The sequence below is a fragment of the Ancylomarina subtilis genome, assembly GCF_004217115.1.
In the GTDB taxonomy this organism is placed as follows: Bacteria; Bacteroidota; Bacteroidia; order Bacteroidales; family Marinifilaceae; genus Ancylomarina; species Ancylomarina subtilis.
Window position 1 is genome coordinate 1 of sequence record NZ_SHKN01000006.1, and the last position, 57,671, is coordinate 57,671.

A 57,671-nucleotide genomic window follows, 5' to 3' on the forward strand; every position below is an offset into this window, starting at 1 on the left:
AGCCTCAGTTCGTTCTGATCAGTCAGCCGAAATTACCTTGCCAGTTCCAGCTGGTAATGTTCATGTGTATGCATTTTTTGGAACGGCAGATGGAGACAAGTTTTCTCCGGATCTTTATTCATTAGTTGTTCTTTCTTAGAATTTATCTAAATTCTAACTTCTTTAAGCTGCTTCGCGATGCGTTGCAGCTTTTCTTAAAATAGGCCTTAAAACGAAATAAAAGTTTAAACCATGTTTAAACTCTTGCTTTTTGATCTTCTTTTTAAAATTTATTATGAGTATTTGAATGCTCTGTAAAGCCCTCGATTACTATGTTTTTGTGCATTAAAATTAACGCGCTGCGTGATAGATGTTTATGCTCGCAGAGCAAAAGAGGATGATAGTCAGCTATCATCCTCTTTTGTAATTTTTAGCTTATTGAGCCCTGCTTTTATTTTATGACTCCCAATTGAGTTCAAAGCCATTCGAGCGGTGATAGAATATCTCCTCTATTTCATGTCTGATTCACCTAAAAGTTGAATGCGGCTTATTTCCACGAAAGGAATTCTCGGCGTCTTTCACTGGTTTTAAGCATTTTTATGGTTTGTGCTAACGTATCGATAAGAAGATTTTGAGCGATAATCATGAGTCTGACGAGAGTTTAGTCTTCTAATGTCAAAAGATTCTCGGTTAAAGTCTTTTGAATTTTTTTGTTGTGTTTGTGATCTGAATTTGGAATTGAATTATTTATTTGGAGTATGTGCCCCCTTGTGAATACATTTTTTTAAATTTGTTACATTGATTTAAAAGAAATTTAAAGTGTAGAGATGGATTATAAAAGCATTATTATTAAGATTCGTAGAATTGTTCGATCAATCAATTTGGAGTCTAAGAAAATACAGAAAAATCATGGTGTAAGTATTCCGCAGGTGCTTTGTTTGGAATATTTAAAAAACTCACCCAATTATCAGGCTACACAAAAAAGTATTAGAGATCATTTGAACCTAAACTCAAGTACGGTCACTGGTATTATTAGTAGGCTGGAAATGAAGGGGCTGCTTGCACGTTTGCCTAAATCAGGAGATCGAAGAGTGACAACGATTACTCTTACTTCCATTGGTGACGAGGTGCTAAGAACCACACCTGATCTTTTGCAACAAAGACTAGCGGTTAAATTAAAGAGTATTCCCACTGATAAATTAGAGAATATTGGTGAATCATTAGACTTGTTGGTTGAAATGTTGGAGATCGAAGGTCTTGATGCTTCTCCAATGCTTACTGCTGAAGATGTAATTAAAGAGGAATTTAGTGGACCTCAATCATCTTTTGACTCCTCCCTGGATTGATTGTTGTATTGGTGAAAAAAACGATGACACATTCTTCGGGGAATCTACCCCTGTTTTTGTTTTTTTGATATTTCTGAAATAACCTGTAAAAATTAATCCCAATTGGTCGTTTGTTTATGACGCTTCCCAATGGTTTTTTATAGTCAGTTGTGGTCTTACTTTCGGATGCTGATAATTATTGAAAATGCTTCTTTAAACAGCAGTCTGTTTTATATTAGCATTTCCTATTTGAAACTGGTTATTTGTAATCTGAAGACTGTTGTCTTGTATCCATCCGTGTTTGCTTTGTTTTTATACTGATTATTTTCCACTATTTATAAAAATATGATCAGATAGTTTAAAGCGATCCAAATGTCCTCATTGTAATGAATAAAGATTTTGTAATTTTTAGCAAGAAGGATCTTTATACATACAGGAAGTGAAGTGTTAAAACCTCTATTTTAACACTTTCAAAACTTACATTATTTTTTATATCTGAACTATAATGCTCCCCATCGCTTCTTTTTGTCGTCAATAATAATTGTTTCTCTAGAAGGTATTTGTGTTTTATGTTGGTTTTGAATGAAGTGTGAATTACTATGGAGATGTTTTTTTTATATCACTAAAATTTTGTATATTAAGTATTTGTGTATACCTGCAGTGGTTTTTTTGTGTTTGTTCTAATTATAATGATTTTGTATTTTTTAGAATTCTCCTTACATTTGTCGCATAGAAACTAAAATTGATTATTCTAATCATAGAATCACATTTGTTCTTTTTTTGGATTAGTATTTAAATGGTATGGTTTTGCTTTTTGGAGATAAAAAAGGAAGGGTTAGAGTTTGGGAAAAACGTCTTTTTTAGTTTAAAAGTCATTTTTTATATGTGGGTTAATTAATTGTTGTTGTTCGTATGGACAGAGAGATGATATCTCGTGTTTTGTCTGTGATAATTGACTTTTAGTTTGGTGTTTTTATCCTTGTTTTTAGTACGTGAACATTGTTTCTGGAAATGTGGAACAAGGTTCACGAAGATTAGACTGAAACTTTAATAATGTTTAAGGAAATTATGATGTTATATAGGTTTAAGGTTGAAAAATGATTGTGTGAGCATTGAAAAAAAACTATCGGAATTATTAAATTCATACCCCTTCTCTCTAAGGATACTTGGTTAGCATTAGTTTGTTTTAAGTTTTTTCCGGGTAGTTCAAGCTTAGTGTCCTTGTTTTGAAAATCAATTGTTAAATGTGAAATCTTCATGGGTTTGTCATGATTAATTTGAAGGAATCATCAATCATATCGTTGTTTGATCGTTTTTTTTTTGTTGATGGAGAAGAGGCAGGTTACCAAAGGAATATGTGCTTGGGACTCGAAGGATATATATAGTTCCCAATGAATTTCCGGAAAATTTAATTGTTTATTTTATGAAATTTAGAAAGTTGAACAGGAGTATTCCTTCGAGAATATTGCTACTTGTTGTCGTTTTTTTTGCATTGGGAAAAGTTGATGGTATTGCCCAAAAAACGAACAAAGAGTATGTTAAGATTGGCGGAGCGTTGCGTTATAATATTTACGATAAAAGCTGGACTAAGGATAAAACTGAACCTCGATTTGCCTGGGATACTTGGCGTTTGAATGTAGATGCTCGAACTTCAGGTGTTGATTTGAGTTTTGAATACAGATTCTATCCTGGTGATGATACTCATTTTTTGCATCATGGTTATCTTGGTTATGCAATCAATGAGGATCTTTATATGAAGTTGGGTGTTTCTCAAGTCCCTTTTGGGATTACTAAATATGCTTCGCACTCCTGGTGGTTTCAGATGCCATACTATGTCGGTTTGGAGGATGATTATGATGCCGGAATAAAATTTGATTATACAGGAATTAAGAATCTGACTTTGAATGTTGGGTATTTTCGACAGGCTGAGCCGCAGGGAAGTCCGAATTTTTCTGCACGCTATTCTTATGACATAACGCCTTCTGAGGATGCTTCAATTGAGGAGCTCAACCAATTTAATATTAGAGTTGCTTACCAGCTAACTAAAAATGTAGAGCTGGGTTTCTCCGGTCAGTTTGGTCAAAATTACAATACCGTTCTGGAGGAAGCTGAAAATTCAACTGCTTTTGCCGGGCATGTTTTAGCAAATTTTGGGAAGTTCAACTTTAAGGGTGAGTATATCCGCTATGATTATGGTGCTAAAGATAACCTGGGGAATAGTCTAGATAAACTTCAGATGGGAGCTTACTCCTATGATTATAATGTTGCCGCCGAAGCAGATATTTATGTTGCCGGTTTGGCTTACTCTATGGATGTGGATTTTGGTCCAATTACTAATATACAAGCTTATGTGGATTACTCAATTATCGATAAGAGAAAAGCGGGTTTCGAAAGTTCGGAGCATTTGGTGCCCGGTTTCCTGATCACTGCAGGAAGTATTTATACTTATGTGGATTGGGCTTTTGGAAAGAATAATGCATGGTTGGGCTCTTGGACCAATGGATTAGCTGAGGGGAGTCCTGATGCAGATTGGGAAAGTCGATTCAATGTTAATATTGGTTATTATTTTTAAATAAAATATAATGGAAAAAACAAAGATAGCAGTTAAAGATCTGTATTTGATTTTCGGCTCTAAAAAGAAAGAGGCGTTGCGGTTAGTGAAGAAAGGGGTTGGTAAGCAAGAGGTTTTGAAAAAAACAAACTGCACTATAGCTGTGAAGAATGCAAACTTTGATATTAAAGACGGGGAGATTTTTGTGGTGATGGGACTTTCCGGTAGTGGTAAGTCTAGTTTGATTCGATGCTTGAATCGATTGAATATGTCTACCTCTGGAGAGATTCTTGTGAATGGGAAAAATGTGGTAAGTATGGACAAACAACAGTTGACCGACTTGCGACGTAAGGAGATGGCAATGGTGTTCCAGAATTTTGGATTGTTGCCGCACCGGTCCGTGGTTTCCAATACTGCTTTTGGACTAGAAATTCACGGGGTTGAGAAAGAGGAGCGAGAAAAGATTGCTATGGAAACATTGGCCACTGTTGGGCTTCAGGGGTACGAGTATAAGATGACTTCTGAGTTGAGTGGGGGAATGCAGCAACGCGTTGGTTTGGCTCGTGCTTTAACTACAGACCCTGAGGTTTTACTGATGGATGAAGCTTTTAGTGCATTGGATCCGCTTATTCGGAGTAATATGCAGGATGAGTTATTGGATCTGCAAAAGAAGCTAAAGAAAACGATTGTCTTCATTACTCACGACTTGGATGAAGCTCTTAAGTTGGGTGATCGTATTGCTATTATGAAAGATGGAGAAATTGTTCAGGTGGGAACTCCGGAGGATATTCTTGTAGAACCAGCAGACGACTATGTGAAGGCATTTGTTGAAAATGTTGACCGAAGTGCAATTGTAACTGCAGGATCTATCATGTTTACCGGAAAGGAGATAGGTAAGTTGATACTTGAAAAAGACGGACCTGCCCTGGCGCTGCGTCGTATGCGCGAAAGAGGTGTGGATCGTTTGCCAGTAGTGAACAAAAGTAATGTTTTCATGGGATGGGTGAAAGCCCAGGAGGTCGCTGAGCTCAAAAGGCAAAATGTGCGTAGCCTGGAAACGATTTTGATTGATGAGGTTCCTTTGGTAGATCCAAATACGTCGGCTGCTGATTTATTGCCCCTTTTTATCGATCATATCTTGCCAATAACGGTGGTGAACAGCGACAAAGAGTTGCTCGGAATTGTTGTTCACTCTTCTGCAATTGCAGAGGTGATTGGTAAGGAGAGAGGTGAAGTAATTCAAATAAAAGAAGATGGAGGGACTTATGATGGAGAAAATTAATATAGGAAAATATGTTGAGGCAGCGATTGAATGGTTGTCTATTAAGGGTGCACCCGTTTTTGATGCCATTAACAATGGAGTTGAGGCTTTGGTAGAAGGATTTCAGAACCTTCTGCTGGCACCACACCCTCTTGTTGTCATATTTTTGATAGCTGCCCTGGGGTATTATCTGGGGGCAGGCAGAAAGAATTTGCTAAAAAGGGCTGGTTGGAAAGAGGCTGGTGGGGTACTCCTTTTTACGATTTTCGGATTGTTGTTGCTATGGGGTATGAATTTCTGGGAAGAAACCATGCAGACCCTTACCTTGGTAATTGTCTCAACCCTTATTGCACTTCTAATTGGAATCCCATTGGGGATTTGGTCTGCCAGAAGTGATAGGGCACAACGTACCATTCGCCCTATACTTGATTTTATGCAGACTATGCCTGCCTTTGTGTATCTGATTCCGGCTATTCTTTTCTTTTCGGTTGGGAATGTTCCAGGGGTTGTGGCAACTGTTGTATTTGCGCTGCCACCTGGGGTACGCTTAACCAATTTGGGAATACGGAGTGTGCCTAAAGAGGTGGTTGAGGCGGCCTATTCTTTTGGGAGCACTCCACGACAAGTTCTTTATAAGGTGCAGATTCCTTTGGCTAAACCATCCATTTTGGCAGGGGTTAATCAGGTGATCATGCTTTCTCTTTCAATGGTGGTAATTGCTTCCATGGTGGGAGCTGCAGGATTGGGAGAAAAAGTGTACACTGGTATTTTAAAAGCCGATATAGGTCTGGGGTTCGAAGCTGGTCTTAGCATTGTGATTCTAGCTATTATTTTGGATCGTATCTCGCAGTCTTTGGGAGGTACACAGAAGAAAGAAAGTAAATAAAATACAATAATTTTAAAAAAAAAAATGGTAATAAATATCATGAAAGTAATCAAATTGCTCCCTATTGTTCTTCTGAGCTTAATTATGGTTCAGGGATGTAATCCTAAAATGAAGAATGATAAGAAAGAGGTGTTGACCCTGTATCCAAACTGGGCCGACTCTTTCAATGGTGGTAATTGCTTCCATGGTGGGGGCTGCAGGATTGGGAGAAAAAGTGTACATAGGTATTATACAAGCCAATATAGTTCTGGTGTTCGAAGCTGGTCTAGGCATTCTGATTCTAGCTATTATTTTGGATCGTATCTCGCAGTCTTTGGGAGGTACACAGAAGAAAGAAAGTAAATAAAATACAATAATTTTAAAAAAAATAAAATGATAAAAAATATCATGAAAATAATCAAATTGCTCCCTATTGTTCTTTTGAGCTTAATTATGGTTCAGGGATGTAATCCTAAAAAGAAGAATGAAAAGAAAGAGGTGTTGATCCTATATCCAAACTGGGCCGAAGGGGTTGCCTTTACTCACTTGGCTAAAGTTGCCCTTGAGGATATGGGGTATGCTCCAAAGGTGAAACCAATCGAGCCAGGGCCTATTTATGCCTCACTAGCCAAAGGTGATGCAGACCTTTTTCTTGATGCTTGGTTGCCAAATACACACAAAGAATATTGGGAAAAGTTTGGTTCTAAAATCGATAAGATTGGTGAAGCCTTTAGTGGAGGTACAACAGGTATTGTGGTGCCGTCTTATGTTGAAATTAACTCCATTGAAGAGTTAGCTGCATACAAGGATAAATTCGAAGGAAAAATTATTGGAATTGGTAGTGGTGCTGGGATACATGGCAATACTGAAAAGGCTATTGAAGCTTACGGTTTGGATTACAAGCAAATCACCTCTTCGGGCCCGGCAATGTTGGCGAGCCTAAAGAAGCGTATTCAGCGTAATGAATGGGTTGCTATCACGGGATGGAAGCCTCATTTTATGTGGGCGCAATTTGATATTAAATATCTTGAAGACCCGAAGGGAGTTTATCCTAAAGATGTATGCGCAATCCTGGCCCGCAAAGGATTTACTAAGAATTTTCCCGAATTGGCAACATTTTTCAGTAATTTTAATGTCACAGAAGATCAGTTGTATAGCCTCATGGCAATGATAGAGAAGGCTGACAGCCCTGAAATTGCAGCCCAAAAATGGTATAAAAAGAATAAGGATTTGGTGAAAAGCTGGATGATTAAAAAATAGATCTATATTTTTAATTAGTATTAAAAGAAAACAACAAGGAATCGTTAATTTCTTGTTGTTTTTTTATTTGAGTGCCTCGTTCTGATATAGTGTTATTGTTTAATAATTTGGATCGTAATATAGTAGGGAAAGGGGCTTTTGATTCTTTATATATATTTGAGATAGCGCGAATGGTGCTGTGTACAAAAAGAGTTTAATTTAAATTGATTAGAGTTCTTCTTTTAATTGTAAAAAGAAATTGAGGAAAAACTAATTGGTTGTAGTGTGTAGGTATAATAAAATTGAGATATATGCGTAAAATATTAGTGGTAGTAGGTTTGTTTTTATTGTTTTCATTACCAGTAATAAATGCTCAGGCTAATCAAGAAATTCAGATAGATTCTATAAATAAGCCTTTGTTTAAGCCGTTTATAGAAAGGTATATTTTAGATGAATTAAAGAGTTTGCGACGAGAGAATCTTGAATTGAATAAACAAGTTTCTGAAAAAATTGCACAAGCTAAGTTGGAGTCATCTGATAGAGCTATAAATTACACAACAAGTACAATAAATAATATTTTTTATATTATTACAGCAGCAGCTTCCTTACTCGTTTTATTGGGGTGGAAATCTTTAAGTGATATTAAAAAAACAATCAAAAAGGATACCAGTTCTAAAATACAACATCTTACAGCTGATTATGAAAGGCGTTTGGAAGTGATTGAGAAACAAGCAAAAGTGCGATCAGAGATAATTGTAGATACTCAAAATAAAATTAGTGTCACGAATTCTCTACACTCCTTGTGGATGCGCGCTGGGATTGAAAAAAGCGAGGAAGAGAAAATTTCGATTTACGATGAAATTTTGGAGATTAACCCCAATGATATTGAAGCAATGACATATAAAGCGGATGCTTTATTGGAAATCGGAGAGGTGCGATGGGCTCTCAATCTAGTGAATGCTGCAATTGAAAAGGATAATAAATATGCATTGGCTTTTTGGCAAAGAGCATGTGCTTATGCTCAGTTAGAAAAGGAGGTTGAAGCAATAAAAGACCTTGAGAAAGCTATTGAGTTATCAGAAACATTTGTCGATGAGGTTGGTAAAGAAATTCATTTCGATAAATTGAAGAACAATAAGAGATTTAAAGCTATTGTCAATAGTTAAAGTATCAAATTTGATTTTTGTTTTGCCAGATAATTGGGCTGTGGAGGTGTCTATTAATTGATTTTGTCTAATTATGAGTGCGTGCTTAGGTTGTGTTTTCTTTTTTTAAGCTCCTGTTTTCCATCTCCTTCTTCTTCTTCGAAGTTTTATCTTTTTTTCCAGTAATATCTTTAAATATTAATCCTAAGTGGTAGCTCATTGGTAGTGATGTTTCGGTTTTAAATACATATTCTACAGAACGAATATGCAAACAATTTTTATTTAGAAGTATTTATTTGATTAAAATTAAAGGGCATAAGTTGTTTGTCTAGTGAATATTGGCGTTGTTTTGCTTGGGTGCGGGAGGATTATTTCGGTTTGTGGTTTATCGGTTATTTATTATATTTGTTGTGCAGAAACAAAAATGCAAATATTTATGGTAGAAACTAAAGTTTACACATCTTTTTTAAAACCCGATAATTATCAAAGAGAATCTATTGTGGATTTTCTTCACACTCACCTGGAAGAATATGGTGATGAAAGGCAAGACATTGATAAGGCTGTAGCCTATGCCTTGAAAGAAAGAGCTTCCTTGGGAGGCTTTATTATCAAAGCAAAAAAAGCTGATGAGATTGTTGGCGTTGTTGTGGTTAATAGAACAGGAATGGAAGGCTATATTCCTGAGAATATATTGGTGTATATTGCGAGTCACAAGCGATGCAGAGGTCAGGGTGTTGGAAAACAATTAATGCAAGAGGCTATCGAATTAAGTCAAGGGGATATTGCTTTGCATGTAGAGCCTGATAATCCGGCTAAGTTCTTGTATGAGAAGTTAGGGTTTGAAAATAAGTATTTTGAAATGAGGTTTAAGAAATAATATTAAAATGGCGTATATAACTCTTGATGCTGGTAAGTTAAAGGCTAATTTTGATTTTTTAGATGAACTGTTTAATGGAAGGGGGATTAAATGGACAGTTGTTTCAAAACTGTTGTGTGGGAATGAATTATTTCTTGAAAACTTGGTTTCCTTAGGCGTGAAAAGTTTGTGTGATTCTCGTGTTTCGAATCTAAAAATGATAAAAACATTGGACTCCAATATTGAGACCATATATATAAAACCACCTCCAAAGCAGTCTGTTCGAGAGATTATACAATTTGCTGATATCAGTGTTAATACAGAATTAAAAACCATAGATTGGCTTTCTAAAGAGGCACAAAAACAAAATAAAACTCACAAAATAATCATTATGATTGAATTGGGTGAGTTGCGCGAAGGAGTTATGCGTGATGATTTTGTGAACTTCTATAAGAAAGTATTTGAATTGCCTAATATTGAGGTGGTTGGAATTGGAACCAATTTAACTTGTTTGAATGGTGTGTTGCCAAACGAAGATAAACTCATACAGTTGAGTCTTTACAGGCAGTTGATAGAAGCTAAATTTAATAAAAAGATTCCGCTGGTATCAGGAGGGGCTTCTGTTACAATTCCTTTAATTTATCATGATATTCTTCCTAGTGGAGTGAATCATTTTAGAGTAGGTGAATCTTTGTTTTTGGGAACCGACGTTTATAATGATAAGCCTCTTGAGGGATTAAATACAGATGTGTTTAAATTATATGCCGAGATTATCGAATTGATTGAAAAACCCATGGTTCCTGCTGGTGAATTCGGTACTAATCTTGAAGGTGAATCCTTAGAGGTGGATACAGAACACATAGGAGAAACCTCAAATCGAGCCATTATAGATTTAGGCCTACTTGATGTAGATAGTAATCATATTAGTCCGGTAGATGAATCTCTTAAACTTATTGGTGCAAGTTCTGATATGTTGGTTATTGATTTGGGCGAAAATAAAAATAAGTATAAGGTCGGTGGTTTGATCGAGTTTAGTCTGGATTATATGGGAGTCTTGAGGATTATGAGCTCAAGATATATAGAGAAACGGGTGTTTGTAAGTTAATCGTTAATTCTAAAACATAATTTTAATGCGAAATAATAAAATATTGAAGGAAGAAATTTTTGAATTTGTGGATAAAAATCAACCTGTTGGATTGGGTGAAATTCTTGCAGGTTTAAGCTTATCCCATTTTTCAGGTGCAAGAGTGGTACTGGATTTAATCAAAGAAAACAAGTTGAATTATTCTAGTCCAGGAAAAAAGATTGTTGTTGGATAAGTAAGCTCATTGATTTCAATGGCAAACACACTCTTTTGGGAGTGTTTTATTCGAGTTGAATGATTGTTCTTATTCAGGATAAAAATATGCTTCCCAATAAAATATTTTATCGCCACTATTCATTATAGTGGCTTTTTTGCCTTAATTTGTTTGGGCTACATAGCAAGTTTTTACATTATATTAGAAAATCCTGTCGAGATGTCTGAGTTTCATGTTTAGGCTGGCATAACATTTTCTGATACTTTGTTTCGCAACCGTATTTATTATTAGAAAAATTTAGAGCTGGTTTAAGATCATAAAAGAGGATGATAGCGTTCTATCATCCTCTTTTGTGTTTATTGTGGTTGTAAGTCTATTTTTTCTCTTTTTTAGCTTTTTTTACTTTCTTAATTTTTTTGATTGTCTTTCCGTCATCGGTAACCTCCACTTCGATATCAATATTTTCATCCTGATCTGATTGGCAGTCAATTTTGATGATTTTCACGTCAGAATCCCCGGATATATCCTTGTCGACATCTTCTTTTATGATATAAACTTTTTTACCGTCTTTATGCTTGATGTGCATATTTCCATCTTCATCAATAATCTCAATTTTGATGATTTTTTGCTCGTCGTCTCCATTTTCGATAAACACGTTTCCATCATCTTCAGAAATGTTGCGTTTTATTTTTGAATGATCCGTTGAATCACAATTCAAAAATTCTTTGATGATTACCTTGTGTTTGCCGTGTGAATCCTTGTCGTCTGAAACCCATATAAAGTCTTCACCTTCTAAATCCTTAAGCAATGAGTCAGGAATATTTTTTGATTTGATAATTTTGATGATTTCTTTTTGGTCTCTGAAATCATGAATGATAGTGTCGAATTTTATAGATTTTCCATCTTTATTGATAAGAACCTTAACTTTGGCTTCTTTTATCGTTTTACGTTCTTGCGCATGGGTGCTGTGTGCACCGATGAAAATGAATCCCATTATTAAAAGTAGGAATGCTAATCGTTTCATAATTATTAAAATTTAGTTTTGATTAAATATCTACTTTCAAAATTAGGAAGACTCACATTTAAAAGGCGTTAAGCTTTGACTAAAAAGAGTTAAGGAAAACTTAAGGTTTGGTTGTTTCTTTTGGTATCGAGAATGAAAAGCATGAGCCTTTCCCTTTTTCACTTTCGACCCAGATCCTGCCTTTGTGTTTTTTTACAAATTCAAAACATAGAATTAAACCTAAGCCAGTTCCTGTTTCACCTTCTGTACCCTGAGCGCTGGTATTGACATCAATTGTAAATAGATCATCGATTATTTCTTGTGACATGCCGACACCATTATCACGTATTTTTATGACTATTTCAGTTTCATTTTCGTTAGCTTCAATAGAGATGATACCTACTCTGGGAGTAAATTTTACAGCATTGGAGAGTAAGTTGCGTACAATGGTTCTAATCATGTTTGGATCAGCAAATGCAGTTATGTTTTTATTGATATCATGTTTAAAACGGATCTGTTTTGATTCAGCAATACTTTCAATAATTTGGATCGGGTTTTTTAATTCCCGATTAAGATTGATGAGGTTTGGATTGTATTTGATAGCCCCTGTTTGAGTGCGCGACCATTCGAGTAGGTTTACCAATAATTCGAAACCTTGTTTTGAAGATGTTTCTATAATACTTGCAAGTTCTTTTGCTTCTTCTTTATCGTTTGAATCAATTGCGTCGACAAGAAAAGAACTCAGTGTGATTAGTGCATTAAAAGGGTTACGTAGGTCATGGGCAATGATGGAGAAGAATTTGTCTTTAGTGCTGTTTAAGGCTCTCATCTTTTGTTCACTTAGCTGCAATTCATCCAGACTTTTTAGGTGTTTTTCAAGTAGCTTGTTTGTTGAGCTTGACAGTCGTTTTAATTCATTAAGATTAAACTTGTCTTCTTTGAGCATTTGGTGTTTGGAAATGGCTGTTTCGAATTCGGAAATAAAACTGTTGAAATTGTATCTGATTCTTTTGTTTATATATTGGCTGATGATAAAAAATAATACCGAAGCACCCAGCATGGTTAGTAGGAGATAGGTGACTCTTTTGAACGAATCTTTTATGAGTTCTTTTTCTTTTTGAGCGATTGCCATATCTATTGTTGCGGTACTCGATGAGGCACCAATCATCCATTCCCATTGGTTATAGCCTTTTACATAGCTAACCCGTGGCGTGTACTCCCCTGTGTTTTCATCAAGCCAGGAGTATCTGAGAAAATCTCCATCTGTATTTTTTGCAATATCGAGTTCTTTCTCAAATATATTAAAGCCTTTGTTATCCGTAATGTTTTTAATGTTTGAACCATTTTTGTATTGGTCAGAGTTGATTATAAGGGCTTTGCCATCATAGTCGTTTATGAATAATTGCCACTCTTTAGGATCATAAGAATGGCGAAACCATTCCAGTGTTTCTTGTTTAAGATCTTCTTTGAAATCATCCTGATATTCACCCAATCCTAAAAACCAATTGTAAGGTTCAAAACGTTTTAGAAATGCTCTCTTCAGGTGGGATACGCCATTGTCAGAATTCGGTTTAGTCCACAAATAATTGATATATCCCTATTTGTTGTTGCGCATTAATTTGATTTCATCCTGAATGACATACTTGCCAGATATATCTTTAATATCAGTCAATAAATGCCCTTCTTTTTCGGGGGTGATGGGATGCATTTGAGTGTAGCCATCCATATTGATGATATAAATATAGCCCCGACCATTAAAATAACGTAGAGGTCTTAAGGTTTCTATTATTAGGGTCTTAATCTCCTGTTCAGATTTTGAATTTTTAAATCGATTGTAAATACCATAGGCTAATTTCCACGCATTTTGTATTTGCATAGAGAGTTCTTTGTTTAATCTTTCTTCAACTTTCGAATTGTTATAGTTGATATAGGAAATTGCATTATCGACAGAATGTTTTAGGAATTGTTTTTTTTCATTTTCAATGGCTTCTCGGGATCTCAGAACATCTTTTTTGTGAGCTTGATAGTCGACAATAATAACCAGGCTTCCAAAGCCAAAACTTAAGAAAAGTAAAATGAGTATGTTGTAATTGCGAAATAAACGAGGAATGTCAATTAGTCGAGATTTCATATGAAGTGTTTTTGTTCATAAGAACAAGTTACGTTAATTAAAGAATAAAAAAAACCCTTCGGATAATCGAAGGGTTTAAGTATATCTGTTGTAAGATAAGATTGTTTTAATCCAGCTTTAGTACTGCCAGGAAGGCTTTTTGTGGAACTTCCACATTACCGACTTGTTTCATCTTTTTCTTTCCTTTCTTTTGCTTTTCAAGCAGCTTACGTTTACGAGTGATATCACCACCATAACATTTTGCAGTTACATCCTTACGAACGGCTTTAACGGTCTCTCTGGAGATGATTTTAGCACCAATGGCACCTTGAATAGCAATGTCGAATTGCTGACGTGGGATAAGCTCTTTCAGCTTCTCACACATTCTACGTCCAAATGATTGTGCATTGTCAAAGTGAATCAAAGTAGATAGGGCATCAACACCTTCCCCATTTAAAAGGATATCTAATTTAACCAGCTTGGCTGCTTTAAAACCAATTTGGAAATAATCGAATGAGGCGTATCCTTTTGATATACTTTTAAGTTTATCGTAGAAATCGAATACAATTTCACCCAGAGGCATCTCGTAGGTTAATTCGACACGATCACTCGTTAAATATTGTTGATTGGTCATCATACCACGCTTAGATAAGCAAAGGGTCATTAATGAACCAACAAATTCTGATTTTGTAATGATTTGTGCTTTAATATAAGGTTCCTCAATAAAATCAAGCGAGTTAGGATCCGGCATATCCGATGGGTTATGCATCTCGAAAACATCACCTTTTTTAGTATGAGCAATATAGGATACGTTGGGTACGGTTGTAATCACATTCATGCCAAATTCACGGTCCAAACGTTCCTGAATAATCTCCATATGAAGCAGACCAAGGAAACCACAACGGAAACCAAAACCAAGTGCTAATGATGATTCAGGCTCAAATGTAAGCGAAGCATCATTTAGTTTTAATTTTTCCATTGAAGCACGCAAATCTTCGTAGTCTTCACTATCGATTGGATAAACTCCTGCGAAGACCATTGGCTTTACTTCTTCAAAACCATCAATTCCTTCTATACATGGATTCTCCTTATGTGTAATAGTATCACCAACTTTAACTTCGGTAGACGTTTTAATACCAGAAATGATATAACCAACATCACCCGTTTTAAGAACTTTTCTTGGTTCACGTTCAAGTCTTAAGACACCAATTTCATCAGCGTAATAATCTTTTTCAGTATTTAAGAATTTAACGAGATCTCCTTTTTTAATCTCACCATTCATGATTCGAATGTAAGTGATGATACCACGAAATGAGTTAAACTCAGAATCGAAAACCAAGGCCTGAAGCGGCGCTTTAGGATCGCCAACCGGGCAAGGCACTCTATCCACAATGGCTTCAAGAATATCAGGTACACCTTCACCAGTTTTACCTGATGCGGCAAGAATTTCATCCCTATCACAACCAATCAAATCAACAATCTGATCTTTAACTTCTTCAGGATTTGAATTAGGTAAATCGATTTTATTTAGAACAGGGATGATTTCCAAATCATTTTCAATGGCCAAATAAAGGTTCGAGATAGTTTGAGCTTGAATACCTTGAGTTGAATCAACAATCAATAGTGCACCTTCACAGGCTGCAATTGAACGAGAAACTTCGTACGAAAAATCGACATGACCCGGAGTGTCAATTAGATTCAATACATATTTTTCGCCATCCTTGCCTGTATAGTCCATCTGAATGGCGTGACTTTTAATGGTAATACCACGTTCACGTTCCAAATCCATATCATCAAGTACCTGAGCTTGTCTCTGACGTTCACCAACAGTTTCTGTTTCCTGTAATAAACGGTCGGCTAATGTACTCTTGCCGTGATCGATATGTGCTATTATACAAAAATTACGAATATTCTTCATTTTCAAAAATCAAATTAGATAATGCTTGAGACTCCTTGCGTTTTTACAACTGATTCAACTTCGTTTACGGAGCATCTTAATCAATCAACAAAGATATTCAATTCCTTGGATTAGGCAATATATCTAATGTTTTAAAAGTCAGGCATATGCTTGGTCGTGTAGCCGCTGATTTTGTTTTTGAAGGGATGTTCTTAAGAATGAGGATTCTATCTTTTGATTTATTTCGATAAATGTTTGTGGTAGAACCTTATTTTTTCGAGTGATGCAGATCTTGCTTTGTTTTTGCCAGGACCGAATAGGGGTATATCTTCAGTCCTGGCAAAAATTGTTTTGTGAGTTTTACTTAAAATTTCTAATGGCTTTTATTAATGCAATAAAACAGATACCTGATCCTAACAATAATAACGCATAAACATAGATGTTGTTTTCTGAGAATAACTGTAATATTCCTCCTGCAGCAATAATGCTGAAACCCCAAACGGAATAAATTTGGGCTTTTTTTAACTTCCTTTCCTTCACTTATCTTTCTTTTTAATCAACATGATATAATTCCTGTCATTCTATTAATTCTCTATAAAGAGGAAAAGTAACCCAAAAAAATGTTGAATTCCTTTAACGTATGAAAGCTGTAGATGAAGCCCCTGAAAAGCTTGATAACTGGCTTCAAATTTTCAAAGAAGGGATCATTTAACATCCGGGTTGAGTTTTTTTGAATAAAAAGGGAGGGTGAATCCAGATTGATGCGGTACATATACAAAAGCAGGAATGAGGAAACATTCCAAGTCAACAAAATGAGTTAAATCCATAAAAATCTATAATCATGAAAAAGTTATTATTTGTTTTTTTACTAGGAATGGGTTTTGCGTTTACATCATGTGATAAAGCGGATGACAATGTGAAACTTATTGGAGAAGATGAAATTGGTATTACCGATGTGGCAGCAGTTGTTGATACAGAAGTTGCAATTGCAAATGTTATGACGGAAGCTGATTATGAAAGTGATATGTTTTCTTTTGTTGAGAGCTCGACAAAAGATGGTGGTTATGAGTATCGCCACAGGAATTATGCTGAGCTTTATTACAGGTGGCGTTGTTATAACAATGATGAGGGGCCTGAGGTAACAGTTGATGAAGGTGAAAATGATGGTTTCCCAAAGACAATTACGATTGACTACGGTGATGGCATTGAACTTAGAAATGGCCGGGTTATCAGTGGGATAATTACCATTGTAATTTCTGCTCCACCAAGAACCGATGGGGCGATGCGTGAAATGACTTATCAAAATTTCATGGTTGATTCAATTGGAATTGAGGGGTACAAAAAGGTTGTATTTACTGGTGAAACAGGTCTGTCGATTAAATTTGAGCATACTTATGATTTGAACTTTACTTTTGCAGATGAAACAGAAGTGTCATGTGTTGGAAATAAAACCAAGGAATGGGTTGAAGGCTTTGATACCAGCTACGATAGGGCAGATGATAAAATTCATATCTCAGGACAAGATGTTTATGTAGACGCTGAGAATAATGAGTTTAAAAAGGAAATTGATGATTATCTTTTACGATTAGGTACTTGTAAATATATCGTAAGTGGAATAGTGGTTTATTCTCAGAATGGAGATGAGTTTGCCCGCGTTGATTTTGGTGATGGAACGTGTGATGATATTGCAGTGAAAACAACAGCTGATGGCGATGAGGAAATTACGTTGGGAAAACATCGACACGGTAGGAAATAATAAATTTGGGGTAAGAGTAGGAATAGTAGTTGGTCTGTTGGCCAATTGCTATTCCAATGTTAAGAAAATAAATTGACTAAAGTTTATTGTAAAAAATAAGCTATTTTTAAGAGAACCATTTTTACGCTGTTTTGAATCAAGATCATTTCAAATATCTTTTCGACACCTATTTCGATGCGATACGAAACTATTTGTATTTTCGATCGGGTGATTCAGACTTGGCAACTGATATTGCACAAGAGTGTTTTATGCGGGTGTGGGAAAAGCGTAAAAGTTTTAAAGATCCTCCAACTAAAGCCTTGCTGTATAAAATAGCGAATGATTTTTTTATTAGTCGATACAGAAAAGATGTTGTTGCTCAAAATTATATTGCAAATGCCAGACAAAATGATCAAATGGAATCGCCGGAAGAAATTTTGCAGTACAAAGAGTTGAGGTGTAAATATGAGTTGGCTTTAAGCCAGTTATCTGAAAAACAGAGAATCGTTTTTTTAATGAGTCGGACAGAAGGCTTTAAATATTCTGAAATTGCAGAGAGATTAAACCTATCAGTAAAAGCTGTTGAAAAACGAATGAAACATGCCCTGCATTTTTTGAAAGAAGCATTGAAAAATGAAAGTATTTATAAGTGAATATTTAATCATCGATACAGACATTCATGAGTTTTGATTTTAAAAATATAGACAACTATTCTGATGACGAGTTTTTAAACTCATTACCAGAGATTGAATTGCCTTATTCAAAATCGAAAGATGAGGTTTGGGCTGAGATGATGACTGAGATTGATAAGACTAAAGCTCCGGTTAATAAAACCAAGCGTTTGTGGGTGGTGTATTCACTTGCTGCAAGTCTGGTGCTTGTACTAGCCAGTGCCGCTTTTATGCGTTTCTATTCTGTAACCCAATATTGTCCAAAGGGTGAGCATATGTCTGTTTTATTACCAGATAAAAGCAGAGTGGAGCTTAATGCCAATTCAAGTTTAAGCTATCATCCTTATTGGTGGCAATTTGCACGAGAGGTGAAATTCGAAGGAGAGGCCTTTTTTAATATCAGTAAAGGAAATCGTTTTGATATCATATCGCGTTATGGTTCCACTCGTATTTTGGGTACAAGTTTTAATATCTATACTCGCAAGAATAATTATAAAGTAACTTGTTTTACCGGAAAAGTTAAGGTCTTTTCAAATTTGACTCAGGATGAAGTGGTTTTGTATCCTAAAGATTACGCCTCGATCAATAGAAATGGTCAAATTGAATTGGAAAAAGGAATCAATGTCAAGGAGAAAACCATGTGGCGAGATCATATCTTTTTCTTTACAGGTACGCCCATTCAACACGTTTTTGAGGAGATTGAATTGCAATACGATATTCGAATTATAAAGAATGGTTTGTCGGATATATCCTATACGGGTAACTTCAAAAAAAGCAATTCAGTAGATGAAATATTGAATTGGGTTTGTTTACCTTTAGGATTAGAATATTCGAAACTTTCATCAAAGAAATTTATTGTTCGTCCAAAACAAACCAAGTGAGATTAAAAATTGTCATTCTACTCTCGTTTGTTTTCGCTATAGGACTCAGCTCGTATTCTCAGGAAATTAAGGTTCAGGCGAAACAAGAAGGCTTAAATCAGGTTTTAATTGATTTAAGAGATAGGTATGCTGTGCAATTCTCTTTTGATGATGAGTTACTCTCTAAATTCATTATTACGACATCCCAAACTTTTCCTAAAGTTGAAGACGCGATAAAATTCCTATTAAAAAACACCTCACTTGCCTATCAGTACACTGATGGTATTTTTCTCATTTATGCAGATACGAGAAAAAAGAAGTACTACCTTAAAGGGCATCTCTACGATATTGAAACCAATGAAAGCTTGCCTTATTCACATCTGTCAATAAATGATATTCCACAGGTTAGCGATATGAGTGGTGGTTTTTCTTTTACATCTGATGAGAATGAAAATTTGCATTTGCAGGCTTCTCATCTGGGCTATTTTATTTTGGATACCGTTTTAAATACCAACCAAAGTCATAAGCTTTTCCTTCAACCTGCTCAAACAGATTTAGCTGAAATATTGGTGTCTGATAAGATGGTTCAGAATTTCATTAAGATTGGGAACGAGGCTGGTAAAATCAGTCTGAATCATAAGATCGTAAATTTTTTGCCTGGTAATGGTGATAATTCCGTGTTTGAGCTTTTGCGAATGCAGCCTGGCATTGCAGCCTCAAATGAACAATCTGATCGTGTGATTATTTGGGGATCTTATGATGGTGAGACTCAGGTTTTATTTGATAAAATTACACTTTGGGGACTGAAGAATTCCTACCAGGATATTGGGGATATTAATCCGCTTATGGTTAAGCATATCGAAGTTGAAAAAGGAGGCTACGATGCACGTTATGATGGGAGAGTTGGTGGTTTTGTTAATATCACGGGTAAGGATGGGAGCAAAATCAAACCTGCCTTTAATTTGATTTTGAGTAATGTTACAGCCAATGCTTCATTTGAATTACCTCTGAGTAAAAAATCATCTTTAATTGCAGCATACCGGCAGACTTATTACAATTTGTATGAAAATGAGTCGGTGGAACCTTTGGGGCTTAATTCCCAAAACAATTCCCGAGGAGCGACAAATTTTAGTTTGGTTCCTGATTATCAATTTAGGGATATGAATTTAAAATATTCCTATTCCGGTGCTAAGGGGAATAGCTTTCAAGTGAGTTTGCTTCGTGGAACGAATGAATATGATTATAGTTTTAATGAGGGGCAGTATAATCATATTAAAAAGAGTAAGAATGAAGATTCAGAACAATTTGGTGCTTCAATTCTATACAATATGCAGTGGCATAAAGGAGGTCGAAGTGAACTATTTCTTACAAGTTCTGGTTTAACATCTTCTTACAATAATTTGGTTGAAGTTTCCAGGCTAAGAAATCAGGTGACTGAAATTCGTCGTAAAGATGATCGGAATACAAATATTGTGGAATACAAAGCCGGATTAAGACATGATTTTAATCTCTCAAAAAAGATTCTTGTTCAAACGGGGATGACCTATTTGTACAATAAAATTGAGTACTCCGAAGATTCTCTTGATGTGAGTACAATGAATTATGATTCGAATTTTGGGAGACTTAGTGGATTTTTCCAGAACAAAATTTTCCTTAACAAAGATCTAACGGCTAAAATAGGAGTAAACTTAAGCTACCCAACTTTAATAAATCAATTGTATGTTGATCCTCGACTATCATTGAGTTACAAGCTTTCTGAGACTGTTTCGGTAAATTCAGCCTGGGGTATTTACAGGCAATTTATGAGCCGCAGCATTATTTTGGATGATGAAGGAAATCGCCGTGAATTTTGGGTTGGAGCAGATAATGAAACCATTCCTGTTTTAAATTCTCAGCATTGGGTTTTTGGAAGCTCTTATCATCAGGATGATTTTACTATGAGTCTGGAAGCGTATCACAAATATACAAAAGGTCACACGCGTTATTTCCGAAATAGAAGAATTGAAGGGATAACAATTGGTAGAAGTCAAACCTATGGGCTCGATTTATATCTAAAAAAGACGATTGATAAGCATGCATTTTGGTTGGCATACACACTTGGCAGAACCGAAGAGAAATTTGAATATGGGAAGGTACAAACGTACCAGAGAGCTCTTCACGATCAAACTCACGAGTTAAAGTTTGCCGGTCTGGTTAATATTGGACGGTTTTATTGTTCTGCTAATTATATATGGGGGTCCGGTTTTCCATCCTATGATGAATTGCAAAACACAATTGTGTCAGAGCAGGATTACAGTCGATTGGATGCTTCTATCATTTATAAAATGAAGCCCCAAAGATTTAAAACAGAGTTTGGGGTGATGTTTCTAAATGTGTTTGATAGAGAAAATCTTAATTATTTCGACTCAGAGCAGGTTAAAATAGGACAGGAAACGATTTTGAGTATAAACGAAAAAACGACTCCTTTTTCGGTGCGTTTATTCTTAAGACTTGGTTTTTGAGATTTTTAAATCTTGAAGAAGCTAAGTGATCGGAGCAGTGTTTTATGCTTCAGAAATAAACTACTAATTCTAACAAAGGGGTGATTCACAATCGTATCTAATATGACCCTACGAAGCGATGTATTCACTTTCCTCACAACTTAGTTTTCTTCAGATTTGGTTACTAGTTAGACAACTAAAACAGAGGGAAAACTGTTCCAGCCGAATTGCATCATTAAATCGTTTTTTCAATTCCTGATATCTCAGTATTTGATTGACTTTTAGCTATTATTTCATCAAGATATAAATTGAAAGAGTCGATTTACTGATATTTTAAATAAGTTATAATATACTGTCAGCAGAGAGCCCCTCGAAACAAGATCTTAGAGTTTTAAGACGTCTGTTGTAGTTGACAGTTTGATGTTCGCTTGTCTGTTTTGATGAGAATTTTAATTCCAATTCTGATCTGAAATCATCCATTTCTTCTTTACTAATCAATTGTTCAATCAATCTTAGTCCTTTATCGATATCCTGATTTAGAATGCCGGATAGTTTGTCTAAGATCATTTTATGAAGAGATTGTTTTTGACTTGTGTTGATTGAATTGGATTCAATCGCATTAGTTAAAACAGGTTTGCCGAATTTTATTACATTTGAACGCATATCCTATGTTGCTTACTGTGTTAATTTGAAAAACGACATGAATGTAGCACATAGCTTAGGCTCTGGAAAATCACTTTTGTGGATTTTTTCCGAAGTTCAAAGTTCGTTTGTGCGATAAATAACTTGTTTATTAGTTAGATACAGAAAAAAAACTACTATGTCTAAGCATCAAATTGAACCCTTATTTCAGCTTATCAAATCGATGACTAAGTCAGAAAAGAGGAATTTTAAACTCTATGCCAATCGGATAGGGAGTGGTAAAGAGAGCAAATTCATACAGGTTTTCGACTCTATAGATAAGATGGAGGTTTATAAGGAAGAACTCATTGTTAAACGGGCAAAGGATATTAAGTTGTCACAACTTCCCAACCTGAAAGCTCATCTTTACAAGCAGTTGTTAACGAGTTTGCGGCTCACACAAGTGAATCACGATATTAGCATTAGTATTCGTGAACAGATTGATCATGCCAAGGTTTTATACAACAAAGGTTTGTATCAACAAAGTCTGCGAATGTTGGAAAAGAGTAAGGCTTTAGCTGAGAAATATGAGCGTAAACTACTTCATCTTGAGATTGTTGAATTCGAGAAGTTGATTGAATCTCAATACATCACTAAGAGTATGGAGACTAGAGCAGATGAGATTACCTCTGAGTCGAAAGGGCTTAATCAGGAGATGGGAGGGACCATTTATTTCTCCAATATGTCCATTCGTTTGTATGCCTTATACCTTAAGGTTGGCTATGCTCGCAACGATAAGGATCTTTTGATGGTGAGTGAGTTTTTTAATGCCAATATCCGATCGGTGGATCTGACGAAATTGAGTTTCTACGAAAAGCTGTATCTCTATCAGTCCTATGTTTGGTATTATCTGATCATTCAGGATTTTCTGATGTGTTACAAGTACGCACAAAAATGGGTCGACTTATTTCAGATGAATCCCGATATGATCACCAGTCAGTGTGATTTGTATCTGAAAGCTTTGAATAATGTTTTGGTCGCTTTATTCTACACCAATCATTTAAGTAAGTTTAAGAAGAATTTAAAAATTCTTAAGAATCTCGAGGCGGTTGAACAGGTTAAGGCAAACTCCAATCTTTGTATTTTGCAGCAGCAGTTTTCCTTCATGCATCAAATTAATCAGTATTTTATGGAGGGGCAGTTTAAAGCCGGGATATCAGTTGTTCCAAAAATTGAGAGCTTTATTGAGGCCAATAAATACAGTTTGGATAAGCATCGAAATCTGGTTTTCTATTACAAAATAGCTTGTCTTTACTTTGGATGTGGCGAATATCGTGAGGCGATTAAATATCTGAATCGGATTATTGATGAGAAAGACACCTCGCTCAGAAGCGATATTCATTGTTTTGCCCGTATTTTGAACCTGATTAGCCATTATGAATTGGAGCATACCGATCATTTGGATTATCAAATTAGGTCGACTTATCGGTTCTTGGCAAAGATGGAAGATTTGCAAGAGGTACAAAAATACATCCTTCGTTTTATCCGACGCTTAAGTGTTATTAGCCCAGATCAGTTGAAAGAGGAGTTTATAAAATCGAGGCGAGATTTAATGAAATGGGTAAATGATCCATTTGAAAAGAGAGCTTTCCTTTATCTCGATCTGATTTCGTGGTTGGATTCAAAGATTGAGAAACGCCCTGTGCAGGATGTCATAATGGAAAAAGCAAGAAATAATAAATAAGCGAAAAGCTCTCAGGACAACAATCTGAGAGCTTTTTTTGCATACTTAAACTTATAAATTTTTATTGCTATTGCAATGAGAAATTGATTGGGACTGTGTATTGTACACTTACTGCTTCACCTCTTTGTTTGCCAGGAGTCCATTTAGGCATTGCACTTATAACACGAAGCGCTTCTGCATCTATTGATGGTGATGCTCCTCTTGCGATTTTTACATCTTTAACAGCACCATCTTTATTAACAACAAAGCTGATGTAAACACGGCCTTCAATATTATTTTTCTGTGCTTCAGCAGGGTATTTTACGTTTTGAGCAATCCAGGTTTGCAAGGCTTTATCTCCTCCCGGGAATTGGGGCATGTCTTCGCATATAGCAAAAATTTGCTCTCCATTTACCATTTCTGATTTAATTGTGGTCTGATCCCCTTTTGACATTGTAATAAGGTCTTCTTCAACTGGCTTTTCAGTTTCAGATGTACACTTCAGATTAAGTGTTAAAGCAATCGCTATTGCCGGTATGATAAACAGGAGTCTTAACATTCTGTTTTTTGATGTATTGGTTTTCGTCATCATTATCATTCGTTTTTTAGTAATAGAGCAATTGAAGTTATTGGCCAGGCCCATCACTTCAATACCCATTATTTGGTTTAAAATACTCGCCTGATATTGTCCGATGTCGCAGCCTTGCGCAATAACTCCTTCATCAGCTAATAATTCATGCGTTTGTTTTATAGCACGCTCAAAGAGCCAGACAAAGGGATTAAACCACAAAATAATGCTTGTTAATTCCACCAAAAGCAGATCGATCCAATGCTTTTGTTCCACATGTACTTTTTCGTGTGCTATAATATTTTTAAATGATTCGGTATTAAAATTTTGATTGTTTATTGCAATTTTTCCAAGGAATGAGAAATTTGGCGTATCCTCGTTAACTTTAATTAATTCTTGTCCTTCAAATTCATCTTTTGGATTGTTTTTTATAATCTTTTGGGTTTTGCAGATTCGAACAACGGATCTTAGGATTAAGATGAAACTAATAAAAGCGTAAAATCCGGTGATTAATTGTGTTGTTGAGATGTTTTCTAATAAGGCTGCTGATTCGTTTGCTTTACTGCTTAAATTGATTGCGTTTAGAAGAAGAACAATATTCGAATGATTTGCAGAACCAGCAACTTCAAAATTCATCTTGATAAGCGGTAATATAAAAGCCATTAGAAGAGAAGAGCTTAGATAAAACCGAATCCCTTTATAGAATTTTTCATCTTGTAAAAAGAAATGATAAACCCCATAAAACAAAGCTAAAGCAGCTGATGATTTTAACAGATAGATATACAGGTCGTTCATATCATTTGTTTTTATTGATTTCCTTCTTCGTCATCTCAATCATCTCTTCCAAATCAGAAATACTCAAGTTGTTTTCCTTAGCAAAAAAGGATGCCATTTTTGAAAATGATCCATTAAAATAGTCTTTTAATAAACTCCCCATTTGTTGTCCGGAATATTCCTCTTTTGTAATTTGAGGAAGGAATAAGTGTGTCTTTCCTTGTGCTATTTTAGTTACGAAACCTTTTTTCTCCAGAACCTTTAGAACTGTTGCTACAGTTGTGTAAGCAGGTTTTGGGGTATCAAATCTATCCACAATACTTCTCACGTTGCTTTCTTTCAGATCCCATAATATTTGCATCACCTGTTCTTCGGCTTTCGTCATTTGTTTCATAACGGTACTCTTTATTTAATTGTAATTATAGATTTTGAATTCATTATCTACTACAAACTTAGTAGTATGTGATGAGAATAACAAATTTTCTACTATAAAAATAGTAGTTTCATCTAAAAAAAATCCTCAAAGCATTAGCAGAGAGGATTTTTTAGTGGCATTATATTTTGAACATTACATGATCAGCTTATAGCCTTTACCATGTACGTTAATAATTTCGATGTTTGTCTCCGGTTTAAGATGTTTACGAAGTTTTGTAATGTAAACATCCATGCTTCGTGCATTAAAATAGTTATCGTCGAGCCATATGGTTTTAAGTGCAAAATTACGCTCCAGTACTTCATTGGCATTGTTGCAAAGCAATTTAAGAAGTTCCGATTCTTTGGTAGTGAGCTTAATCGTTTTGTCACCGTCATGTAACAATTGCTTTTTTGAATCGAAAAGGAAGCGACCTAATTTGAATTCTTCCTGCTTATTTTCAGATTTTCCTCCCGCTCTTCTTAGCACAGCCTCAATACGAACCAAAAGTTCTTCCATACTAAATGGTTTGGTCATATAATCATCTGCTCCTAGCTTGAATCCTTCCAAAACATCATCTTTCATCGATTTTGCAGTCAGGAAGATAATTGGAATTTCAGAGTTGATCAAGCGAATATCTTTAGCCAATGTGAAGCCATCACGATGAGGCATCATCACGTCGAAGATACCAATATCAAAAGGGTTTTTTAAAAATGCATCGTATGCCTTATCTCCATCTTCGCATAAGGTCGTGTTGTAGCCTTTAGCTACTAGATATTCTTTAAGCAAAAGGCCGAGATTTGCATCATCTTCAGCCAATAAGACTTTTATTTCTTTTTCCATAATGTCTATTTTTTAAATGGCAGGTATACTTCAAATTTTGTGCCCTTTCCAAGGCTACTCTCAACACTAACGTGTCCACCGTGAGCATCGGCAATTCTTTTTACGTAGGATAGTCCCAGTCCAAAGCCTTTAACATCGTGAACATTTCCAGTGTGTACTCTGTAAAAACGTTCGAAAACCATTCTTTGATCTTCTTTTGATATGCCAATCCCATTATCGGTAATTGAGATTACAATTCCTTTATCCTTATTTCTTGTACTGATGCTTATCTCAGGAGCATCCTTACTGTATTTTATGGCATTGTCAAGTAGGTTCGATATGAGGTTGCCTATATGAACTTCATCCAGCATGACAAGATCCTCTCTGGCATCAAGATGCTGGTAAGTGTTTCCTTTTCTATCTTCAACTCTAATGGTGAAGTTAGGCATTAGATTCTCAATAATCTTATGAACGTTAACAGCTTTTAATTTCAGTTTCAAACGCCCCTCGTTAAAGATAGCCATTTGTAAGACTTTTTCAACCTGATAACTTAATCTTCTACTCTCATCGTTGATGATTTTAGCCATATTATTGATGCTGGTAGCTGTCGTTGTTACTGAGCTATCCCTAAGCATTTGAGAGGCTAACGAGATGGTTGAAATAGGCGTTTTAAACTCATGCGTCATATTATTGATGAAGTCGTTCTTTATTTTGGATAAACGCTTCTGTCTGAATATGATGAAGATTGTGAAGGCACAGCATAAAATCAAGATCATTGATAGAATCAATGAAGGAAATAGCATGGTGTACGACCTCAGAATATATTTATGCAATCCTGGGAAAAAGATGTATAAATAATGTGAGTTTTTGAATAAATCATTGGGAAACAATTGCTTGGAATATTTCTCAAGATGGTTATAGTTAAAATAGTCTTTTGATTTCTTTACAAATAAATTATTATCTGATTTTACAGCGAATTCAAAATCTAATTTAATTCCATTATTTTTTAATTTTTCTTTAATCAGTTTCTGGATTGAATTCAGATCAATTCGTTCTTTCAGAGGCATGTTTGAACGAGCCATATGGGTGGCCATTCGGGATGTCTGAAATTGATTTCCCATAATTGAGTACAGAGACTGAGGGTCCTGCATTTTCTTTATTAACTCATTGAAACTTTTTGAGTTAAGTTCGGTTTCCTTTTTGTAAAGAATTTTATTCTCCTGATAGTAACTGACCTCAGCAGTTGGGTGTTGACCAGGATTCAGAGGTAAATCTATTTTGTATCCGGAACTATAAATTTTCTTCTTTCTGTTGACACCATTTGTCGGTTGATTGCTGCTACTGCCTTCGAGAATACTTTTGGCTTCATCATCCGATTCCAATTCATCAACAACCTCGTCGAGCGCTTTACTTACTGTAAGTATAAACTGGTCTTCCTTAATCTTTGCTGTAGATTGGTAGTATTTGATCTGAATAAAGATCAGACCACATAATGATATCGCTAAAACGATTGTTACTAACCATATGTATTTTTTGCTCATAAATGTAATTCTGACTTTCGGTCCCTTATAGACTGGGATTTAGTGGAAACTAAAAATGAATTTCTTATTGATATTCAATTAAAAATCCTTTCTCATTGATACAAATATATAAAAATACTCATGAGCTAATTCATGCTTAACAATCTTTAACGGAGGATGAAAGCTTAAAAGTATATATGGTTAATAAAATTTCTTGATTTTCGATTGAAAGCCTTTGTTCCTAAGATTAATAAATAAGAATAAGTTGTTTTTTTGCTTAAAATCTAAAAGGGGAATATCCACATGTTTATTATAAATAAACAAGATTTTTCATCGACCCTGTGTTGATTGATAATATGTTATAGGGCATTTTGTCTTATTTTTCACGATTATAATGTTGAATTTAATTTCTAGAGCTTATTTTTGCTCACGAAGATTGAATTTTTGGTATTCATCTTCAAATTTTGGTTAATAGTTAGAAGAAAGGATGGTTGTGGTTACCATCCTTTTTCTTTTTGGTTTCTATCTTTAATTAGATTTATACTTGCTTTATTCCAGCATAAGCAGACTTGCTTAATTAGATGCATTTAAGTCGAATCTCAAATAAATGCCTTTTTCTTCTCTCCATAATAAGAGTTTTATTATGGATTACTGCTTTTAAGTGGTCTGATTAATAGTGATTTCGCTGTGTTTTGTATTTGTGTTTTTTAACCATTTTAAAGAGAAATCTTATCAATCGTTAAATTATATTTGAAGCTTGATATTTTTGATTATTTTTGAGATCTATTCAGGAAATTTAAAAGGTGTTGATAATCAGTTGTGTTTGTGTGATACATCCCTGGAATTGAATGAGTAGATTAGTAATTCGTTTTGGAAAAATACATATCAAATGAAGTATCCTTTTTATTTACTTAGCTTAGTATTTGTTTTTTGTATATCATCCCTGGATGCACAAACATATGAAACAAGTCAGAGTCACGATTCTCTTGATCAGCAAGTTCAGGATACCATTCATATGAAAAAGACGCAGTTCTATAAGGGAGACGTTGAATTTATTGAGAGACTGAGACAGGATGAAGAGGGGCAAGGAAAAGTAAGAATTCTTGAGGATTATCGGATTGATGATCTGCTTAAAATAGATCGAGCTGAAAATTCAGAGTCGCCTGGATTTCAAGGGTATCGAATTCAGGTTTTCTCAGGAGGAGGACGTGATCGGGAGAAGGCATTTTCCATTCGTCAGGATTTGGAAGAACACTTTCCTGGTGAAAGGGTGTATGTGAAATATCAAGCCCCTGATTTTAGAGTGCGTATTGGCAACTTTAGGAATAAATTCGAAGCCATGTACTTGTATAAACAATGTGTGAAATTATATCCTTATTGTTATCTAGTGAAGGATCAAATAAATTTAGTTGATCTTGAGTTGGAACAAAAAAGTGTGACTGACGAAATAGAATAATATTGAACTGCTTGGATGATTCTAAGCGGTTTTTTTTATAAAAAAATTGTAAAGGAAATTGTAATTTTGCCCTTTGCGAGAATTAAGGAAAGTACTAAATAACCATTATAATAAATCGAAATGAGTGATCAACTTAAACACGAGTGCGGAATAGCTTTAGTCCGTTTGCGTAAACCTCTTGAGTATTATCAGGAAAAGTATGGGACTTGGCAGTATGGAATTCAGAAGCTTTGTCTGTTGATGGAGAAGCAGCATAATAGAGGACAAGAAGGAGCAGGAGCCGCAAGTATAAAAATCGATCAACAGCCGGGTACGAAATATATTCATCGCCATCGTTCAAACGGGAATCAACCTATCAAAGATGTATTCGATAGTATTTATGGCGATTTGGCAACAGTAAGAGCAACTAATCCCGAAAAATTTGAAGATGCAAAATGGGCAAAAGAAAACGTTCCTTTTGCAGGTGAAGTTTATTTAGGTCACCTTCGTTACGGAACTTTTGGTCGTAATAGTATCGATTTTGTTCACCCGGTTAAGCGTGAAAATAACTGGCGTTCTCGTAATTTGGTTTTGGCAGGGAATTTCAACCTGACTAATGTTGATGAGTTGTTTAATCTATTGGTATCACTGGGCCAAAGTCCAAGTGACTATACGGATACAGTTACTATTCTTGAAAAGGTTGGTCATTATCTTGATGAAGAAAACCAACTGAAATTCAGACAATATAAAAACGAAGGTTATAGCTCTCAAGCTATTTCTCCTCTTATCGAGGATAATCTCGATGTTCAGAAGGTTTTGGCGAGTGCGTCTCGTGACTGGGATGGTGGTTATGCCATTGCAGGGATGTTCGGACATGGTGATTCATTTGTGATGCGCGATCCATGGGGAATTCGTCCAGCATACTACTATCAGGATGATGAGATTGTGGTGGTTGCTTCGGAACGTCCGGTGATTCAAACTGCTTTAAATGTTAGAGCTAAAGATATTAAAGAAATCGAACCGGGTAATGGTGTTATTATTCGTAAGAATGGTGATGTAGCAGAAGTTCCTGTTCGTGTTCCACAGAAAAGAAGATCTTGTTCATTTGAACGTATTTATTTCTCAAGAGGATCTGATAAAGATATCTATTTAGAGAGAAAAAAGTTAGGCCAGTTATTAACGCCGGCTATCCTTGATAGTATCGATCACGATATTGCGAATTCAGTTTTCTCTTTTATTCCTAATACTGCTGAAACAGCTTTCTATGGAATGATGGAAGGTGTTCGTAATCACTTACAGGAAGATAAAATGCGAAAGATTCACGAACTAAATGGTGAATGGACTGAAGAAAAGCTTCAAGAGATTATTTCCGTTGAGCCTCGTGTTGAGAAAATAGCCGTAAAAGATGTCAAACTCAGAACTTTTATTTCAGGTGATGAGGGGCGTGATGACTTAGTTGGTCATGTTTACGATGTGACTTATGGTATTGTTCGTAACGATGTTGATAACTTGGTTATTATTGACGATTCAATTGTTCGCGGTACAACTCTTAAGAAAAGTATCTTAAGAATCTTAGATCGATTACATCCAAAGAAAATTGTGGTTGTGTCATCGGCACCACAGATTCGTTACCCGGACTGTTATGGTATTGATATGACACGAATGGGGGATTTCTGTGCTTTTAATGCAGCAATTGCTTTGCTAAAAGAGCGAAATATGGAGAATATCATCGATGAGGTTTATCAGAAATGTAAGGCTCAGGAGAACTTGCCTAAGGAGGAGGTGATGAATTATGTGACTGAAATTTACAAACCATTTACTCCTGAAGAAATCTCAGATAAGATATCGGAGCAGTTAACTCCGGATGAAATGCACGCTGAGGTGAAAATTGTATTCCAGTCGGTTGATAACTTACACGCAGCATGTCCTGAAAATAATGGGGATTGGTATTTTACGGGCGACTATCCAACGCCTGGTGGAAACAAGGTTGTGAATACTTCATTCATCAACTATGTTGAAGGAAATACAAAGAGAGCCTATTAAGCTATAAGTTGGTGAATTCTTAAGACGCCACCAATTTTCGAAATTTGATACAAAAAAAAGTCATCCTCGTGGATGACTTTTTTTTTTGCAATTCGAATTGCTTAATGTTTTTTCTTGAACAAATGAAATTTTGTTCTCGGCAAACGGATTTTCAAGAAGTTTAGATAAGATGAGATATGTCGCTCAACTTTATTTTCATAGACATCGTCAATTGTAATCATGATACCCGTTTCTTCTACGTCACCAAAGTGAGTATTTACAGCTGTTCCAAAGCTTCTCATTGATGGAGATAAACCCATGTATGCATTAATAAGTGGTGGGATATTAGCTCCGTTTTCGCGTACAATTCTGGATAAGATCTTGTAGTTTTCTTTGAAATCAACCCCGTTGTAAGTGGCGTCCATGGTGGCTGTGTCCGTATTTGTTTTAAGCGGATTCAATGGCCACGCAAGATTATCAGGATCGTTAAACATACGGTTCATGAAATAAAGAATGTGATTACGAGCCTCGGTGTTAAAATGAGGGTACATGGTCACTTTCCCAAAGAAATATTTAATCTCAGGATACTCTACAATTAGAGCACCCAGTCCATCCCATAAATTGTCGAGAGCATATAGACTCTTTCTGCCTTTTAGAATTGATTGGTATTCAGGCTGAACAAATGAACGGCCTAATTCAATCATATTCGGGATATACTGAGTTTTGAATTCATCAGAGAAGTCAAATAATCTTGATGTTGCTAGTAAATAATCACCTTGTTTATTGGTGTGGGCATCTTTACAAATGATATAGCGATAACCACCTAGGATTTCTTTTGCACTGGGGTCCCAAACGATGAGTTGGTGATAAGGCTTTTCATCCAGATCATAATGATCGATATCGGTTTCCTTGCCTGTTCCACCACCAGCTTTTCTAAATGTAATTTCTCGTAAACGTCCCACTTCGCGCATTAAATTTGGCGAATCGTGATGTGTAAAGCAATAAATTTCGTTCGATCCCTTATTGGTCTTTCTTACAAATCTATCCTCGGTGAGTTCTTTTTCAAGAAGCTCTCTGTCTACTGGAGGGATAATCTCTTTCATCTGTTTTCTTTTTATTTGGTGACGACGTTTCAATTCTTAAATTAAGAATAAAGAAATTCGCTTGTGGTGTATTTAAAGCAATATAAGTGAAAATAAGGGAATCACCATAGTTATTTTTATTGATGGACTATGATAATTGACTTAAATTCGGACAAATATAATGTATCTTGTGGATTTGTGATTAAAATAATTAATCGGCAAGATCGTAACATTGTTTCTTTATTTCTTCAGCCCACTGGTTTGGGGTTAAGCTACTATCAAGATTTGTATATGGGATAGGCTCACCAATCGTAATTTTAAATTGTTTACCTCTTTGTTTGAATAATTCATTCACAAGATAAAGCATCTCAATATTGGCTTTAAGTCGAATAAATTTTCTGAAGTTGGCTAAATTGTAAAAGAAATTTGAGTTTCGTCCGCTAATATGAATCGGAACAATATCACGCTGATGTTTTTTTGCTTTTACAATAAAACTTTTTTTCCATTCCAGATCTTTAATTATTCCCTTTTGTTTTCTGGAGACTAAGCCAGCAGGGAAGGTTAAGATGGTCGAATCCGATTGGTAGGCTGATTCTATAATTTTAGCCGCTTCCTTTGCTTGTCCGCCGTGTTTATTTATAGGAACAAAAACATTGCCCATGTTTTTAATATTCATCAGAATATCGTTTACTAAAAAGCGAATACTTTTAAAATGTTTCCCAAAGAGGCTGATAAGAATCAGTCCATCAGGGCCACCAAGAGGGTGATTGGCCACCAAAAGGTAGCGTTTGCCTGGATCAAGTTTTTCCAATCCGCGAATATCGTAGGTAATTGATAATTCATCCAAAACAGATTGAGAGAAATCGATACCTTGTTTTTGGTGGTTTCTGCTTAGGAAATCGTTCAGTTCATCCTGATGAATAATGCGTTTTAAATATGAGATGATGAAACCAGGAATTAATCGAGCGACTTTTTCGCTTTTACTGGCAAATACCTGTTTGAGATCTATCTTTTGAAAATCCTGAGATTTTGACTGGTCTTGCATTTGTCTATGATTCTAAAATATAGCTTAGTTGTGATTTATTGTGATCAATAAATAGTTGATTTGAACGCAATAAACTCAATTATGGCCTAAATATCGGAATTTTATATTGACTTCCTCAAAAAACAGAGAATCAATCTATCTAAAAGTACACAAAGTGTTTATTTTTTTGTTTGAATGCTTGTGTTTACTGAGTCTATATCAGGATATTTTAGACTTCTTCAATTGTCATTCAGCTAATAAGATCTATCTTTGCACGTCATAAAAAACAATAATGGTCCTTCAGTAATGTTGAAGGGTAAGGATAATCGGAAGAATACAATGAGCAAAAGCAATAAGAAATTATTCATGGAAACCTATGGTTGTCAAATGAATGTTGCCGATAGTGAAGTCGTGGCTGCTATTATGGAGCACGATGGTTTTGAGAGAACTGAAGATAGAACTGAGGCAGATGTGATTTTGGTAAATACATGTTCTGTGCGTGAAAATGCCGAGCAAAGAGTTCGGGGTAGGGTTCAAGGTTTTAGTGAGTTGAAGAAGAAAAATCCGAAACTTTTAGTAGGTGTTATAGGCTGCATGGCTGAGCGTTTGGGTGAGAAACTTTTTGAGCAGGAGAAGAATGTGAATATTGTTGTTGGCCCCGATGCTTATATGGACTTACCCTCGTTGGTAAAGAAGGCTGAGCAGGGAGAAAAAGCCATTAATATTGATTTGTCGTTAACTGAAACTTATAAAGATATTTGTCCTGCGCGTATTGATGAAACGGCCATCTCGGGTTTTGTTTCAATTATGCGTGGATGCAACAATTTCTGTACATATTGTATTGTTCCTTATACCAGAGGGAGAGAGAGAAGTCGCAACTTCGAGAGTATTCTTAAGGAAGTTCATGATTTAGCTTCAAAGGGCTACAAAGAAGTAACTCTTTTGGGACAGAATGTGAACTCTTACCACTTTAAAAATTCTGTTTCGGAAATTACTTTTCCCGAGTTGCTGGAAATGGTAGCGAAGGCTGAGCCCAACATGCGTATTCGTTTTGCAACCTCGCATCCCAAAGATATGAGTGATGATACCTTGAAAGTGATGGCTGCTCATTCGAATATTTGCAGATGCATACATTTACCCGTTCAGTCAGGAAGCAACGAAGTTCTTAAGAATATGCGTCGAAAATATACCCGCGAGTGGTATATGGATCGTGTGGAAGCCATTCGCAAATATTTGCCGGATTGTGGTTTAACGTCTGATATTTTTGTGGGTTTCCACAATGAAACTGAAGAAGAATTTCAGGAAACATTAGATTTGATGCAGTGGGCTAAGTACGATTATGCTTATATGTTTAAGTATTCGGAACGCCCTGGTACATATGCTTATAAAAACTTAAAGGATAATATTCCTGAGGATGTTAAATCGAAGCGATTGGATGAGATGATTGCTTTACAAAGACAACTATCTTTAGAAAGTAATCAGCGTGATTTGGGTAAAACCTTTGAGATTCTAATTGAGGGTGTTTCTAAAAAATCAGATCAGGAGTTATATGGACGCAGTTCACAGAATAAGGCTTTTATTTTACCCAAGAAAAATTTTAAAGTTGGCGATTTTGTAAAAGTTAAAGCGGTGAGTTGCAACTCTGCAACTATGATTGGCGAGATTGTGGAATAAGTATTTTCTATATCCGGAATATATAAAAAGAGGCTGTCAGTTTTAACTGGCAGCCTCTTCTATTTGCTGTAGGTATTTGCTTAAGCAAGTAATGATTTTACTTTATCGGCAATGGTTTTTCCATCGGCACGTCCGGCTAATTCTTTCGATGCCATTCCTACAACCTTACCCATATCTTTTATTGAGCTTGCACCCGTTTTTTCAATTAAACCTTTAATAATTTCAGTCAGTTCTTCATCTGTGATTTGTGCAGGAAGATAAGCTTCAATATAAGCCATTTCTTTTAGCTCAACATCTGCTAGTTCCTGACGGCCACCCGTGATATATGTATCAGCGGAGTCTTTCCTTTGTTTAGCAAGTTTTTGTACAATTTTTAAAGCATCTGCATCAGCAATTTCAGTACTACCTGTTTTTGTCATTTCAAGAGTGAAAGCTGTTTTTACAGCTCTTAGAGCCTGAAGCTTTTCCTTATCTTTGGCTTTCATTGCAGCCTTTATATCGCCGTTTACTTGTTCTAATAATGTCATGATATATCAGATTATTGCATAAGGTCGAGTTTGGAAAAACCGAACTTATACAGATTTGTTATTAATTATCGAAATCATCTAAATCGAAATGAACCACATTCGATGTTCTTGGCGGTTCTGTTCGATGCAAGTTAATTTGCTTGCGTTTGTATGCAGGAATATCTTCGTTTTCTTGGATTTCAGCTTCGTTCATCATGCTGGCATCAAGTTTTTCGTTAAGCTTCTTTTCTGGCTCTGGTACAGGATCAAGTTCCAGCTGCAGTTTCTGTGTCTCTGTGACTTTAGCCGGGCCTTTCCCTCCTTTAAAAGCGTTGGGTTTACTAGCAGTTACAGTTTGTGGTTTGGCTTGATAATCTTCGGACTCTTCATGATCGAAACCTGTTGCAATAATGGTTACAGAAACCTTATTACCCAAACTTTCATCCTGACCGGTACCCCAGATGATATTACCACTATCACCTACTGCTTCATAAACATAGTCTGTAATTTCACCCACTTCGTCCATCGTTACCTCTTCGGTACCTGATGTAATGTTTAGTAGGATTGATTTAGCCCCACGGACATCGTTGTTGTCTAGTAGAGGAGAGGTTAATGCCTCACGAATAGCTGTGACTGCACGACCTTCGCCTTCAGCACTTGCTGATCCCATTACAGCCACACCACTGTCAGTCATCACGGTTTTAACATCTTCGAAGTCAACATTGATATAACCATGCAGTGTGATAATTTCAGCAATTCCTTTTGCTGCTGTAGCTAAAACATCATCGGCTTTTGAGAATGCTGTTGATAATTTTAGATCACCATATATTTCAGAAAGTTTAGCGTTGTCAATTACCAGAAGTGAATCAACACTTTCTTTCAGTTTTCTAATTCCTTCGATAGCCTGGTTGATACGTTGTCTTCCTTCGAATCGAAAAGGAATGGTAACAATACCAACTGTTAGGATATTCATATCTTTTGCTGCTTTGGCTATGATTGGTGCAGCACCGGTACCCGTACCACCGCCCATACCAGCTGTGATGAATACCATTTTGGTATTATCAGCCAATACTTCGCTGACATCGTCTAAGTTTTCAATAGCTGATTGCTCTCCTTTTTCAGGCTTGTTACCAGCACCTCGTCCTTCGGTTAAAGATTCGCCAAGTTGAATTTTTTTCGGCACGCTACTTTTTGCTAATGCCTGTGCATCGGTATTGCAGATAACAAAATCAACATCTTTAATGCCCTGCTGATACATGTAGTTTACAGCATTGCCACCACCACCACCAACTCCAATTACTTTAATAATTGAAGATTCGTCTTCTACTAAGCCAAAGTCCATTAATTCCTCGCTCATTAATCTATTGTATTTATCCTGGTTGGATATGTAATTGTAAAATAATAGTACCTCGCATTTTTGCGTTGCGAATTTAACGCTTAATTAGTTATGCCTTGACCTTCCGGATCAATTTTCTAAATGAAATTTTGCAGGACGAACTAATTATGACTTCATTGTAAGTTTACATTGAAGTATCTTCTGTATCGAATAGAGAACCTAAAGTATCTTTAAACCAACCGGATTTCTTCTCCTTCTTTTCTTTTTCTGCTTCGGGTGCAACAAAGGAGTCATTCGATTTTTTTGAGGCCTGTTTTTCTTTAAAATTATCAACCGTTTCCTCTTCCTCAATCACTTCTGTTTGACTCGAATTTTTTATTCTTGAGTTTGTATTTTTTCTTTTTGAGTGATTGGCTTCAGCTTCAAGCATCTCCGGGTTTTCAATAATCAGTTCGAGCTGAGGAGCCTTATTTTGCTCATGCTGTCGAGGCTGAATATTTAGTTCAGGAATCGGATTGTCCGAGAATCCCGTAGCTATAATGGTTACACTTAACTCATCCTGACAGGATTCACTATAACCATTTCCCCAAATAATATTCACATCATTCCCAACAACTGCTTGAACATATTCGGTGATTTCAGTTACTTCCATCATGGTTGCTTCCTCTTTCCCTGAAATGATATTAAGCAGAATATTACGGGCACCGTAAATATTGTTGCTGTTTAATAATGGTGAATTCAGCGCCTGCTTAATTGCTTTAATAGCTCTGTCTTCACCTGCTATGCTAGCCGATCCCATTATGGCAACACCCGAGTTACGCATCACGGTTTCAACATCGGCAAAGTCGACATTAACATAGCCATGAACTGTAATGATTTCAGCAATAGATTTGGCGGCTATAGACAAAACACTGTCGGCCTGTGCAAAAGCTTCGGAGAGTTTTAAGTCCCCAAACATACTTCTGAGTTTCTCATTGTTGATAATCAATAAGGCATCGACATGTTTTTCTAAATTTTCGATCCCCTCAAGAGCTTGCTGAACCCGGCGTTTCCCTTCAAATAAAAACGGAATGGTAACAATGCCAACGGTAAGGATATCTCTTTCCTTAGCCAGCTCAGCAATAACAGGTGCTGCACCAGTACCTGTACCACCACCCATACCAGAAGTGATGAAAACCATTTTGGTTTTTTCACCCAAAATCTTATTAACTTCTTCGATGCTTTCTATAGCCGATTGTCGACCCTTCTCAGGTTTATTTCCTGCGCCTCGACCTTCGGTTAAGCTTTTCCCCAATTGTATTTTAAAAGGAATGGGGCTGTCAATTAAAGCCTGTGAATCGGTATTGCAAATCACAAAACCGACATCCTTAATACCTTCCTTATACATGTGATTGACAGCGTTACTTCCACCGCCTCCTACACCAATAACTTTGATCATTGATTCTTCTTTTTCTTCGAAATCAACAGGTAGTAAATCGTCAATCATAACTTAGGGTTTATTGTGTTTTTTAATAAAATACAAATAAATGAAATTAGAATTTGATAGTGATATCCAGGGGAATTCATAATCCACACTAATTTGTTTTTTCAGATTCTCATATTAATTATCAAAAAGGGTTTCAAAGAATTGCTTTAAACCTCTTTTTCTTGTTTTAGTAGTTGTTTGGTTCGCTACACCATCGCTGGGTTTGTGTTGAAGTTTGTTTAAACCATTCAATAGCAAACCAATACTGGTTGCGTACATTGGAAGGTTTATCGCTTCGTCAACCTTAATCATAGATGACGCATTAGGGTAACCAATTCGAACATCTAAACCTAACGTTTCCTTGGTTAAGATATCCAGATTTTTCAGCATTGCACCCCCACCGGTAAGGACAATTCCTGCACCGAGTTTATCGCCATAAGGTGTCATATCAATCTGGTATTTCACGCGATCCAAAATCTCTTCCATGCGACACTGTATGATTTGTGCGACGGTTTTAAATGCAATCTCTTTAGGATCCCAACCTCCGGTTTGCGGAATATTGACCACCTTGTCGCTATCAGCTAATTGCTCAACAGCCTCACCAAATTGAATCTTTAGAGCTTCAGCCTGTTTCAGCAATAAATGGCAACCTTCTTTGATATCCTTTGTTACCACATCGCCACCAAATGGAATAACGGCGGTGTGACGAAGAACACCATCAAAATAAAGTGTAATATCTGTTGTTCCGCCACCTATATCAACCAATACAACTCCAGCCTCTTTTTCTTCCTGAGTTAATACAGCAAGAGAAGATGCCAAAGGTTCCAGAACGAGTTCTTCTATATCAATATCAACAGCTTTTACACAATTTTCGATATTTCTGGCTGAAGCCGTTCTTCCAATAATGATATTAAAATTACCATCAAGTCGGCGTCCTGCCATCCCCAGAGGGTTGGTGATGCCCTTATCCTTGTCAACCACATAGTCTTGTGGAATGACATGAAGAATTTGTTCGCCAACCTGAATTGGGATTCTGAAATTTTCTTTCAAGATGGTATCAATATCTTCCTGAGTAATAATTTCAGAACCGTTTTGGATGTATTTAAACTGTCGGTTCTTTAAACTTCTAATATGTTGTCCGGCGATACCAACGTATGCCTTATCAATTCTAAGATTTGTATTCTTTTGTAACTTGTCAACCACTTCGCGGATGGCTTCAATGGTTTGATTAATATTTTGGATAACTCCCTTAACAACTCCTGTCGATTTGGTTTTTTCTAAACCCAGTATTTGAAGTTCTCCGTTGGATGTAACTTTCCCCGCAATGGCAACAATTTTGGTTGTTCCAATATCTATGGCCGCTATAATTTCATTTGTGTTGATCATCCTATTGCCTTTTTGTACATACGATCTGATTCTCGTATTTCAAATTTATCTTTTTGTATTTGTTCCAACCTACGGTTGAAAACCCATCTTTGTATAATGCAAAGAGTTTTGAAAATTTCCTTTCAAAATTGTCGATTTTCCCGAGTTCAATCTTTTGACCACCAACTCTTGGGATTAAAATGTATTCATCATTCGAATCTACATAGATTTGGTTGATTTGTGAAGACCAAAATTCATCTTTTGTGATAAAATTTACGAGGGGGATCAGTTCAGTCTCAATCATTTTATCTTTGATGTGACCTGAAATAACCAAAACTCTTGCTGTATAGTTCGAAGATAGTGGCATTCGTTTCCCTTCCTCGTCAATATAAAAGCCTTTACCTTTTAATAATCGAACAATCGGTTTGCGTTGCTCGATATCGAGATGTAAGCAACCCGAAAGGGAATTAAAAGCTTCGGCATTTTTAACTGATGGGATTTTGTTAATTAAATTTTCTAAATTTTCCTTATTGATACTTGCAGCATTACTACCTATAATGTTGGGATGATTTTTAAGAATAAGCTTTTTGATTTCTGAATCGGAAATAAAATGCGTGTTTAAACTATCAATAATATTGATATCAATACCAGTAATCAGCATGGCATCACTTTTCTTGTTCACGAAGGCAAACGTAAAAATGATGTAGGCTAATAATGCCAAAGTGATTAATATGGGTTTGATTTTTTTTAGCATTTTATTCTTTGATTCATAGTGTGTTCCAGTGGTTTAACGAGCTTGTCGATGTCACCTGCTCCCAAAGTTAATAATACTTCTATTTCGCTCTGTTCAATTTGTTCAATTAATTCTTCTTTTGAGCAAATTCTGCCCTTTTTTGTCATCTTATCTAAGATTAAATTAGAGCTGATACCCTCAATCGGTAATTCCCGGGCAGGGTAAATATCCAACAAAATAATTTCATCTAACAGATCTAAACTTTCCGCAAATCCATCGGCAAAATCACGAGTTCGGGTATACAGATGAGGCTGAAATATGCCTGTGATTTTTTTATTAGGATAAATAGCTTTGACCGATGAAATACTTTCCCAAAGTTCCTTTGGATGATGTGCATAGTCATCAATAAAGACTAAATTTTCACTCTTGATTCGATAGTCGAAGCGTCGACGAACGCCCTTAAAATTATTCAGAGCAAATCGGAGTTCATCCTGACTGACCCCACAAATTAATGCAACGGCGCTTGCGGCAATTGCATTTTCAACATTTATCCGACCCGGATATGAAAGCTTTAATCCTTCGATACATCCTTCCGGATGTACCAGATCGAATTGATATAAACCTTGAACCAACTTTAGGTTTTTGGCATAGAAATCAGCTTCTTCCTCTAAGGAATATGAATAAAGATTGACATCAGATGGCTTTAGAGGCAGGCCTTTTTTGTGTACCAAATGACCACCTTTCTTTATTTGTCTGACATAATCTTGGAATGTTTTCTCCAATTCCTCTTTCTTACCATAGATATCCAGATGGTCAGCATCCATTGATGTGACAACGGCTACCTGAGGATGAAGTTGAAGAAAGGATCGGTCGAATTCATCCGCTTCTAAAACCACCCAGGGACTTGTTTTTGACAAAAGCAGGTTGGTGTTGTAATTTCTTGAAATACCACCTAAAAAGGCGTTGCAATCCAAAGCAGAACTTTTAAATATATGGGCAGTTAAACTGGATACGGTCGTTTTACCATGTGTACCAGCAATACCGACGCCATTCAAAGGATCAGACAAAAAACCCAAAACCTGGGCTCTCTTCATCAGAAGAAAATTTTCCTTTTTGAAGAAAGTCAACTGTTCGTGGTTGGATGGAATGGCGGGGGTGTAGACCACCAAGGTCTCCTCTTTGTTGAGATAAATTTCTGGAATTTGCTGAATGCCATCGTTAAATACAATACCAATGCCTTCTTTCTCTAATTCACCCGTAAGTAAGGTTTGAGTTTTGTCATAACCATACACATTTTTCCCAATGGCCTTGAAATAGCGTGCAATTGCACTCATGCCAATGCCTCCAATGCCAACAAAATAGATGTTCTTAAAATCCTTGATATTCATCATTTCTCTGCCTGTATGTGAATTCATTTAAGTCTGCAAGACCTAAATTTATTGCTTAATCATTTTTAATATCTCTTCTGCAATTTCGTCTGCAGCATTTGGTTTTGCCAATAAAGCAATATTCTCACGAAGCTTTGCTAATTTGGATTCATCATGTAATAGCAATAAGGATTCGTCGACCAATCGTTCTTTCGATTCAATATCCGGAATCATCAGGGCTGCGTCCTGATTAACCAAAGCCATGGCATTTTTTGTTTGATGATCTTCCGAAACATTAGGAGATGGGACTAAAATGCAAGCCTTTCTTACTAAACAAAGTTCTGAAATTGTTCCTGCACCCGCTCTTGAGATAACAAGGTCGGCACAGGCATATGCTAAATCCATTCGGGAAACGAAATCATAAAGCTGAATATTGTCCATATTGGCTTTTGAAAGTTTTTCTTTCATCTCCTGATGATAGAATTTACCACACTGCCAAATGACTTGAACAGTCTCATCTCTCAAAGCCTCAATATTTTCGATAATACTGTGATTAATAGTTCTTGCTCCTAAGCTTCCTCCAATAACCAAAAGTGTTTTTTTGTTTGGATCAAGATTGAAAAATTGTTGTGCTTCCAATCTTAAATCATCTAGTTTGGCAAGGTCTTTCCTTACCGGATTTCCAGTGAATAATATCTTATCGGCAGGAAAAAAGCGATCCATCCCCTTGTAAGCCACACAAATTTTATTGGCTTTCTTAGCTAACAGTTTATTGGTGATTCCTGCATAGGAATTCTGTTCCTGAATTAGAGATGGGATGCCCATTTTGTTTGCAGTATGCAATAAAGGTCCACTGGCATAACCACCTACCCCAACTACAGCATTAGGCTTAAATTCTTTTATGATTTTTTTAGCCTTGCGAAGACTTTTGAATAATCGCGAGAAAAACTTAAGATTCTCTTTGCTAAAATTTCGTTGTAATCCTCTTATGGGAAGACCAACAATTTTGTAACCAGCTGCCGGAACTTTTTCCATTTCCATTTTACCTTCGGCACCTACGAAAAGAATCTCGATATCGTCTTGTTTGGCTTTTAAGGCATTGGCAATAGAAATTGCCGGATAAATGTGTCCTCCGGTTCCTCCTCCGCTAACTATTATTTTAATTTTCGACATGGTTTACTATTTCTTGTTCTTTAACTGATCGGCTAACACTTAAAATCATTCCCAGGGCCGCACTTGTAAATATTAATGAGGTTCCCCCCATACTGACCAGTGGCAGGGGTTGTCCTGTTACGGGTATTAGATTTATCGAAACGGCCATATTTGTTAAGGCTTGTGCGACAATACTTAAACTGAGCCCGATGACGAGAAAGGCCGGGAACGTTCGATCACATTTCCGGACAATTGAGCCCGCCCGATATATTAGGAATAGGTACAAAGCCAGAATCCCAAATCCGCCAACCCAGCCCCATTCTTCAAGAATAATGGCGTAGATAAAATCGGAATATGGATGTGGTAAGAAATTTCTTTGATCGCTGTTACCTGGTCCTTTACCTAAAATACCACCTGAAACGACTGCTATTTTTGCCTGATCAACCTGATAGTTTTGTCCATTATCTTCTTTTTGCTCTCCAAGTCCGGCAAAATTAAGAATCCTGTTTCTAACGGTATGAATACGCCCGAAGCTATCGGGTAGGAATGGGGCTATGATTAGTAATACAATGATTAAACCCAAACCAATTCCCATGGTCCCTAGCAGATACTTGGCTGAAATACGTCCAATAAACATGAGCATCAAACAAATGCCACCTAAGAGGGCAGAGGTTGAAAAGTCATCGAGAAAGATAATGCCGCATACCACTCCAATTGAAGCAATGATTTTCCAGAAGGCCTCTTTCTGACATTCTTTATCGGTTTGAAACTTAGAGAGAATTCTTGACACAAACAGAATTAAAGCAAGTTTGGCAAGTTCAGAGGGCTGAAAATTAAAACCAATGACCGGGATGGTAATCCATCTTGAAGCCTGATTTAAGTTTACGCCGACAATTTTTGCTAGTAATAACATACCTACAGCCACAACTAAGCCCATGTTGGCCCAGCTGGAATAGTGCTTGTATGGAATTTTGTGGGTGACCCAAATGATGAAGTAACACCCCAGCAATAAGACCAGTTGTTTGATGAAAAAATAGGACGTATTTCCCCCTTTCACCTTATACGCCAGGGTTCCGGTTGAACTGTAGACTACTAAAAGCGAAATGATCGAAAGGAGAAATATGATGATCCATATGACCTTATCACCTTGTAATTTAAAATTGTTGATAAATCGTCCCATCTAAGTTTTAACTATAGTTTTAGCACTTCTTCTTTAAATTGTTGGCCCCTGTCTTCGTAACTCTTAAACAGATCGAAGCTGGCACAAGCAGGTGACAATAGCACGGTTGCTTCACCATCAGCAATTTTATAGGCTGTTTGAACAGCATCATGCATCGATGTTGTATCTGCAATTGTTTCGATGACGCCATCAAAAGCCTGGTGGATCTTGGAATTGTCGGTTCCTAAACAAACTATTGCCTTCACTTTTTCTTTTACCAAATCCATCAATTCGGCATAGTCATTGCCTTTATCAATTCCACCAACAATCCAAACGGTTTCGTCATCCATACTTTCAAGCGCATACCAGGTTGAATTGATGTTGGTCGCTTTTGAATCGTTTATAAAATCGACCCCATTCACATTTGAAAGCTTTTCAAGACGGTGCTCTACACCTTTAAAATCACTTAAACTTTCTCTGATCACCTCGTTGCGAATTCCCAGTATGCTGCCCGCTATCCCGGCAGCCATTGAGTTGTAAGTATTGTGTTTCCCTTTTAGGGAAAGTTCTTTTTGTTTCATATTAAGATTGATGTTTTCATTCTTAATAATTAATTCATCGTTCTTAAGGCTAGCCCCCTTTGGCAAACATTCATAAATACTAAATGGGTGCTTTTGTACCTGAACAGAAATTTGTTCCAATTCTTTGGTGATGATTTCATCATCCTGGCAGAAGATGAAGGCATCGTTTTCTGTCTGATTTTGAATAATTCTGAATTTTGAATCGATATAATTCTTCATTTTATAATCGTAACGATCCAAATGGTCAGGAGTAATATTCATTAAAATAGCGATGTCAGCTTTGAACTGTTTCATACCATCCAGTTGGAAACTGCTCAACTCAACAACAAAGTGTGTATAATCATTTTCTGCAACCTGACGTGCCAGGCTGTGTCCAACATTACCGGCTAAGCCAACATGGATACCCGCTTTTTTCAGCATATGATACAAAAGCAAAGTCGTTGTTGTTTTGCCGTTGCTACCCGTTATGCAAATCATTTTTGCATCCGAATAGCGTCCTGCGAATTCAATCTCTGAAATGACAGGAATATTTAAACTGTTTAGCTTTTTAATTAGTGGAGCCGTATCGGGAATCCCCGGACTTTTAATGACTTCACTAGCTTTTAAGATAAGCTCCTCACTATGTTTTCCTTCTTCGAAAGGAATATTGTATTGCTTAAGAATTTTGCTGTAGTTGGACGTAATTTCCCCTTTGTCCGAAACAAAAACGGGGAATCCCTTGCTCTGAGCTAAAATTGCAGCTCCAACACCACTTTCACCAGCGCCTAAAACAACGATGTTTTTCTGACTATTCATTTATCTGATTTTAAGGGTCACAATAGTGATAACTGCTAAGAAAATACCAATGATCCAAAAGCGAGTTACAATTTTAGCCTCAGGATACCCCTTTAATTGATAATGGTGATGCAGAGGCGCCATTCTGAAGATGCGTCGTCCTTCACCAAATTTCTTCTTTGTGTATTTAAACCACGAAACCTGCATCATAACAGAAACATTTTCTACAAGGAAAATCCCGCAAAGTATAGGAATCAGAAGTTCTTTATGGATAATGATTGCCAAAACCGCAATAATACCGCCCAATGACAGACTTCCTGTATCACCCATAAATACTTGAGCAGGGTAGGAGTTGTACCAAAGGAAACCAATGGTTGCACCAATAAAGGCTGATATGTAAACTACAAGTTCTCCCGAAAGTGGAATGTACATGATGTTGAGGTAGCTGGCATAGACCAAGTGCCCCGATACATAAGCCAAAATCCCAAGCGTTGCGCCAACAATAGCAGAGGTCCCGGTTGCCAGACCATCTAATCCATCCGTCATATTAGCGCCATTTGACACTGCAGTTACAATAAATATGGTCACAATAATAAAAAGGATCCATGCCAGTAGTGATGAATACTCCCCTCCGAAACGGACAAGACTCTCGTAATCAAATTCATTGTTTTTAAAGAACGGAATAGTCGTTTTGGTTGACTTGATATCCTTGGTCATGGCTGTTGCATTGGCGTGATCATTGGTGAAGCCTTCATCAACAACTTCGGTTTTTGTGCCAATATCATAGATATTAGCTCTTTCACGAATTACAACATCATCATTGATGTATAAGGTTAAACCAACAATTAAACCCAAACCAATCTGTCCTGCAATTTTAAATCGCCCCTTTAGGCCTTCTTTGTCCTTTTTAAAAACTTTGATATAGTCATCTATAAAGCCAATCAGCCCCAACCAAACGGTTGTGATAATCATTAAGATGATATAAATGTTTTCAAGTTTGGCGAATAATAAAACAGGTACTAAAATAGAAATCAATATAATGAGTCCCCCCATGGTAGGCGTTCCTTTTTTCTCGATTTGACCTGCCAAACCCAGATCTCTTACGATTTCACCAATTTGTTGCTTTTGCAGATAGTAGATGATTTTTTTACCAAAAACAGTTGCAATAAACAGCGAAGTCATGATACTTAATGCGGCGCGAAATGAGATATAATCAAACATTCCAGCTCCTGGAAAATCGAGTTCGTTTAGGTATTTAAAGAGATAGTATAACATGCTTATTGGTTAAATATTTCGTTTATAATTTCTTTGTCGTCAAAGTGGTGTTTGACGCCTTTAATTTCTTGATAATCTTCGTGACCTTTTCCCGCAACAAGAATAATATCATCTTTTTGCGCTAACATTATCGCTGTGCGAATTGCCTCTTTTCTATCCGAAATGGCCAAAACTTTTCTGAGGTTGTCCGCTGAAACACCTTCTCTCATTTCAGAAATGATTGTATCAGGGTCTTCTGATCGTGGATTGTCAGAAGTTAAAATAACCTTATCGCTATATTCAGCTGCAACTTGAGCCATTAAAGGGCGTTTGGTTTTATCTCTATCGCCACCAGCGCCAACAACAGTAATAACTGTTTCGTTTCTGGTTCTGAGTTGGTCGATTGTCTGTAAAACATTCTTCAGCGCATCAGGTGTATGTGCATAGTCAACAATTGCCATCACACCATTTGGCGAAATCAGACTCTCGAAACGACCAGCCACAGATTTAAGTTCACTCATTTTCATCAAGACTTCTTCTTTTGATTGATCGAGAAGTCGAGCGGCACTATAGACCGCCAAAAGGTTGTGTGCATTGAAATCGCCAATGAAATTGGTCCACAATTCCATCCCATCCATTTCCAATAGCATGCCATTGAAATGTTTTTCAAGAATTTGAGCTCTAAAGTCGGCAAAGGCACGGGTTGAGTAGGTGAATTTATGTGCTTTGGTATTTTGAAGCATGATTTTTCCATTCTTATCATCCGCATTTGTAATCGCAAATGCTGTTTTACCCAACTGATCGAAAAAGCCTTTTTTTGCTCTTAGATATGAATCGAAGGTCTTGTGATAATCCAGATGATCGTGAGTCAGATTTGTGAAAATTCCACCTTTGAAATTCAAATTGGCAGTTCTATACTGATCAATGGCATGTGAACTAACTTCCATAAAGCAATATTCGCAGCCTGCATCAACCATTTCATTTAAAAGCTTTGAAATTTGAATGGCATCAGGTGTTGTGTGTGTTGCTTTAACTGCTTTGGTATCGATATAATTGGTTACTGTTGATAGTAGACCAACTTTGTAACCCAATTTTCTGAATAGTTCATAAAGCAGACTGGCAATGGTTGTTTTGCCATTTGTTCCTGTTACACCCACAAGTTTAAGGTGATCCGATGGACGATTGTAATAATTATGTGCTAATGCAGAAAGGGCTTTAGATGTGTTTTCAACTTTAATATAGCTTACCTCGGGATGAATATTCTCGGGTAAACGCTCACATAAAATAGCTTTAGCACCTTGTTCAATCGCTCCTGATATATAATCATGGCCATCGGATTGAGTGCCGACTTGTGCAATGAAGAAATCTCCTTTCTCTACTTTTCTTGAATCGAAATGTATGGTATTGATCTCTCTTTCCAGGTTACCTATACTTTCAATTATATTTATGGATCCCAGCAGATCTGTTATTTTTTTTGTCATCTTAACTGTTTCTTATTTATGATGTCAGTCTTTTTTTTTGTTCTCTCTTCAATACGATCTTAATTTCTACTTAAGACAGTTCAATGTAAATTCTATCACCGCTTCTATAATTAGATCCTGGACGCAGCGATTGTTTTTTTACAGATCCAAAACCACTAATGTTAACTTTTAATCCTGCATTTTCCAGGATATAGAGCGCATCTTGTAGTCCCATTCCTTTTACATTGGGGACAAGGTGATTGTTGACAGATCTGTTTTTGTATCTGATTATGGAATCTTGACGAGAGGTTAAAACCCAATCGCTATAAATATCTTTATCATCAACTGTAACTTCTAATTCCTTGAATACTTTATCCAGATCTTCTTTATTCCCATTCAATGAAATCGGTACTTTTACTTCGTACTCTTGTTCATCTTGCTTGGGTGGATGCATGGCATAAGTCATGGCATAAACCTTATCTGCAATAGTTTTAAAAACCGGGCCTGCAACCTGGTTTCCGTAAAAGCCTTTCTTCTTATCAGGACTATTGATGACCACTATGCACGAATATTTAGGGTTGTCTGCGGGGAAATAGCCCGCAAATGAAGCCTGATAGACTTTATGTCCATAGCCCTTATTCTTATCTGCAATTTGAGCTGTTCCTGTTTTTCCTGCAATGCTATAACTGGAATTTCTCAAATTTGTTGCCGTCCCTCTTAAGACCACCCCTTCGAGCATTTTTTTGATTTTGCGCAGTGTTTCTCTGGAACAAAGGCTATTGTTTAAAACCTCTTCATCAAAGTGTTTTAATACTTTCCCATGATATTTAATTTCATTCACAAACATGGGTTTCATCATTCGTCCATTATTGGCTATAGCATTGTAGAGACTTAATGTTTGTAATGGCGTTTGTTGTACCTCGTAGCCAATGGACATCCATGGAAGAGAAATGCCTGACCAACCTTCTTCACCCGGGTATTTTATTTTGGGTATTCCTTCACCTTTAATATCCAGGTCCAAAGTTTTATTCAATCGAAACTCATATAAGCGATTGATGAAATTACGAGGTTTATCCTTGTAAAATTGGTTTACTAATTTTGAAATCCCAACATTTGAAGATTTTTCAAAGGCTTGCTGAACCGTTATTTTTCCATAGCCACCTATATGCGAGTCGCGCATTTTATCATTATAGTAACGATGAACACCATTGCCCGTATCAATTGTGTCGGTGGGTTCAATATAGCCATCTTCGAGTAGGGCCATCATAGATGCTAATTTGAAAGTTGAACCGGGTTCAGTGGCTTCACCAATAGCATAATTGTATATCTCTTCGTAGGTATTTGTTTTTTGATTTAATCCCAGATTTGCAATGGCTTTTATGGCTCCTGTTTCAACTTCCATCAGAATTGCAGAACCATGGTCTGCATGGTAAACCTGTAATTGCTGCAGAAGGGCAGATTCTGCAACATCTTGAAAATTGACATCTATTGTTGTAATAATATCGTTGCCATCTTTGGGGTCAACCTGATTGACCGGTAGCCATTTGCCTGACATCTTTTGCATCATAGAGATGCCGTCAACACCTTTGAGTTCATTTTCAAATAAACCCTCAAGTCCAACTTTACCTATCAGTTCGTTACCATTTCCTTTATTCAGATAACCAATGGTACGACTGGCTAAGTTGATATGGGGTTGTACCCTCTTATTTTCTTGTATGCAGATTAATCCCCCTTTGTTTGGAGATAGTCTGAAAAGAGGGAATGTTTTGATTTGCTTGAGTTCGTTGTAATTTATTTTTCGGCGATTAATGAGTACGTAACGGTTCTTTTTTGAATGAAATTTTGCATTCCACAAGAGTCTGTGATAAGCCGATTTGCTTCTGTCACCAAAAAATCGTGACAGACAAAGAGCTAATGAATCAACTTTTCTCTTGAAAAGAACATCCGTCAGTCCGGGAGCCTGAAAATCCATTCGCAGTTCGTAATAGGGGATTGAACTGGCTAGCAGACGACCATCTGCCGCACAGATGTCACCCCTGTTGGCATAAACAGTAATATCTTTTTTGCTGATGGATTGTGCACGTCCTTTCCATTTCTCTCCTTCAAAAACCTGCAGGTAGATAACTCGTCCCACCACACAGAATGCGAAAAGTAAAATCAGAGTGTAACAGACGCCCACTCGCCACATGATGTCGTTCTTTATTTGCACAGCTTACTTTTCTAAATATATTTTTACTGGAGGTTCTGTTGATTCAATCAAATCTAATCCCTCTTTTTCTACTCGTTTGACCACTTCTGATTGTTTACTCATATACATCAAATCGGATGCAGTTGTGATGGATTCAAACCGAAGTTCTTTAAGTTCTTTTTCAAGACTGACCATATCGCGATAAACCCTTTCTGATTGATATCGGTTGCTGATGTAATAAATACCCAATATTGCAATGAAGAGGATGAATGGGAGGTGGTGTACGACCACATCTTTAGACAAGACACTACCTGAAAGAATATCTTTAAAGGATCCTGAGGGGGTTTCTTTAATTTCTTCTTTTGGGCTAATGAAATCTTTATATTTTCGCTTGAATCCAAACATTATCTTTCGCTTTAAGCGGTTTTATTTTGTTCTTGGTTGTGCAATTCTCAGTTTGGCACTTCTCGATCTGTTATTCAGTTCCAGTTCTTCTTCGCTAGGAAGAATGACTTTTCGGTTAACAGCTTCGAGCGGCGCATTGGTTTTCCCATAGAAATCTTTTTCAGCACCCCCTGCAAATTTGCCATCTCTAATGAAATTTTTCACCAATCTATCTTCAAGAGAATGGTAGGTGATGACGGCTAATCTGCCGTTTGGTTTAAGTGCGTCAGGAATCTGATTCAGCATGTCTTTTAGAACATCCATTTCAGCATTGACTTCGATACGTAAAGCCTGGAAAACCTGAGCCCAATATCTGTGCTCCTTGAATTTTGGCGTACAAGGCATGATGACCTCTTTCAGTTGCTGTATGGTTTTGAATTCGTTATCGGCACGGTACGCTAAAATTAATCGAACGAGTTTTCCTGGGTTTTTAACCTCACCATAATATTTGAAAACTCGGAATAATTCGTCTGAGGAATAGGTGTTGAGAAGATCTGCTGCATTGAATTCAGCACTTTGATTCATTCTCATATCCAAATCGCCATCAAATCGGAATGAAAAACCGCGTTCGGCCACATCAAATTCATGCGATGATACACCTAAGTCAGCCAGGATTCCATCAACTTTTTCGTAGCCGATATATTTCAGGAAATTTTTGAAATATCTGAAATTGTGACGAATGAAGATGAATCTTTCGTCGTCGATGATGTTTCTCTCGGCATCAACATCCTGATCGAAACCGATTAGTTTGCCTGTAGTCAGGTGTTTTATGATCTCACGTGAGTGCCCTCCACCTCCAAAGGTTAGGTCGACATATATCCCATCGGGTTTAATGTCCAAAGCTTCAATGCTTTCGTTTAAAAGTACAGGTACGTGATATGATGTCATATTGTATGAGTGTTACAAAATTTGAAAATATATTCTAATTGGTTTTTGGCTTATTCTGCCATATTGCCGCCAAAAATGTCATTTGCCAATTGGTTGAACTCCTTTAGGTTCATTCCGGAGTCTTTGTATTGTTTTGAATCCCAGATTTCAATTTTACCATCCTGGCCAACAAGGGTTAGCCCATCAGAAAGATTGGTATCTGCAAAAAACTTTTTAGGGATAAGGATGCGTCCGTTACCATCGATTTGAACTTCGGCAGTTCCTCTAAAAAACTCTCTTAAGAAAGTCGCATGTTTGCGATTGAATGGATTTAATTGGCTCCGAATCATTGTTAATTGTTGGTTCCATTCCGACATTGGAAAAAGATCCAAACAATCTTCATATAGATTTTTTCGCATAACAAATCTGTCTTCGGAAGAAGCGGTAAGTAACTTTCGAAAAGCAGAGGGGAGTAAAACTCGTCCCTTTGCGTCTAGTTTGCATGGATAATCACCTATGAATGTTAACATTGACAAAATTGGTTTTCATTTGTAAAAGTAAGAAATTTCCTTACCACTTTCAACCACTTCTAACCACTTTACTGCATTTGTTGAAAACTTTTTATTTGAAATGCTCTTTAGTGGCGTTTGAGGATGTTATGGGTTTGGTTTTCTACAATTTAGTTTCTTTGTTAAGCGGGGCTTTCGATTTGTTTTATGCCCCATTTGAAAATTCATTTTGTCATTAATTTCTCAGAGAAGAAGATTGAAGTGTCTTTTTATTATTTTTACTCAATAAAAATAACGCTTAGCAGTTTTCTGCTCTGGAATACTGCAAAATTATAAAAATATAAGTATGAAAAAACTGGCAAAGTATGGGTTTGTAGTGAGTTTTATTTGGGTAGGTTTTATATTGTCTATCAGCTTTATGGAAGCTTGGGTGAAGTTTCGGGCTGAGAGTTTGGATTTGCCCACTGCTCTTGATGTAGGTCGACATGTTTTTGGAGCCTTAAATGGCGTTGAGAGAGTGTTTTCTGTTTTTCTATTGGTAGTTCTTTTTTACGAATATACTGATAAGCTGATAGTGGTGAGTGGAGTCTTGATTTTCACCTTTATTGTTGCGCAGTCCGGCTATTTGCTGCCAGAGTTGAATGAGCATGCGCAATTGATTATGCAAGGTATGAAGCCTGAGAAAAGTTCTGTTCATATGACATATATTGTGATGGAAGTTTTGAAAGTTGTTGCGCTGTTCGTTTTAGGTTTTAGGCAAGTTAAATTGTTTAGAGAGAATTAATATTTAAGGCTTGTTTGTTGAGTCTCGGTTAAATAGAAATTATGGGGAATATTTGTTCATTATGCCATTCTGGAGAGACATCTCTCTATTATGAGGGAGAGTCTCGGGAGTATTTCCTTTGCTCTGCTTGTCATGTCGTTTTTGTTCCTGAAACGTTTTTTCATTCTGATTTGATTGAAAAAGAGATGTATGATAAGCATCAAAATTCGATTGACGATGTGGTTTATCAAAAATATCTGAAGCGATTGATGGACCCGGTTATGGATCGCATTGGCTCTGGAGCCAAAGGTTTGGATTTTGGCTGTGGTCCGGGACCGGCTTTGTCTCTGCTGTTTGAAAAGTGTGGATTTGAAATGGATATCTATGATGTGTTTTATGCCCCCAATTCTGAGGTTTTTCAAAATAAATACGATTTTATTACAGCTTCGGAGGTTGTTGAGCATTTTCACGATCCCAAAATGGAACTTGATCGTTTATTCAACTTGTTGAATGTTGGAGGTGTGCTTGCAATTAAAACTCAGATGTTACCCAGTGTTGATGATTTTCCACAATGGTATTACAAGCGCGATACGACACATGTGTGTTTGTTTTCTCAAAAGAGCTTTGAATTTCTTGCTGTCCGTTGGGGAGCAAAATTAGAGTTTGTTGACACTGATATTATCATTTTTACGAAATTGCTTCGCTAAAATAAAACGATTTAATTTTGAGGGCTTGTTGGTTTTTATCAGCAAGCCTTTTTTATTTTCGATTTTCCAGGCTTGTTTCAGCTGTGGGAAAGGTGTTTTCTTGTTTTTATTTAGACCTATAATGGATTTCTAATTGCGTGTAAATATCATTGATATTTAACTCGAATAGACCTTATCTTTAGAATCGTGTAAATGTTAAGTCCGATTTTGAACCTAAATATCTAAATATGAAATCTTTGTTTTTGTTGGTGTTGAGTTTTTTGTTCGCTTTCCAGTCTCATGCTCAGGAGGGAACGCAGTGGCGTGGTCCGAATAGAGATGGGAAATATCCAGCGAAAAACCTGTTGAAAAAATGGCCTGAATCCGGCCCGAAATTGTTGTGGCATTATGATGATTTAGGTGATGGACATGCCTCAGCTGCCGTGACTGATACACGAATTTATACAGCAGGGGTTGATGGGGAACAAGGTTTTGTAATAGCTTTTGATTATTCGGGTAAGCAATTGTGGAAAACAAATTATGCAAAAGAATGGCTTGAAAATTATGATGGCGTCAGAGGAACACCATTGCTTGATGATGGGATGCTCTATATTATGAGTGGACATGGTGAGTTGGTGGCTATTTCTGCAGAGAATGGTGAGAAAGTCTGGTCTAAAAATATGTTGACTGAATATGGAGGGAGGAATCTTCGTTTCGGAATGACAGAGAATCTCTTGATAGAAGGGGATAAGATTTTTTGTACGCCTGGGGGAGAAGAGATTAATATCATTGCATTAAATAAAAAGACAGGTGATTTGATCTGGAAAACAAAAGCAAATGGTGAAAAATCGGCATATTGCTCTCCTTTGTTGGTGAAATTGGCAAATCGCTCATTGATGGTGACACATACTGCTAACTCAATTGTTGGAGTTGATACTCAGAATGGCGAAATGATGTGGCGTTTTGAGCATAAGAATCAATATAATATTCATCCCAATACGCCTTTGTATAAGGATGGTCTTTTATTCTGTTTTAGCGGCTATGGTAAGGGGGGCGTAATGCTTCAGTTATCTGAAGATGGTTCTAGCGTGAAAGAGCTATGGCGAAATGCCTCTGTCGACAACCAAATGGGCGGTGCTGTTTTGGTTGATGGGAAAATCTATGTGTCGGGCCACAATAATCGGATGTGGTTTTGTTTGGATTGGAAAACAGGTCAAGAAATCTACTCTTCAAAGGCTTTGGCTAAAGGGAACGTGATTTTTGCTGATGGGATGTTGTATTGTTATGGCGATAATGGAGAGATTGGATTGGTTGATGTCAAAGCGGGAGCTTTTAATAAAGTGAGTTCATTTCGTGTACCATATGGAAGCAAACAGCATTGGGCGCACCTGGTGATTCATAAAAACAGAATGTATGTCCGTCATGGAAACGCATTTATGGTGTATGAAATTTAAGAGATTATAGGGGGCAAAATATCTCTTAATAAGACTCGTTCTTAATACTGTTTTTCTTTAGATTTATTAAGAATTAAATCGTGTTAATCAAATGTTAACGAGCTTGTTATTTGTTTAGTTTTCCTGCGAAATGAATAGGTTTGAAAGACCTGTTTTTTTGAAATTTAACAGTTCATTCTGATAATTAAGAAAATAAAAAATATAAAAATGAAACGACTGCTTTTTTTAGGCTTTGCCGCTATTACAATTTTTACTCAATGCAACTCTCCCAAACAAAAAAGTGAATGGCGAGGCCCGAATCGAACCGGTGTTTATAATGAAACAGGCTTGTTAAAAGAATGGCCGAAAGAAGGGCCTCAAATGCTTTGGTCTTTAACAGATATTCCTAAGGGATATTCTTCGGTTGCTGTGGTTGGCGATCTTGTTTATTTGACTGGCATTAAAGATTCCATGGATGTTTTATTGGCTGTTGATATGAAGGGACAAATAAAGTGGGAAGTTCCTTATGGTCGTTGTTGGGATAGTACTTTCCCCGATAGTCGATGTACGCCCACTATTGAAAATGATCGAATTTATCTTTCAAGTGGGAAAGGTGATTTGGCTTGTTTGAATGCGTTGACTGGAGAAATCTTTTGGCAGGTAAAAGCCAGTGAGAAATTTGAAGGAACTTATGGTGAATGGGGAATCTCTGAATCTCTTCTTTTATATAAGGATTTGGTTTTTTATACCCCTTGCGGCGAAAAAACGACGATGATTGCTCTGGATAAAAATACGGGCGAAACGGTTTGGGAATCTAAAAGTTTGAAAGATAAACCCGCCTATGTTTCTCCTTTGATGGTTGAGCGAAATGGTAAGAATTTGATTGTAACCGTAACAGAGAATCATATCATAGGAGTGAATCCTGAAAATGGAGAAATGGTTTGGACTTTCGACTATGCAGCATATGCGGGTGGAGAATGGAAAGCAAATATTCAAACCAACACACCACTTTATTATAATGGAAAAATATTCGTAACGAATGGTTATGATCACAAGTCTGTTATGCTGAATTTGAGTGAAGACGCATCTTCGGTGAAACTAGCTTATGTCGATTCATTAATGGATGTACATCATGGTGGTGCAGTTCGTTTAGGCGATTACGTATACGGTTCTAACTGGATACACAACCGAATGGGTAAATGGGTTTGCCTTGAATGGGAAACTGGTAAGCCAATGTATGAGACCGAATGGGAAAATAAGGGTTCCATTATTTCTGCTGAAGGCATGTTGTATTGCTACGATGAGAAAGGTGGTAATATCGCTCTATCAAAAGCAAGTCCTGATGGTTTTAAAGTGATCAGTTCCTTTAAAGTGCCTCTAGGCAAAGGGCCTAATTGGTCACACTTGGTGATAAAGGATGGTGTTTTGTATGTCCGTCATGAGGATGCCTTAATGGCCTATAATATTAAAGCGTAGTCTGAGAAGCAATGAGCAAAAAATCCCTAAATATTTTTTTTCTGTCTTTGATTGTTGGTATCGCGATCGCCATATTTATTATTTGGTTACGTTATGATCCGGTTCAGGACTTCAAAGCGAGCGTTCCGGGTTTAGATAATCGACCCAAGGCAGGAAGTGAAGCTGTGGACGAGGTGAAAATTGGAGAGAAATTCAAATTATATACAGAATACACTTCAAATTTAAAGGGGAAATGGACTCAGTTTAGAGGCGCTGAATCGGATAATATATCAAACGAGAAAATCAAACTGGTCGATAAAATTGGTCCTGAACCTAAGATATTGTGGGAGCAAGATTTGGGGGAAGGGCATGCTGCGCCTGTTGTTTATAATGGGAAGGTATATTTGCTCGATTACGATGAGGTGAAAAAAGCTGATGCTCTACGTTGTTTTTCTTTAGAAAGTGGAGAAGAGATTTGGAAGCGTTCCTATAAGGTTCACGTGAAAAGAAATCATGGCATGTCGAGGACCATTCCGGCAATAAATGATAAGTATATTGTGAGTATGGGGCCGCGTTGCCATGTGATGTGTGTGAACCCTGATTCAGGTGATTTCTTGTGGGGACTCGATTTAGTGAAGGATTATCAATCTGAAGTCCCCTTTTGGTACACAGGACAATGTCCAATTATCGATAATAATGTTGCCATAATTGCTCCTGGCGGTAAAGCTTTATTAATAGGTGTTGATTGCGCTACAGGTAATGTTTTATGGGAAACGCCTAATCCTGACGGATGGAAGATGTCACATTCTTCGGTGATGCCAATGGTTTTAGATGGTAAGAAAATGTGGGTTTATGCTGCAGTCGGCGGAATTTGTGGCGTTTCAGCCGAAGGCGACGATTTAGGACAAATTCTCTGGAAAACCAAAGACTTTTCTCCCTCAGTAGTTGCGCCTTCGCCATTGATTTATGATGATGGCAAATTGTTTATGACAGCTGGTTACGGTGCGGGTGCTGCTCTTTTTCAAGTGAAAAAAACGGGTGAAACCTATCAGGTAGAAACCCTTCAGAAATACAAACCTAAGGATGGAATGGCATCCGAACAGCAGACGCCACTTTTATACAATGGTCGGATGTTTACCATACTGCCTAAAGATGCGGGTGCTATGCGAAATCAGTTTGTCTGTTGTGATCCGAATGATTGTACTAAAATATTATGGACCAG

48 protein-coding genes and 1 pseudogene (1 of these 49 running past the window's edge) are annotated in these 57,671 nt (G+C 36.7%); 23 read left to right on the forward strand and 26 right to left on the reverse strand.

Features of this window, described 5'->3' with window-relative positions:
* Positions 1-806: 806 nt before the first annotated feature.
* The 10 genes from EV201_RS15495 to EV201_RS15540 all read left to right on the forward strand — a co-directional run bounded on the left by EV201_RS15495 (position 807) and on the right by EV201_RS15540 (position 10,540).
* Entirely contained in the window at positions 807-1,325 is a 519-nt protein-coding gene (locus EV201_RS15495) for a MarR family winged helix-turn-helix transcriptional regulator (RefSeq protein WP_130308559.1), read from the forward strand.
* Positions 1,326-2,727: 1,402 nt separating this feature from the next.
* Positions 2,728-3,876 carry a hypothetical protein gene (locus EV201_RS15500; protein ID WP_242610503.1) on the forward strand — a complete coding sequence of 383 codons (1,149 nt, stop codon included), beginning with the start codon at positions 2,728-2,730 and terminating at the stop codon, positions 3,874-3,876.
* 10 nt (positions 3,877-3,886) lie between these two features.
* Entirely contained in the window at positions 3,887-5,137 is a 1,251-nt protein-coding gene (locus tag EV201_RS15505; protein ID WP_130308560.1) for a quaternary amine ABC transporter ATP-binding protein, read from the forward strand.
* A complete protein-coding gene (locus EV201_RS15510; RefSeq protein WP_242610504.1) occupies positions 5,109-6,002 on the forward strand; it encodes an ABC transporter permease in 894 nt (297 codons plus the stop codon). The genes EV201_RS15505 and EV201_RS15510 overlap by 29 nt, the downstream gene beginning before the upstream one ends.
* Positions 6,003-6,168: 166 nt before the next feature.
* Positions 6,169-6,348, forward strand: a complete 180-nt coding sequence (locus EV201_RS15515) for a hypothetical protein (protein ID WP_242610505.1) — start codon at positions 6,169-6,171, stop codon at positions 6,346-6,348.
* Between the two features lie 26 nt (positions 6,349-6,374).
* Positions 6,375-7,241: a glycine betaine ABC transporter substrate-binding protein gene (locus EV201_RS15520; RefSeq protein ID WP_130308561.1), complete on the forward strand. Its 867-nt coding sequence runs from the start codon at positions 6,375-6,377 to the stop codon at positions 7,239-7,241.
* Positions 7,242-7,531: 290 nt separating this feature from the next.
* Positions 7,532-8,386 (forward strand): tetratricopeptide repeat protein, encoded by an 855-nt coding sequence (locus EV201_RS15525; protein WP_130308562.1) that lies wholly within the window; start codon positions 7,532-7,534, stop codon positions 8,384-8,386.
* 415 nt (positions 8,387-8,801) lie between these two features.
* Complete coding sequence (locus EV201_RS15530; protein WP_130308563.1) at positions 8,802-9,242, forward strand: GNAT family N-acetyltransferase; 441 nt, start codon at positions 8,802-8,804, stop codon at positions 9,240-9,242.
* 7 nt (positions 9,243-9,249) lie between these two features.
* A complete protein-coding gene (locus EV201_RS15535) occupies positions 9,250-10,326 on the forward strand; it encodes an alanine racemase (RefSeq protein ID WP_130308564.1) in 1,077 nt (358 codons plus the stop codon).
* Between the two features lie 25 nt (positions 10,327-10,351).
* Positions 10,352-10,540 carry a hypothetical protein gene (locus EV201_RS15540; protein ID WP_130308565.1) on the forward strand — a complete coding sequence of 63 codons (189 nt, stop codon included), beginning with the start codon at positions 10,352-10,354 and terminating at the stop codon, positions 10,538-10,540.
* Positions 10,541-10,892: 352 nt separating this feature from the next.
* Here EV201_RS15540 and EV201_RS15545 read toward each other — a convergent pair whose 3' ends face one another.
* The 4 genes and pseudogenes from EV201_RS15545 to lepA form a co-directional block, all read right to left on the reverse strand.
* Positions 10,893-11,543, reverse strand: a complete 651-nt coding sequence (locus tag EV201_RS15545; RefSeq protein ID WP_130308566.1) for a hypothetical protein — start codon at positions 11,541-11,543, stop codon at positions 10,893-10,895.
* Positions 11,544-11,643: 100 nt separating this feature from the next.
* Positions 11,644-12,654 carry a sensor histidine kinase gene (locus tag EV201_RS16575; RefSeq protein WP_341272868.1) on the reverse strand — a complete coding sequence of 337 codons (1,011 nt, stop codon included), beginning with the start codon at positions 12,652-12,654 and terminating at the stop codon, positions 11,644-11,646.
* Positions 12,649-13,653 (reverse strand): annotated as a pseudogene (locus tag EV201_RS16580) (cache domain-containing protein); the annotation flags it as partial. The gene EV201_RS16575 and the pseudogene EV201_RS16580, both read right to left, overlap by 6 nt.
* A 106-nt stretch (positions 13,654-13,759) precedes the next feature.
* Entirely contained in the window at positions 13,760-15,550 is a 1,791-nt protein-coding gene (lepA, locus tag EV201_RS15560; RefSeq protein ID WP_130308569.1) for a translation elongation factor 4, read from the reverse strand.
* 820 nt (positions 15,551-16,370) lie between these two features.
* Here lepA and EV201_RS15565 point away from each other — a divergent pair.
* The 4 genes from EV201_RS15565 (at position 16,371) to EV201_RS15580 (ending at position 21,296) form a co-directional block, all read left to right on the forward strand.
* On the forward strand, positions 16,371-17,285 hold the full coding sequence (locus EV201_RS15565; RefSeq protein WP_130308570.1) for a hypothetical protein: 915 nt from the start codon (positions 16,371-16,373) through the stop codon (positions 17,283-17,285).
* Positions 17,286-17,416: 131 nt separating this feature from the next.
* The gene (locus tag EV201_RS15570; RefSeq protein ID WP_130308571.1) at positions 17,417-17,917 is read left to right on the forward strand and encodes an RNA polymerase sigma factor; all 501 of its coding nucleotides are present in this window, start codon (positions 17,417-17,419) and stop codon (positions 17,915-17,917) included.
* 26 nt (positions 17,918-17,943) lie between these two features.
* Positions 17,944-18,816: a FecR family protein gene (locus tag EV201_RS15575; protein ID WP_130308572.1), complete on the forward strand. Its 873-nt coding sequence runs from the start codon at positions 17,944-17,946 to the stop codon at positions 18,814-18,816.
* Positions 18,813-21,296 (forward strand): TonB-dependent receptor, encoded by a 2,484-nt coding sequence (locus EV201_RS15580; RefSeq protein ID WP_130308573.1) that lies wholly within the window; start codon positions 18,813-18,815, stop codon positions 21,294-21,296. Before EV201_RS15575 ends, EV201_RS15580 begins: the two co-directional genes overlap by 4 nt.
* Before the next feature lie 321 nt (positions 21,297-21,617).
* Here the strand turns inward: EV201_RS15580 and EV201_RS15585 are convergent, their stop codons facing one another.
* Complete coding sequence (locus EV201_RS15585) at positions 21,618-21,938, reverse strand: hypothetical protein (protein ID WP_130308574.1); 321 nt, start codon at positions 21,936-21,938, stop codon at positions 21,618-21,620.
* A 157-nt stretch (positions 21,939-22,095) separates the two neighbouring features.
* On the opposite strand from EV201_RS15585, the gene EV201_RS15590 reads away from it, so the two are divergent.
* On the forward strand, positions 22,096-23,640 hold the full coding sequence (locus EV201_RS15590) for a hypothetical protein (RefSeq protein WP_130308575.1): 1,545 nt from the start codon (positions 22,096-22,098) through the stop codon (positions 23,638-23,640).
* A 67-nt stretch (positions 23,641-23,707) separates the two neighbouring features.
* Here the strand turns inward: EV201_RS15590 and EV201_RS16585 are convergent, their stop codons facing one another.
* From EV201_RS16585 to EV201_RS15610, 4 genes are all read right to left on the reverse strand, one after another.
* Positions 23,708-24,982 (reverse strand): M56 family metallopeptidase, encoded by a 1,275-nt coding sequence (locus EV201_RS16585; protein WP_130308576.1) that lies wholly within the window; start codon positions 24,980-24,982, stop codon positions 23,708-23,710.
* 1 nt (position 24,983) lies between these two features.
* Entirely contained in the window at positions 24,984-25,355 is a 372-nt protein-coding gene (locus EV201_RS15600; protein WP_130308577.1) for a BlaI/MecI/CopY family transcriptional regulator, read from the reverse strand.
* Positions 25,356-25,529: 174 nt separating this feature from the next.
* On the reverse strand, positions 25,530-26,216 hold the full coding sequence (gene rprY / locus EV201_RS15605; RefSeq protein WP_130308578.1) for a response regulator transcription factor RprY: 687 nt from the start codon (positions 26,214-26,216) through the stop codon (positions 25,530-25,532).
* Between the two features lie 5 nt (positions 26,217-26,221).
* Positions 26,222-27,736: a sensor histidine kinase gene (locus EV201_RS15610; protein ID WP_130308579.1), complete on the reverse strand. Its 1,515-nt coding sequence runs from the start codon at positions 27,734-27,736 to the stop codon at positions 26,222-26,224.
* 868 nt (positions 27,737-28,604) lie between these two features.
* On the opposite strand from EV201_RS15610, the gene EV201_RS15615 reads away from it, so the two are divergent.
* Together EV201_RS15615 and EV201_RS15620 are read left to right on the forward strand one after the other, a co-directional pair.
* Positions 28,605-29,171 (forward strand): SPOR domain-containing protein, encoded by a 567-nt coding sequence (locus EV201_RS15615; protein WP_130308580.1) that lies wholly within the window; start codon positions 28,605-28,607, stop codon positions 29,169-29,171.
* Between the two features lie 120 nt (positions 29,172-29,291).
* The gene (locus tag EV201_RS15620) at positions 29,292-31,193 is read left to right on the forward strand and encodes an amidophosphoribosyltransferase (protein WP_130308581.1); all 1,902 of its coding nucleotides are present in this window, start codon (positions 29,292-29,294) and stop codon (positions 31,191-31,193) included.
* A 101-nt stretch (positions 31,194-31,294) separates the two neighbouring features.
* On the opposite strand, the gene glsB is transcribed toward EV201_RS15620, so the two are convergent.
* Entirely contained in the window at positions 31,295-32,275 is a 981-nt protein-coding gene (gene glsB / locus EV201_RS15625) for a glycine N(alpha)-acyltransferase GlsB (RefSeq protein WP_130308582.1), read from the reverse strand.
* Positions 32,276-32,465: 190 nt separating this feature from the next.
* A complete protein-coding gene (gene glsA / locus EV201_RS15630) occupies positions 32,466-33,299 on the reverse strand; it encodes a lyso-glycine lipid O-acyltransferase GlsA (RefSeq protein WP_130308583.1) in 834 nt (277 codons plus the stop codon).
* A 249-nt stretch (positions 33,300-33,548) separates the two neighbouring features.
* On the opposite strand from glsA, the gene miaB reads away from it, so the two are divergent.
* Positions 33,549-34,952 (forward strand): tRNA (N6-isopentenyl adenosine(37)-C2)-methylthiotransferase MiaB, encoded by a 1,404-nt coding sequence (gene miaB, locus EV201_RS15635; RefSeq protein ID WP_242610506.1) that lies wholly within the window; start codon positions 33,549-33,551, stop codon positions 34,950-34,952.
* An 80-nt stretch (positions 34,953-35,032) separates the two neighbouring features.
* Here the strand turns inward: miaB and EV201_RS15640 are convergent, their stop codons facing one another.
* The 15 genes from EV201_RS15640 to EV201_RS15710 all read right to left on the reverse strand — a co-directional run bounded on the left by EV201_RS15640 (position 35,033) and on the right by EV201_RS15710 (position 52,133).
* Positions 35,033-35,479 (reverse strand): GatB/YqeY domain-containing protein, encoded by a 447-nt coding sequence (locus tag EV201_RS15640; RefSeq protein ID WP_130308584.1) that lies wholly within the window; start codon positions 35,477-35,479, stop codon positions 35,033-35,035.
* Between the two features lie 61 nt (positions 35,480-35,540).
* Positions 35,541-36,815: a cell division protein FtsZ gene (gene ftsZ, locus EV201_RS15645; RefSeq protein ID WP_130308585.1), complete on the reverse strand. Its 1,275-nt coding sequence runs from the start codon at positions 36,813-36,815 to the stop codon at positions 35,541-35,543.
* Between the two features lie 163 nt (positions 36,816-36,978).
* Complete coding sequence (gene ftsZ / locus EV201_RS15650; protein WP_130308586.1) at positions 36,979-38,280, reverse strand: cell division protein FtsZ; 1,302 nt, start codon at positions 38,278-38,280, stop codon at positions 36,979-36,981.
* 114 nt (positions 38,281-38,394) lie between these two features.
* Positions 38,395-39,645 (reverse strand): cell division protein FtsA, encoded by a 1,251-nt coding sequence (ftsA, locus tag EV201_RS15655; RefSeq protein WP_130308587.1) that lies wholly within the window; start codon positions 39,643-39,645, stop codon positions 38,395-38,397.
* Between the two features lies 1 nt (position 39,646).
* On the reverse strand, positions 39,647-40,378 hold the full coding sequence (locus tag EV201_RS15660) for a cell division protein FtsQ/DivIB (RefSeq protein ID WP_130308588.1): 732 nt from the start codon (positions 40,376-40,378) through the stop codon (positions 39,647-39,649).
* Complete coding sequence (gene murC / locus EV201_RS15665) at positions 40,372-41,748, reverse strand: UDP-N-acetylmuramate--L-alanine ligase (protein WP_207224519.1); 1,377 nt, start codon at positions 41,746-41,748, stop codon at positions 40,372-40,374. The genes EV201_RS15660 and murC overlap by 7 nt, the downstream gene beginning before the upstream one ends.
* A gap of 45 nt (positions 41,749-41,793) precedes the next feature.
* A complete protein-coding gene (gene murG / locus EV201_RS15670; RefSeq protein WP_130308589.1) occupies positions 41,794-42,897 on the reverse strand; it encodes an undecaprenyldiphospho-muramoylpentapeptide beta-N-acetylglucosaminyltransferase in 1,104 nt (367 codons plus the stop codon).
* Positions 42,884-44,056, reverse strand: a complete 1,173-nt coding sequence (locus tag EV201_RS15675) for an FtsW/RodA/SpoVE family cell cycle protein (RefSeq protein ID WP_130308590.1) — start codon at positions 44,054-44,056, stop codon at positions 42,884-42,886. Before EV201_RS15675 ends, murG begins: the two co-directional genes overlap by 14 nt.
* An 11-nt stretch (positions 44,057-44,067) precedes the next feature.
* On the reverse strand, positions 44,068-45,411 hold the full coding sequence (gene murD, locus EV201_RS15680) for a UDP-N-acetylmuramoyl-L-alanine--D-glutamate ligase (protein ID WP_130308591.1): 1,344 nt from the start codon (positions 45,409-45,411) through the stop codon (positions 44,068-44,070).
* Positions 45,412-46,665, reverse strand: a complete 1,254-nt coding sequence (mraY, locus tag EV201_RS15685; protein ID WP_130308592.1) for a phospho-N-acetylmuramoyl-pentapeptide-transferase — start codon at positions 46,663-46,665, stop codon at positions 45,412-45,414.
* 2 nt (positions 46,666-46,667) lie between these two features.
* Entirely contained in the window at positions 46,668-48,125 is a 1,458-nt protein-coding gene (locus EV201_RS15690; protein WP_130308593.1) for a UDP-N-acetylmuramoyl-L-alanyl-D-glutamate--2,6-diaminopimelate ligase, read from the reverse strand.
* Positions 48,126-48,195: 70 nt separating this feature from the next.
* On the reverse strand, positions 48,196-50,313 hold the full coding sequence (locus EV201_RS15695; protein WP_130308594.1) for a penicillin-binding protein: 2,118 nt from the start codon (positions 50,311-50,313) through the stop codon (positions 48,196-48,198).
* Positions 50,314-50,316: 3 nt separating this feature from the next.
* Positions 50,317-50,697, reverse strand: coding sequence for an FtsL-like putative cell division protein (locus EV201_RS15700; protein ID WP_130308595.1), 381 nt, complete (start codon positions 50,695-50,697; stop codon positions 50,317-50,319).
* Positions 50,698-50,718: 21 nt separating this feature from the next.
* Positions 50,719-51,624, reverse strand: a complete 906-nt coding sequence (rsmH, locus tag EV201_RS15705) for a 16S rRNA (cytosine(1402)-N(4))-methyltransferase RsmH (RefSeq protein WP_130308596.1) — start codon at positions 51,622-51,624, stop codon at positions 50,719-50,721.
* A gap of 50 nt (positions 51,625-51,674) precedes the next feature.
* Complete coding sequence (locus EV201_RS15710; protein ID WP_130308597.1) at positions 51,675-52,133, reverse strand: division/cell wall cluster transcriptional repressor MraZ; 459 nt, start codon at positions 52,131-52,133, stop codon at positions 51,675-51,677.
* 325 nt (positions 52,134-52,458) lie between these two features.
* Here EV201_RS15710 and EV201_RS15715 point away from each other — a divergent pair, with 325 nt between their 5' ends.
* From EV201_RS15715 to EV201_RS15735, 5 genes are all read left to right on the forward strand, one after another.
* Positions 52,459-52,896 (forward strand): hypothetical protein, encoded by a 438-nt coding sequence (locus EV201_RS15715; protein ID WP_130308598.1) that lies wholly within the window; start codon positions 52,459-52,461, stop codon positions 52,894-52,896.
* 41 nt (positions 52,897-52,937) lie between these two features.
* Entirely contained in the window at positions 52,938-53,582 is a 645-nt protein-coding gene (locus tag EV201_RS15720) for a methyltransferase domain-containing protein (protein WP_130308599.1), read from the forward strand.
* Between the two features lie 227 nt (positions 53,583-53,809).
* Positions 53,810-55,015 (forward strand): outer membrane protein assembly factor BamB family protein, encoded by a 1,206-nt coding sequence (locus EV201_RS15725; RefSeq protein ID WP_130308600.1) that lies wholly within the window; start codon positions 53,810-53,812, stop codon positions 55,013-55,015.
* Between the two features lie 207 nt (positions 55,016-55,222).
* Complete coding sequence (locus tag EV201_RS15730) at positions 55,223-56,470, forward strand: outer membrane protein assembly factor BamB family protein (protein WP_130308601.1); 1,248 nt, start codon at positions 55,223-55,225, stop codon at positions 56,468-56,470.
* Between the two features lie 11 nt (positions 56,471-56,481).
* Positions 56,482-57,671 carry the 5' portion of an outer membrane protein assembly factor BamB family protein gene (locus EV201_RS15735; protein ID WP_130308602.1) on the forward strand. Its footprint extends 238 nt past the window's final position, so only the first 1,190 of its 1,428 coding nucleotides appear in the window; its start codon is at positions 56,482-56,484; its stop codon lies beyond the right edge, outside the window.

Excerpts from the sequence above, each read along its gene's own strand:
- EV201_RS15495 (WP_130308559.1), top strand. The coding sequence starts at position 807 with ATGGATTATAAAAGCATTATTATTAAGATTCGTAGAATTGTTCGATCA.
- EV201_RS15500 (WP_242610503.1), top strand. The coding sequence starts at position 2,728 with ATGAAATTTAGAAAGTTGAACAGGAGTATTCCTTCGAGAATATTGCTA.
- EV201_RS15505 (WP_130308560.1), top strand. The coding sequence starts at position 3,887 with ATGGAAAAAACAAAGATAGCAGTTAAAGATCTGTATTTGATTTTCGGC.
- EV201_RS15510 (WP_242610504.1), top strand. The coding sequence starts at position 5,109 with ATGGAGGGACTTATGATGGAGAAAATTAATATAGGAAAATATGTTGAG.
- EV201_RS15515 (WP_242610505.1), top strand. The coding sequence starts at position 6,169 with ATGGTGGTAATTGCTTCCATGGTGGGGGCTGCAGGATTGGGAGAAAAA.
- EV201_RS15520 (WP_130308561.1), top strand. The coding sequence starts at position 6,375 with ATGATAAAAAATATCATGAAAATAATCAAATTGCTCCCTATTGTTCTT.
- EV201_RS15525 (WP_130308562.1), top strand. The coding sequence starts at position 7,532 with ATGCGTAAAATATTAGTGGTAGTAGGTTTGTTTTTATTGTTTTCATTA.
- EV201_RS15530 (WP_130308563.1), top strand. The coding sequence starts at position 8,802 with ATGGTAGAAACTAAAGTTTACACATCTTTTTTAAAACCCGATAATTAT.
- EV201_RS15535 (WP_130308564.1), top strand. The coding sequence starts at position 9,250 with ATGGCGTATATAACTCTTGATGCTGGTAAGTTAAAGGCTAATTTTGAT.
- EV201_RS15540 (WP_130308565.1), top strand. The coding sequence starts at position 10,352 with ATGCGAAATAATAAAATATTGAAGGAAGAAATTTTTGAATTTGTGGAT.
- EV201_RS15545 (WP_130308566.1), bottom strand. The coding sequence starts at position 11,543 with ATGAAACGATTAGCATTCCTACTTTTAATAATGGGATTCATTTTCATC.
- EV201_RS16575 (WP_341272868.1), bottom strand. The coding sequence starts at position 12,654 with ATGGCAATCGCTCAAAAAGAAAAAGAACTCATAAAAGATTCGTTCAAA.
- lepA (WP_130308569.1), bottom strand. The coding sequence starts at position 15,550 with ATGAAGAATATTCGTAATTTTTGTATAATAGCACATATCGATCACGGC.
- EV201_RS15565 (WP_130308570.1), top strand. The coding sequence starts at position 16,371 with ATGAAAAAGTTATTATTTGTTTTTTTACTAGGAATGGGTTTTGCGTTT.
- EV201_RS15575 (WP_130308572.1), top strand. The coding sequence starts at position 17,944 with ATGAGTTTTGATTTTAAAAATATAGACAACTATTCTGATGACGAGTTT.
- EV201_RS15585 (WP_130308574.1), bottom strand. The coding sequence starts at position 21,938 with ATGCGTTCAAATGTAATAAAATTCGGCAAACCTGTTTTAACTAATGCG.
- EV201_RS15590 (WP_130308575.1), top strand. The coding sequence starts at position 22,096 with ATGTCTAAGCATCAAATTGAACCCTTATTTCAGCTTATCAAATCGATG.
- EV201_RS16585 (WP_130308576.1), bottom strand. The coding sequence starts at position 24,982 with ATGAACGACCTGTATATCTATCTGTTAAAATCATCAGCTGCTTTAGCT.
- EV201_RS15600 (WP_130308577.1), bottom strand. The coding sequence starts at position 25,355 with ATGAAACAAATGACGAAAGCCGAAGAACAGGTGATGCAAATATTATGG.
- rprY (WP_130308578.1), bottom strand. The coding sequence starts at position 26,216 with ATGGAAAAAGAAATAAAAGTCTTATTGGCTGAAGATGATGCAAATCTC.
- EV201_RS15610 (WP_130308579.1), bottom strand. The coding sequence starts at position 27,736 with ATGAGCAAAAAATACATATGGTTAGTAACAATCGTTTTAGCGATATCA.
- EV201_RS15615 (WP_130308580.1), top strand. The coding sequence starts at position 28,605 with ATGAAGTATCCTTTTTATTTACTTAGCTTAGTATTTGTTTTTTGTATA.
- EV201_RS15620 (WP_130308581.1), top strand. The coding sequence starts at position 29,292 with ATGAGTGATCAACTTAAACACGAGTGCGGAATAGCTTTAGTCCGTTTG.
- glsB (WP_130308582.1), bottom strand. The coding sequence starts at position 32,275 with ATGAAAGAGATTATCCCTCCAGTAGACAGAGAGCTTCTTGAAAAAGAA.
- glsA (WP_130308583.1), bottom strand. The coding sequence starts at position 33,299 with ATGCAAGACCAGTCAAAATCTCAGGATTTTCAAAAGATAGATCTCAAA.
- EV201_RS15640 (WP_130308584.1), bottom strand. The coding sequence starts at position 35,479 with ATGACATTATTAGAACAAGTAAACGGCGATATAAAGGCTGCAATGAAA.
- ftsZ (WP_130308585.1), bottom strand. The coding sequence starts at position 36,815 with ATGAGCGAGGAATTAATGGACTTTGGCTTAGTAGAAGACGAATCTTCA.
- ftsZ (WP_130308586.1), bottom strand. The coding sequence starts at position 38,280 with ATGATTGACGATTTACTACCTGTTGATTTCGAAGAAAAAGAAGAATCA.
- ftsA (WP_130308587.1), bottom strand. The coding sequence starts at position 39,645 with ATGATCAACACAAATGAAATTATAGCGGCCATAGATATTGGAACAACC.
- EV201_RS15660 (WP_130308588.1), bottom strand. The coding sequence starts at position 40,378 with ATGCTAAAAAAAATCAAACCCATATTAATCACTTTGGCATTATTAGCC.
- murC (WP_207224519.1), bottom strand. The coding sequence starts at position 41,748 with ATGATGAATATCAAGGATTTTAAGAACATCTATTTTGTTGGCATTGGA.
- murG (WP_130308589.1), bottom strand. The coding sequence starts at position 42,897 with ATGTCGAAAATTAAAATAATAGTTAGCGGAGGAGGAACCGGAGGACAC.
- EV201_RS15675 (WP_130308590.1), bottom strand. The coding sequence starts at position 44,056 with ATGGGACGATTTATCAACAATTTTAAATTACAAGGTGATAAGGTCATA.
- murD (WP_130308591.1), bottom strand. The coding sequence starts at position 45,411 with ATGAATAGTCAGAAAAACATCGTTGTTTTAGGCGCTGGTGAAAGTGGT.
- mraY (WP_130308592.1), bottom strand. The coding sequence starts at position 46,665 with ATGTTATACTATCTCTTTAAATACCTAAACGAACTCGATTTTCCAGGA.
- EV201_RS15690 (WP_130308593.1), bottom strand. The coding sequence starts at position 48,125 with ATGACAAAAAAAATAACAGATCTGCTGGGATCCATAAATATAATTGAA.
- EV201_RS15700 (WP_130308595.1), bottom strand. The coding sequence starts at position 50,697 with ATGTTTGGATTCAAGCGAAAATATAAAGATTTCATTAGCCCAAAAGAA.
- rsmH (WP_130308596.1), bottom strand. The coding sequence starts at position 51,624 with ATGACATCATATCACGTACCTGTACTTTTAAACGAAAGCATTGAAGCT.
- EV201_RS15710 (WP_130308597.1), bottom strand. The coding sequence starts at position 52,133 with ATGTTAACATTCATAGGTGATTATCCATGCAAACTAGACGCAAAGGGA.
- EV201_RS15715 (WP_130308598.1), top strand. The coding sequence starts at position 52,459 with ATGAAAAAACTGGCAAAGTATGGGTTTGTAGTGAGTTTTATTTGGGTA.
- EV201_RS15720 (WP_130308599.1), top strand. The coding sequence starts at position 52,938 with ATGGGGAATATTTGTTCATTATGCCATTCTGGAGAGACATCTCTCTAT.
- EV201_RS15725 (WP_130308600.1), top strand. The coding sequence starts at position 53,810 with ATGAAATCTTTGTTTTTGTTGGTGTTGAGTTTTTTGTTCGCTTTCCAG.
- EV201_RS15730 (WP_130308601.1), top strand. The coding sequence starts at position 55,223 with ATGAAACGACTGCTTTTTTTAGGCTTTGCCGCTATTACAATTTTTACT.